Origin of the sequence: Peteryoungia aggregata LMG 23059 (genome assembly GCF_030814435.1) — a bacterium.
Classification (GTDB): domain Bacteria; phylum Pseudomonadota; class Alphaproteobacteria; order Rhizobiales; family Rhizobiaceae; genus Allorhizobium; species Allorhizobium aggregatum.
Window position 1 is genome coordinate 402368 of record NZ_JAUSUW010000002.1, and the last position, 57332, is coordinate 459699.

The window sequence follows — 57332 nt, forward strand, 5'->3', positions numbered from 1 at the left end:
TTGTCGCCGTCATCCTTGGTCAGCTTTCCCTTACCGACAGCGCCAGCAACCAGGCCCTCGGAATGGGTCTTGCCCTTGCCGGCGGCTTCCATGTCACGGTCGATCAGCACGACATTGATGCCGGCTGCAGCGGTCACATAGGCGATCGACGCGCCCATGAAACCGGCGCCGACGACGCCGACCTTCTTGATCTCGGACTTCGGCTGACCGGCGGGGCGGCGGGCGCCCTTGTTCAGCTCCTGCATCGAGACGAAGAGCGAGCGGATCATCGAGAAGGCCTCGGTGGTCTGCAGGATCTCGGTGAAATAGCGCTGCTCGATCTTCAGGCCCGTATCGAAAGGAACCTGCAGGCCTTCATAGACGCATTTCAGGATGGCGAGCGCAGCCGGATAATTGCCAGCGGTTTCACGGCGCAGGATGGCCGAGGCTGCCGGCCAGAGCTGGGCAGCAGCTGGCGTCCAGATGCCGCCGCCTGGAACCTTGAAACCCTTTTCATCCCAGGGGGCAACCGGCTTCAGACCATCCTTGATCATCTGCTTGGCGGCGTTAATCAGTTCGCCCGGTTCGACGACCTGATGCACGAGGTTCATCGCCTTGGCGCGGGCAGCCGACAGTGTCTGGCCAGTGGTCATCATCTGCAGGGCATCCTGCGTGTTGGCGAGACGTGCCACGCGCTGCGTGCCGCCGGCGCCGGGGAAGATGCCGACCTTGACTTCGGGCAGGCCGATCTTCACCGACTTGGCGTTCGAGGCCACGCGGCCATGGCAGGCGAGCGACAGTTCGGTGGCGCCACCCATGCAGGTGCCGTTGATGGCGGAGACCCAGGGCTTGCCGTTGGTCTCGATCTTGCGCCAGAGCCAGGTCATACGACCGACGGCGTCGAAGATCTTCTGCATGGCGGAGGCCGGATCCTTGATCCGCTCGGCGGCGATCGTCTCGAACATGCCCTTGATCATGGTGAGGTCGGCGCCACCGGAGAAGGCGGACTTGCCGGAGATGAAGACCACACCCTTGACGCCGTCATCGGCAACAGTCTGGTCGAGGATCTTCTCGATCTCGTCCATGACTTCGACGGTGAAGACGTTCATCGACTTGTCGGGCATGTCCCAGGTGACGAGGGCAATGCCGTCTGCATCGGTCTCGATGGTGAAGTTCTTGTAGGTCATGATGGGATTCCTCTTCCCTTGAATTCTCAACGTTATGACAGCCAGACGAACAGGCCAAAAACTGCAAAAGCGAGAGTCAGCAACACGATCAGTCCGCGATTTTCAGCCTTCAGCTTTCGCGCATGGTCCTGCGGTGTATCGGCAGAACTGGATCGATAGGCAGCGGCCATATCACTCTCGAGATTGTGCTGCGCATATTGCTGCTCGATCTCGTTCTTTTCGCGTTCGTAGACCTCAGGCTTCGGTGTCATCTGGCTCGCACTTCCCTTGGTTTGTTGGCGCGGATCGCCCCCTCCCCCGGCCTCCGCTTCGCTCGGCCACCCTCTCCCCGAGGGGAGAGGAGGATTGGCCAGCGCTGCGGCGACGCCTCTTCTCCCCAGCGGGGAGAAGGTGCCGGCAGGCCCGGCGCAACAAGTTGCGCCTGAGATGAGGGGGCCTACCCCATCAAACGCGCTCGATTACCGTTGCCGTGCCCATGCCGGCGCCGATGCAGAGCGTGACGAGCGCGGTGTTCAGATCACGGCGTTCCAGCTCGTCGAGAACCGTGCCGAGGATCATCGCGCCGGTGGCACCGAGCGGATGGCCCATGGCGATCGCGCCGCCGGCGACGTTCATCTTCGAATGGTCGACGTTGAAATGCTGCATGAAGCGCAGAACGACGGCGGCGAAGGCCTCGTTGAGTTCGAACAGGTCGAAGTCGGAGATCTTCATGCCGGTGCGCTTCAAAAGCTTTTCCGTCACGTCAACCGGGCCGGTCAGCATGAGCGCCGGGTCGGAGCCGATATTGGTGAAGGCGCGGATGCGGGCGCGCGGCTTCAGACCCATCGCCTCACCGCCGGCTTTGGAGCCGACGAGAACGGCGGCAGCACCATCGACGATGCCGGACGAGTTGCCGGCATGGTGGATGTAGTTGATACGCTCGATTTCCGGATGCGCCTGGATGGCGACGGCTTCGAAGCCGCCCATTTCGCCGGGCATCTGGAAGGAGGGGTTGAGGCTTGCCAGCGACTGCATGTCGGTGCCGGGGCGCATGTGCTCGTCGCGGGCGAGGATGACGAGACCGTTGCCATCCTTCACCGGAATGACGGACTTGGCGAAGTTGCCGGCGGCCCAGGAAGCGGCGGAACGCTTCTGGCTCTCGACGGCATAGGCGTCGACGTCGTCGCGGGTAAAGCCGTACTTGGTGGCGATCAGGTCGGCAGACACACCCTGCGGCATGAAATAGCCGGGGAAGTTGACCGAGGGATCCATGTACCAGGCACCGCCCGACATGCCCATACCGACGCGGGACATGCTTTCCACGCCACCGGCAATGACGATGTCATCAGAGCCAGCCTTGACCTTGCCGGCTGCGAGGTTGATCGCGTCGAGGCCTGAGGCGCAGAAGCGCGAGATCTGGATGCCGGGGGCAGCGAAGTCATAGCCAGCCTCGAAGGCGGCGGCCTTCGGGATCACGGCGCCGGCTTCCATGACCGGGTCGACACAGCCGAAGATGATGTCATCGACTGTGGATGTGTCCAAGCCGTTGCGGTCGCGCAGCGCTTCGAGCGTCTTGGCGGCCAGACGGGGGGTCGGCACTTCGTGCAGCGATCCGTCCTTCTTGCCGCGCCCGCGGGGCGTGCGCACGTGGTCATAAATGAAGACTTCAGTCATCGTCTCTCTCCCTTGGGCGCACGGGGGCGCCGGAATTTTTCCCTCTCTCCCCAGCGGGGAGAAGTGCCGAGCGAATGCGAGGCGATGAGGTGGCCGATTGCGTAAGCGCCCCCTCATCCGGCCCTGACGGGCCACCTTCTCCCCGCTGGGGAGAAGGGAAAACTCAAAACGCTTCCGCGGCCATTTCCATCAGGCTGTCGGCACCGGTTTCGATGCGGGCCTTGCGCAGGGCCGTTTCCGGCATGACCTTCTCCATGTAGAAACGGCCGGTCAACAGCTTGTTCTTGTAGTAGTCGGCATCGCCCGATCCTGCTGCCAGGTTGTCGTTGGCGGCCTTGGCCATCTTCGCCCACATGTAGCCGAGCACGACGAGGCCGAAGAGATGCATGTAGTCGGTCGAACCGGCACCGGCATTGTCGGGCTTGGCCATGGCGTTCTGCATGAACCACATGGTCGCGGCCTGCAGGTCGTTCAGGCCCTTCTTCAGGCTCTTGGTGTAGGCGGCAAGGTTCTCGTCCGAGCGGTTCTCTTCGCAGAAATCACCGATTTCCTTGAACAGCGCCATGACGGCGCGACCGCCGTTGAGGCCGAGCTTGCGACCAACGAGGTCGAGCGCCTGGATGCCGTTTGCACCTTCGTAGATCATCGCGATGCGGGCATCGCGGACATACTGGCTCATGCCCCATTCTTCGATATAGCCGTGGCCGCCATAGACCTGCTGGGCCATGACCGCATGGTCGAAGCCCTTGTCGGTCAGGACACCTTTCAGGATCGGCGTCATCAGGCCGAGCACGTCGTCGGCAAGCTGCTTTTCAGCGGCGTCGCCCGAGCGGTGCGCGATATCGGACTTCAGCGCCGTCCACAGCGTGAAGGCGCGACCGGCTTCGTTGAAGGACTTGATCGTCAGCAGCACGCGACGGATGTCCGGGTGGACGATGATCGGATCGGCCTTCTTCTCGGGCGCCTTGACGCCGGAGAGAGAGCGACCCTGGATGCGCTCGCGGGCATAGTTGGCGGCGTTCTGATAGGCGATTTCGGAGATCGACAGGCCCTGCAGGCCGACGCCGAGGCGGGCCTCGTTCATCATGACGAACATGGCAGCTAAGCCCTTGTTCTCGGCCCCGATCAGATAACCGGTCGCCTCGTCATAGTTCATCACGCAGGTGGCGTTGCCGTGAATGCCCATCTTGTGCTCGATGGCGCCGCAGGAAACCGTGTTGCGGGCGCCCACCGAACCATCGTCGCCGACCATGAACTTCGGCACGATGAAGAGCGAGATGCCCTTGGTGCCCTCAGGCGCGCCCTCGATACGAGCAAGAACGAGGTGGATGATGTTATCCGACATGTCGTGTTCGCCGGCGGAGATGAAGATCTTCTGGCCGGAAATCTTGTAGGAGCCGTTGCCATCAGGCACGGCCTTGGTGCGCAGCAGGCCGAGATCGGTGCCGCAATGGGGTTCGGTGAGGTTCATCGTCCCGGTCCAGATGCCCTCGACCATCTTCGGCAGATATTTCTGCTTCTGCTCGTCGGAGCCATGCTCGACGATCGCGGCGATCGCGCCCTGGGTGAGGCCCGGATACATCATCAGCGCCATGTTGGCAGACGACATGTATTCGCCAACGGCCGAATGCAGCGTGTAGGGTAGACCCTGACCACCAAACTCTGCCGGCACAGCAAGACCGAGCCAGCCGCCCTGACAATAGGCGTCGTAAGCCTGTTTGAAACCCTTTGGCGTCTTGACCGAAGCGTCATCCGAGCGAACACAACCCTCCTGGTCGCCGGAGAGGTTGAGCGGGAAAAGCTGCTCTTCCGCGAGCTTCGCCGCCTCGCCGACAATCGCCTCGATCATGTCGGGAGTCGCGTCTTCGAAGCCGGGCAGGTTGTTGTACCGCTCCAAACCAAGGACGTCGTTGAGAATGAAAAGCGTGTCGTTCACGGGGGCCTTGTAGACAGGCATCGGTCATCTTCCTCCAAAGACTTCGGTTCCGATGGGATCGGACTGTTCTGGCTTATACAAATAATTGACGTGCGCGTAAACGTCAAAGTTTTCAGCCGCGGCATTTTTGTCTGAGCCGCAGGGTGCTCCTCTTCCATCGCAGGCTTCTAACGAAAGGCGCTTGCGCGGGGCGTGACGACAGAAAAGCCTCACCCCCATTCACCGTTTTTTGGCAAAACTTAACGGCTTGTTTACCATGTTTCATGAAAGGTTGCGTTTGAAAGCTGGTGATCCATCCGCGATTCCGACACGCCTGCCTGCCGTAACGTCAGGCCACCATGTCGGAACCGAATTGGGTCACCCGGACGCATTCGGACGCAAGCGTCGTCCGGCATCATCGAGGCGAGCAGAACCATGAACGGATCGCGATCCCAGACCCAACGGCCCGGCAACCCATCCTCGCTGGATGCGTTGAGCCGCACGATCGAAGGGCTTGAGGCGCGAATCGAGGGGCTGATCGGCCAGCAGGCCGCCCGCAGCCGCGGGCTCGACGAATCCGTGCCTCGCGGTCTGCCCGGGCGGCGTGCCGACGATCCGGCACGCAGCGAACGCGACCAGCGTTCCGACCCCCTGGCCGAGATCCGCCAGCGCCAGCGCGCGCTGGAAGAAAGCCGGTCCCGTGGTGGCGAACGCAGCCTCTACAGCCGGAGCGACGAGTCGCCGGCACGCGCACCGCTGCGCCAACCCCTGCCGCCGCTTGCCGATCCTCAGCCGACCTACCCGTCGCGTACCACCACTCCGGTCGCGGCTCCTGCACGGGCAGGCCAGGACATTGCGGATGCCCTCAGCGGTCTCCGCCAGGACCTCAAGCAGGACATCACCGAAAGCCTGTCGCGCGAGATCGCCGGCCTGCGCAGCGAGATGCGCTCTATCCGCACGCTGGCGGAAGAAAACCGCCCGCAGGACGACATGCGCCAGGACATCGCTCGGCTCGCCGCGAGCCTGCAGCGGCTCGAAGACATCAAGGCACCCGGAACCGACGGGCTGCAGCAGGACTTCAACGAGCTCCGTTCACTGATGGACGGCCTAGCCCGCGAGGATTCCGTTCGTCGCATGGAGCGCCGCTGGGATGACGTGGAAGTCCGCCTCGACGGCCTCGACACGGGCGCCATGCGCGACGAGATCATCCGCATCGCTGACCGGCTGGACGACATAAAGTCCCAGCTCGGCGGCATGGGGGATACCCGGACCATCCGGGCCCTGGAAGAAAAGCTCGTCACCGTGGCAGCTGCGCTTGAGCATATCGGCGCACAGATCGACCCGAACGAACGCATGGTCATGGAGCAGTTCGCCTCGCTCGACACGCGTCTCGACGAAATCACCCGGGCGATCGCCGCCGGCAGCCGCAACAGTGGCCCGGGCAATGACCCTGCCACATTCCACCGCCTGGAGGACCGGCTCTCGGGCCTCGCACGGCAGATCGAGACGCTGTCCGACCGTCGCCAGCCTCAGCAAGATGCCTCCGACGAAATGGCCGAGCGGCTGGAGCTTCTGACAGCGCGGATCGAGCAGCTCTCGGCTGAACAGGGCGCTGTGCGCATCGAAGAGCGCCTCGACCAGCTGTCCTACATGCTGGAAAAGGTTCAGAGGCCCGCTCCGGCCCCGGAACTCACCGGCTACCTCGCGGACATCTCGCGCAAGATCGATGCGCTGGACGGCGGCGTGGGCCATGATCGCCTTGCCGACCGGCTGGAAATCCTGGCCCAGCGGATCGAGGAACTCGATGCGCCCGCCCCAGTTGCCATGATCGACGACAGCGCGCTTCGCAATCTGGAAGACCGGCTGAATGCCGTCGTCGACCGGCTGGAAGAAACGAGCTCGACAGGCCCCGTCAGCGAGAGCGCCAGCCTGAAGGGTCTCGAAGACCAGATTGCCCATCTCTCCGCCTTGATCAGCCAGCCGTCGCCGCAGGACCCGGAAGTCGCGGGCAGGATCTCCGCGCTCGAAGACTATGTGGCCACCAGCGATGAATACATCATCGAGGCTGCACGCCAGGCGGCCGAGACTGTCATGGCCAATTTTGCCCATCGCTTCCCGGCTGGAAGCCAGGCCGCCTCGGCAGACATCTCCGCGCTCTCGGCTTTGTCCGATCACCTGAGACAGCTGGAAGACTATACCCGCCACTCTGAAGAGCGCACCCATCGCACCTTCGAGGCCTTGCACGACACGCTGGTGCAGATCGCCGGGCGGCTGGACGAACTCCATCATCCGGAACCCGCTCCGCTTTTCGCCCAGGCCCCGCTCGCGACCACCCCGCCGCAACGCGTGAGCGACATCCACGCCGCAGCGCCCCAGCCTCCGCGCATGGCCGCGGAGCCGGTCCAACAGGCCTCGCATCCGATTGACGACGAACTGCTGGCCGCCGCGGACGATTTCGCCCAGACCATGACGGCACTGCCGGTGATCGATGCCGCGCGGACCAAGAAGCCTTCAAAACCGAGCCTGCTCGCAGGCCTTGGGAAGAAGCTGATGCCCGGCAAGAAGGCGGCGAAGCCGGCCGTCGAGGCGCGACAGACCATCGAACAGACGCCACCGCTTGATCCGGTCGAAGCCCTGCCGCCAGATGACGCCAACGAGTTGCTGGAGCCAGGGTCCGGCGCACCCGATGTGCGCAAGATCCTCGAACGCGTGCGCGCCAGCCAGCAAGCGGCGAAAACGTCCGACGACAATGGCGACCGGACCGACTACATTGCTGCGGCACGCCGCGCCGCCCAGGCCGCCGCCATGGAGATGGACCGCGCCCAGAAGTCCGCACCGGCAGGCAGCAAGCTGATGGCCGACGTGAAGGCCAAGTCGAAGGCGGGCGAGGCGTCGCTGTTTGCACGTTACCGCCGGCCGATCCTGATGGCGGTCGGCGCCATCCTGCTCGCGGCCATGGCAATGCCGCTGGTCAACACCCTCACACGCAGCGATGCACCGGCTGTCGTCGAAGACGTCGCTCCGGAGCAGAGCAGCGAAGCTGCACCGCTCGCCACGTCCCCGGAGGCTCCGGCTCTGGCAGAGGCATCCATCGTGCCCGCCGCCCCGACCGTTCCGGTCAACGCGATCGGTGACGAGCCGCCGGCCGAAATGCCAGACGAGCCCACCACGCTGCCTGCGGATATGACCGCAACCTCCATTCAGGCCGGCGACGCCGCGCCGGTCAGCGCGCTCATGGCCCCGGCAAGCACGGCTCCGGTCCAGACGCTCGAAACACCGGCGGCCACTAGCCAGGCTGGCACTGTTGCGCCAGCTGCGGCGCAGACGACGGAGCCCGCGAAAGTGGTGGTAGCCGAAGAGATTGCGCCGGCAACCCCTATCGCCGAGATCACCGTTCCGGCCGACCTCACCCCGCCCTCGCTCTCGATCGCAGCGAAGAACGGCGATCCGCTCGCTCTCTTCGAAATCGGCGCCCGCTATACCGAGGGCCGCGGGGTCGCGAATGATTTCGCCGAGGCTGCGAAATGGTATCGTCTCTCGGCCGACAAGGGCTTCGCCCTTGCTCAGTACCGCCTGGGTAACTTTCTCGAGAAAGGCACCGGCGTCGCGCCTAATATCGGCGAAGCCAAGCGCTACTATGAGATGGCGGCAAATGCCGGTAATGCAAGCGCGATGCACAATCTTGCCGTCATCTATGCCTCCGGCAAGGATGGGGTGCAGGACTATGCCAAGGCCGTCGAATGGTTCACCCAGGCCGCCGAATACGGCGTCTCCGACAGCCAGTTCAACCTCGCGATCCTCAATGCCCGCGGCAACGGCACCGCACAGGATCTGGCCGCCTCCTACAAATGGTTCGCAATCGCGGCCAAGGGTGGAGACACCGATGCTGCCCAGAAGCGCGACGAGGTGGCCAATGCGCTGAAGCCTGACCAGCTGGAGCGCGCTCGTGCCGAGGTCGACCTCTGGAAGGCCAAGGAGCTGAACCCTGACGCCAATTCGGCCAATACGCCCGACGAATGGGCCGGCAAGGGTCTGAAAACGGCCAGCGTCGACATGAAGAAGGCGATCCGCAACATTCAGGCGATCCTTAACAAGTCCGGCTTTGACGCCGGCACGCCTGATGGCGTGATGGGCGCCAAGACGGTCTCGGCGATCAAGGACTTCCAGACCTCGATCGGCGAACAGCCGACCGGTCAGGTGACGGACAAGCTGGTGACAGAGCTGCTCGCTCGCAACAAGTGAGACGGCTGTCACAAAAGGAAGCAAGAGAGGCCTTAAAGGAGGCTGTCGAATTGACTCGGCCGCCTGCGGGGCGCAAGAAAGAATTCGAACGGGAACAAGTCCGATCAAGGACTTGCGCCCGCCCAGCATGAGAGAGAGCAAGGGCTCACAGGCCCGAACGTGACCGCGCCAGAGAGCGCGGATACCTGCATTTGAGGTCCTGAGGTGACGATCTATCTGCCGATCGCCGAGTTGTCGGTCAATGTGTTCATCATCCTCGGCATGGGCGCGGCTGTCGGCTTCCTCTCGGGCATGTTCGGTGTGGGCGGCGGCTTCCTGATCACCCCGCTCCTGATCTTCTATAATATCCCGCCTGTGGTCGCCGTCGCGACCGGTGCCAACCAGGTGGTCGCATCCTCCGTTTCCGGCGCCATCTCGCATTTCCGGCGTGGGACGCTGGATATGAAACTGGGCACGGTCCTGCTGATCGGCGGTCTCGTCGGAGCGACCATCGGTGTCTACATATTCTCCTGGCTCAGACGCCTCGGCCAGCTCGACCTGATCATCTCGCTGCTCTACGTGATCTTCCTCGGCACCGTTGGCGGGCTGATGCTGGCAGAGAGCCTGCGGGCGCTCCGACGCGCGGCACGCAACGAGCCGGCTCCACTGAAGCGCCCCGGCCAGCACAACTGGGTGCACCGCCTGCCCTTCAAGATGCGTTTCAAGAAGTCAAAGATCTATCTCAGCGTCATCCCGATTCTGGCGCTTGGTTTCGGTATCGGCATCCTGACTTCGATCATGGGCGTCGGCGGCGGCTTCATCATGGTGCCCGCCATGATCTATCTGCTCAGGATCCCGACCAATGTCGTTGTCGGCACCTCGCTGTTCCAGATCATCTTCACCACCGCCTACACGACGATCGTGCAGGCGGCGACCAACTACTCCGTCGATATCGTGCTCGCCTTCATCCTGATGGTCGCCGGCGTGATCGGCGCGCAATATGGCGTTCGCGTCGGACAGAAGCTGCGCGGCGAACAGTTGCGCGCGCTGCTCGGCCTGCTCGTCCTCGCTGTCGGCGTGCGTCTCGCGATCGAACTGATCGTCACCCCCGACGATTTCTATTCGCTGGCGATCGGAGGCTGAGATGAGAGCGCAGCTCTTCGCCCTTTTCGTCATTCTCGGCACCGGGCTTGCCGCCCAGGCAGCTGCACAGGACCCACTGGCAACGCAGCTTTCGGAACGTGAAGGCCTCGACATCGGCACCTCGACGAGCGAGATCGCGATTACGTCGGACTTTTCCGGCGCCGATCTGACCGTTTTCGGGGCGCTCACCAATACCGACCAGTTGCTGCTCGCCATCGGCCAGTATGACGTTGTGGTCACGCTCGAGGGCCCGCGCGACTGGACGACCGTGCGCCGCAAGGAGCGCCTTTTCGGGATCTGGGTGAACCGCACATCGCTTACCTTCGAGCAGATGCCGATTTCCTATTCGCTGGCGAGCACGCGACCGGTCGAGGAAATTGCTCAGGACAATGTGCTGACCTCCCTCGGGATCGGCATTGATCACGTCGCGCTGACCCCCACCGGCTTCATCAGCAATGCCGCCAATCTCGGTGAATTCCGTGATGCCTTCCGCCGCCTGAAACAGTCGGGCGGGCTCTACCAGCGCGATACGGGTGGTGTGCGCTTCGTTTCGTCAAGCCTGTTCAAGGCAACGCTGCGGCTTCCGGCGAATATCCCGAACGGGGTGCACATGGTGCATGCCTATCTGTTCAAGTCGGGCGAGTTCATCGCGGAAAAAGAACTGCCGCTGCGTGTCGTCAAGACCGGCCTGGAAGAGGCGATCACCGAAGCCGCCCACCAACAGCCGCTGGCCTATGGCACCTTTGCCGTGCTGCTCGCCCTGATCACCGGCTGGGCTGCGAGCCTGATCTTCCGGAAGGACTAACGGGATTAGACGGCATTCATCCGTGCCTTGACCTCGAGATAGGCTTCGGTGAGCTCGCGCAAAACGTCGCGGGCTCCGGCCTCGCGCTCAGCGCCCAGATGGATCACCCTCAGCTCAGCCATGAAGGCCTCCCAGAGATCGGGGCCACCATCCTCGAGAATTTCCGCACGGATCGACAAATCCTCACTGACCGGGCGATGTCTCCTGCCCCAGGCACCCATCATGGCGAGCATGGGAACGAGCTGGATAGCAGGCTCCGTCAGGCTGTAGACACCCTTCTGCCTGTGCGTCGGGTCATCGGCGCGGGAGAGAAGCCCGTTGGCGACCAGGCGCTTCAGCCGATCGGCCAGGATGTTCGACGCGATGCCCTCTTCGGAATTCTGCAGCAGTTCGCGGAAATGTCGGCGATTGCCGAACATCACGTCACGGATGACGATCAGGCTCCAGCGATCACCGAGCACTTCCAGCGTCAGATTGATCGGGCAGCCCGAGCGCTGTTCCATGTCGCCTCTCCCAAAACCGATTGCGTCTTGCCACCAGATGCGCTACCGATCAACCGATTTCAATATGCAATCAGTTTTTGGGAGGCTTGGGATGCGCAAATTGATCGGCTGGAACCTGATGTCGCTGGACGGCTATTTCGAGGGCGAGATGCCCTGGGACCTATCCTTTCACCTCACCGCCTGGGGAGAGGATCTGCGTCAATACGCGCTGTCGCTTGGCGAGGAGACCGACTTCATCGTCTTCGGCCGCAAGACCTATGAAGGCATGGCTGCCTACTGGCCGGAAGCGACCGACGAGCCTCAGATCAAGGCCTATATGAATGCCAAGCCCAAGGGCGTTGCCAGCCGAAGCGTCAGCGAAGCGGAATGGAATAACACCCGCGTGCTTGCGGATGCCGTGTTGGAGCTGCGGGCAATGAAGGCTGAGCCGGGCAAGACCATCTTCGTCTTCGGCAGTGCGGAACTGCAGCACGCGCTGCTGGAAGCCGGGCTGATGGACGAGATCCGGGTCTGCCTCGCACCCGTCTTGCTCGGAAAAGGCAATCCATTGTTCAAGGCGGGTTCGGAAAAGAGGCTGAAACTGCTCGAGGCACGGCCTATCGATACCGGCGCCGCCATCCTGCGCTATGCGGTCACGCCAAGCTGACAGGCCGGGTCAGCCGAGCAGGTTGCCGTAGCGCACCGAATAGATCCGGTCGCGGCCGAGAAGGTGCGCGATCAGGTCGGCGCGGGCAAAGAGGCCGGTAAAGGCCTTGTGGCGGAGATCGAGGCCACCCGTTGTCACGCCGAAGGACGGCATGACCAAACGCAGGCCGTCGGTCGCGAAACAGGGGCGACGAACGGATTTCTCACGGCGGCGGACAGTCGCCGACGGATGGAGATGGCCTGCGACTTCGCCCTTGCCATGCGCCAGGGACGGCTCGTGGCGGAAGGTGAGACCGGCCAGCGTGAACTCGTCCATCGAATGGCCCGGCAGAGCCGTCGTGCCATCCGGATCGTGGTTGCCGTTGATCCAGACAATATCGCGCCCAGCGGCCAGACCATGGATCATCTCGCGGAAGACCGGGGGCATCAGGGCCGAGCCCACGCGGTCGTGGAAGTTATCGCCGAGACTGACGATGGTCGCCGGCTCATAACGCGCGACCACGCCTTCCAAGAGGCGCAGCGTTGCCAGCGTGTCATAGGGCGGCAGCAGTTGGCCCCGCCTTGCGAAGGCCGCGCCCTTTTCGAGATGCAGATCGGAGACCACAAGCGTGCGATGGTCGGGCAGATACAGGGCACCGGTCAGATCGCAGACGGCTGCGACACCCGAGACAGCAATCTCGGTGATCGTTTCCACAGTCTCTGTTGGCGCGAGGCGCCGGGCTGTCATACCCGTCATTTTTTCGTTCCGCAGCATCCGGCCCCGTCATAGCCGGTCCGCATGATTCACGCCATGGCCTCGGCGATCAGATCGTCTGCCGCCATGGACAGCACATGCTCCTGGGCCTCGCCCAACACCGGCTCCTTGCCAATCTCCAGCATGACCGGCACGGCGAGCGGGGAGATCTGGGTCAGGCGCTTGTGCAGGATATGACCCTTGATTCGCTCCAGCATATCGGCAAGCCGGGCAATGTCCAAAAGTCCGGCGGCGGCATCCTGTCGCGTCGCCTGCATGAGGATATGATCGGGTTCGTGGCTGCGCAGCACGTCGTAGATCAGATCGGAGGAGACGGTCACCTGGCGGCCGGATTTTTCCTTGCCGGGATGCCGTTGCTCAATCAGGCCGGCGATGACCGCGCAGTTGCGGAAGGTGCGCTTCAGCATGAAGCTCTCGTCGAGCCAGGTTTCGAGATCGTCACCCAGCATATCCTGATCGAAGAGCTCGGCAAGGCTGAGTGCTCCCCGCGCGATCAGTGACCCCATGTCCTCCAAGGCCCAGATCGCGAGTGCATAGTCTGTCGCCACAAAGCCCAGCGGTTTGGCCCGCATACGCTCCAGCCGGCGAGTGAGCAGCATGCCGAGCGTCTGATGCGCGAGCCGGCCCTCGAAGGCATAGATCACCATGTAAAAGCGCTCGCCGCGCAGGAAGGTCTCTATCAGGAGATCTTGGCGCTTGGGCAGAACCGACTTCTCCGCCTGCAGCGACAGCCAGTCGCGCACCTGCTCGGGCAAGCCCGCGCGACGATCCGGATCATCCAGCATGGCGCGTACCTGATCGGCGAGATAGGTCGAGAGCGGAAACTTGCCGCCGGCATAGGCGGGGATCTTCGGGTCCATCGAAAAGGCATTCGACACGAGACATTCGTTGTCGCGGATGCCCTCGAAGCGCAGCACCTTGCCCGAGAAGAGAAAGGTATCGCCCTGGGTCAGCTGTTCGAAGAAGTATTCCTCGACCTTGCCCAGCGTCATGCCGCCGCGACCGATCGACCCCAGATGGTTGCGCTTGACGAGGCGGACATTCAGCATCGGCATCTCGACGATGGTGCCGAGGTTCAGTCGGTACTGCTGGGCGACCTGCGGATTGGAGACGCGCCACAACCCGTCCTGGCGACGGCGGATTCGGGCGTAGCGCTCGTAGGTTCGGAGCGCATAGCCACCGGTCGCGACGAAATCGACGATGCGGGCAAAGGTCTCGCGCGGCAGGGCGGCATAGGGAAGCGCCGTTGTCACCTCACGGAACAACTCCTCCTCATCGAAGGCATCGGCGCAGGCCATGCCGAGAACATGCTGGGCCAGCACATCAAGCGAGCCTTCACCGACCGGGGGCGTGTCCTGGGCGCCTATGTAATTGGCATCGAGGGCGGCCTGGCACTCCATGACCTCGAAGCGGTTGGCCGGGACCAGGATCGCGCGCGACGGCTCGTCCATGCGGTGGTTGGCGCGGCCGATGCGCTGGGCAAGACGTGAGGCGCCCTTGGGTGCACCGACATGGATGACGAGATCGACATCGCCCCAATCGATGCCTAGATCCAGCGTCGAGGTGGCAACGACCGCGCGGAGCCGGTTTTCGGCCATGGCGGCCTCCACCTTGCGGCGCTGGGAGACGTCGAGCGAGCCGTGGTGCAGCGCGATCGGCAGGTTGTCGTCATTGACGGTCCAGAGTTCCTGGAAGAGCATTTCGGCCTGGGAGCGCGTGTTGACGAAAAGCAGCGTCGTCTGGAACTCCTTCAACACCTTGTAGATTTCGGGGATTGCATAGACCGCCCTGTGCCCGGACCAGGGGATGCGATCCTCGGTCTGCAGGATGGTGATATTGGGTCGCGCGCCGCCCTCGACCGTGATCAGTCCCGCCGCCGCCTCGCCCTCCTCAGGCTGGGCGACCAGCCAGCGGCGCAGGTCCATGGGCTGGGCGACGGTTGCCGAGAGGCCGATGGTCTTCAGGCCGGGGGCAAGTTTTCTGAGGCGCGTCAGACCGAGCGAGAGCAGATGGCCGCGCTTCGAGGTGACCAGCGAATGCAGTTCATCGAAGATGACGTAGCGCAGGTCCTTGAAGAAACGCTCCGAGTCCGAGTGAGAGATCAGCAGCGCCACCTGCTCCGGCGTCGTCAGCAGGATGTCCGGCGGATTGGTCTTCTGTCTCTGGCGCTTGGACGCCGGCGTGTCGCCGGTGCGGTTCTCGATGGTGATCGAAAGCCCCATCTCGGTGACCGGCTTCATCAGGTTGCGCTCGATATCGACGGCGAGCGCCTTGAGCGGCGAGATATAGAGCGTGTGGATGCCGGTAAAGGCTTCCCCGGGTTTTTTCCGACCGCGCTCGGTGAGTTCCGTCAGCGACGGCAGAAAGCCGGCAAGCGTCTTGCCGGCGCCGGTCGGGGCGATCAGCAGCAGGCTTTCGCCGCCATTTTCGCCTGATCTCGCCCGGGCCAATAGCTCCAGCTGATGGTCACGCGGCTGCCAGCCCTTTTCGCTAAACCAGCGGAGGAAGGGGGCAGGCAAAAGAGCAAGGGCGGAATCAGCTGTCGTCACGGCCCCAAGGTAGTGGACAAGCGGGGAAAGAGAAGAGGCGAAAGAGGTATCACCTCAGCGCGATATACCGATCCGAGCGGTGGTTGATCGCGAGAAAGAGGTTCAGCACCACAGCGCCGATCACCGAGTAGAGCACCACGGAGGGGCTGACGACGGCAAAGGCGAGCGCCATGACGCAGAGGTCGAAGGCAAGCTGCACCAGACCGGCGCGAATGCCGAAACGGTCCTGGATGTAGACGGCAAGGATGCCGAGGCCGCCAAGGCTGGCGCGGTGGCGATAGAGCGCCAGCAGGCCGAAGCCGAGAAGCAGGCCGCCGAGGATCGCAGCCCAGACCGGCGCGATGCTCTCGATGACGAGGAAGCGGCTCTCGATTTCGACGATGAAGGAAGTGAGGCCGACTGCCACGAAGGTCTTGATGGTAAAGTCGAGGCCGACGCGGCGCAAAGACAGGATGTAGAAGGGCAGATTGAGCAGGAAGAAGAGCAGACCGAAACTCCAGCCGCTCCAATAGTGCAGGACGAAGGCGAGGCCGGCCATGCCGCCTGTCAGAAGTCCCACCTGGGCGAGGAAATAGAGGCCAAGGGCGGCGATCAGGCTGCCGGCCACCAGGCCCTGCAGATCCTCCGCCGGCGTGTGGCGCGTCGGGTTCGAATTCCAGATTCCCAGCATGCTCGTCATCTGCGCCATGTCCCGTCTCCAGATTGGCCTCCCGAGTGCAAATGGTACCCGAGACGCCCTGGAAAACAAGGGTGATATGTCAGCAAAGCTGACCTATGAAGCAAATCGCAAGAAAGCTGCTTTTCAGGCCGTCCGGCTCGCAAGAAACAGAATGCCGAAGACCGGTTTTCCGCCATCCATGCGAATGGTGGTCCGGGTCAGGGTGAGCACATCGAAGCCGTTTTCGGCAAGACGCTGCCGCACATGCCGCTCTGTGTGGGCGTAGCGCAGGCTCGGGGCCAGCAGATAACCATCCCCCTCGCCGGCGTCCTCGACCGAAAAGGCGAAGAATGCGCCGGGCCTTGCGAGATGTGCCGCGAGCGAAAAGGCATTGGCGAGATCACCGAGATACATCAGCACGTCGGCCGCCGAGACGAGGTCGGCGCGACGTTCGGCGAGTTCGTCGTCGAACAGGCCCGCCCCCGCCGGATCGAGCGAGAGATCGGCTTTGGCGAGCAGGTCGTAGAGGCCCTTTTCCTCGGCCTTGGCGAGCATGTTGACCGAGAGATCGAAGCCCTCCAGCCGGGTCACCCGATCGCGGATTTCGGCACCGAACAGACCCGTGCCACAGCCGAGATCGACGGCCCGCTCGAAACGCCTGTCGTCGTGATCTGCAATCAGCCGGGCGAGCTTGGCGGGGACGGTGTAATCGAGTCGCTCGACAAGCGCCGTATCGAAGCGATCCGCATAGTCGTCGAACAGCGCTTCGACGTAGCGGGACGGCGGCTGGTCCGGGACTTCTTCAGCGCCCAGCAGAGCCAGTTTCAGCTGCGCGCCAAACAGATCCTCGCGGTCGAGGGAGAGCAATCGGCGCAAGGCCGGTACCGCCTTGTCTGCCTGCCCGGCCTTCTCGGCGTAATCCGCCAGTCGCAGCAGGCCGGCCGGCCAGTCGGGCACCAGGTCCAGCGCCTGCTCCATCAATTCCACGGCTGCCTCATGTTCGCCATTCTCGGCAAGCATGCGGGCATAATCGGCGCGGCGATCGGCGATGACATCGCCGGAGGAAAACTGGGTGGGGTGCATCGGAGATCCCTTCGAACCTTCCAGCCTGATATCGTCCGGCATGGAGTGGGCGCGCGGTCTTGACCGATCGCCGGAAAAAACTCAAGTCCTATCGCAAGCCCTTGGCTTCCCGGCTTGCAGGGCGGGCGGGCCGCGCCCATATCTGCGGATGACAACAGGAGATACGCATGGCTGATGGCATCAATCGATTTCTCGGCGACACCCCGGGCCGCACGCTCGTCAAGCTGATCGTCGTCTCGCTCATCGTTGGTTTCGTGATGTCGGTCTTCGGGCTTGATCCGATGGACCTTCTGGATGGCATCCGGTTCTTCCTGATCGATCTCTGGTATACAGGCTTTGATGCACTGGGCCGCGTTGGGCAGTATCTGCTGATTGGCGCGACCATCGTTATCCCCGCCTTCATTGTGCTGCGCCTCTTCGCCTCGCGGAACTGACGTCCGATGATCGAGCCTGTCTTGCATCGCCGGCGGCTTCTGCTGATCTCGGCTGGCGTGATGACGGCAGCGATCGCGGGCTGCCGTTCCACCGATATCCTCAACCCCGATGACGGGCAGTCGCGCGCCGAAACGGATGCCGCGCTGCCGATGGTCAATCGCCTGCGCCAGTCGCGTGGCCTCTCTTCGCTTTCGCGGGGAAAAGCTGCGGAAGTGGCGGCGATCGCTCAGGCGAAGCGCATGGCGCGTGCCGGGGAGATGTCGCATCTGATCGGCTTCAACGACAGTTTCGGTGCCCGAATGAAGGGACACGGCGTGCCTCTGCCCGCTGCCGAAAACATCGCGACCGGTCAGGACAGCGTCGAACGTGCCGTACAGGCGTGGATCGATTCCAAGCGGCATCTCGACAACATGCTTGGCAATTTCAACGGGCTCGGCGTCGCCGTGGCCTGGGATTCCGCTTCCGGCAACCGCCCCTATTGGGCCATGGTACTGTCGGCCTGAGTGATTCCCCCTGCGCTCCGGTCCCCACCGGAGCGATCCATGCACGACCCATCCTCCCCTGTTCTCCGCACCATCAAGGTAAGCCATCGCAGCGTGCTTGCGATCGCGCTGCCCATGACGCTCGGCTTCGTCACGACACCCCTGCTCGGCCTCACCGACACTGCCGTCGTCGGACGGAGCGGTGACGCGGCACAACTCGCAGGCCTTGCGATTGCGGCGGCGCTCTTCGATCTGCTCTTCGCCAGTCTGAATTTCCTCCGGGCCTCGACGACGGCCCTCGTCGCACAGGCGCAGGGGCGTGGCGAAACACTGGAACTCTTCGCCGTCTTCTGGCGCTCGATCGTCTTGTCGGTCGGCTTCGGCGTCGTCATCCTGGTTGCGTCACCGGCCATCGTCGGCTTCGGCCCGGCGATGATGGGTGCCGACGGCGGCGTGCAGGCAGCGGCGGCCACCTATATCGGCATCCGCATTCTCGCAGCGCCCGTGACGCTATCGAACTTCACGCTGCTCGGTTTCGTGCTCGGACGCGGAATGGGCTCCGTCGGGCTTGCGCTGCAGATCCTGCTCAACGGCGTCAACATCGTCATGTCGATCCTGCTCGGTATCACCTTCGGCTTCGGCATTGCCGGCGTTGCCTGGGGCACCGTTATCGGGGAAGTGGTCGCAATGCTTGCCGGCTTTGCCTTCATCTTCTGGCGCTATGGCCGTGCCGCCATCCCGCAGGTCTCGATGGTCACCGACCGCGTGAAGCTGATGGCGCTGTTCCGGCTCAACCGGGACATCCTGATCCGCACCTTCTCGCTGATCACGGCCTTTACCGTGATGACGCGGATCGGCGCCGGCTTCGGCGCAGTGACCCTTGCGGCCAACGCGGTGCTGATGAACTTCTTCATGATCGCGAGTTTCTATCTCGACGGCATGGCAACGGCTGCCGAACAGATCACCGGCGAGACGATCGGTGCGCGGCAGCGGCGTGCCTTCGAGCGGACGATCAAGCTTACCGGCATGTGGTCCTTCGGCCTGGCGCTCGCCAGCCTCGTCTTTTTCCTGATCTTCGGCGATGCGATCATCGGCTTCATCACCACCGCCGGCGACGTACGCGTTGCTGCCGAGACCTATCTCGTCTATGCGGCGCTCACTGCACTCACCGGCGCACTTGCCTTCCACATGGATGGCGTCTTCATCGGCGCGACCTGGTCGGCCGAGATGCGCAACATGATGCTTGTCGCACTTGCCGGCTATCTCGCCTGCGTCGCCGTTCTTGTCCCGCTGTTTGACAATCACGGGCTCTGGATCGCGCTCAACGTCTTTCTGGCCTTACGCGGCCTGCTCTTGCTTGCGCGGCTGAAGACGAAGACCGATCAGACCTTCACCGCCAGCCAGTGATCGAGCCTTGTATCGCGTAGCTCGCGGATATTGGCGACCGTTTCGCGATCGAGCAGGGCGGACAGACCCTTGACGATGCGACCGGGCAGTGCCGGCCCCTCATAGACCATGCAGGAATAGAGCTGCACGAGATCGGCCCCGGCACGGATCTTTTCGAGCGCGGTTTCCGCCGAGGAGACACCACCAACGCCGATGATCGGGAGGTTGGGTCCAACGCGCTTGCGCATGCGGGCAAGCACAGCGGTCGACTTGTCAAAGAGCGGCGCGCCGGACAGCCCCCCCGCCTCGCCTGCGAGGGTCGCGTCAGCAAGGCCGTTACGCGACAGCGTGGTGTTGGAGACGATCAGACCGTCGAGATCATGGGCCGCCACGACTTCGGCGATGTCGTCCATGCCCTCTTCGGTGAGGTCGGGCGCGATCTTCAGGAAAACCGGCAGACGCTTGCCGGCGCGCAGGCCCTCTTCGGAGCGAGCGGCGAGCACCGCCGACAGCAGTTCGTCGAGGCTTTCCTTCGCCTGCAGGTCGCGCAGGCCGGGCGTGTTCGGCGAAGAGATATTCGCGGTGAAATAGGTCGCCACCGAATAGAAGCGGCGGATGCCGGCGACGTAGTCGGCAATGCGGTCCGTCGCATCCTTGTTGGCGCCGATGTTGACGCCAACGATCCCTGAGCGATTGCCGCGGGCGGAAAGCCTGGCCAAAGCGGCGGCATGACCCTCGTTGTTGAAGCCGAGGCGGTTGATCACCGCGCGGTCGCGCTCCAGGCGGAAGATGCGCGGCTTCGGATTGCCGGCCTGCCCCTTCGGCGTCAACGTGCCAACTTCGGCGAAACCGAAGCCGAGCGACAGCAGCGCATCCGGCACCTCGGCATTCTTGTCGTAACCGGCGGCCATGCCGAGCGGATTTGGGAAACGGATGCCGGCGACCGTCTGAGCAAGGCGCGGATCGGCGGACGCCTTGCAGGCCGGAACGAGGCCGGTCTTGAGTGCTGCGACCGAAAGACCATGCGCCGTTTCGGCATCGAAGAGAAACAGGCCGCGACGGCCGAGCGAGAAGAGGTCAAGCATCAGCGGTTCTCCTCTACCAGACATGGGAAGACATGCAGGCCATCAGCGTCGAGCAGCAGAGGCTTTTCCCAGATCACGGCATCGAGCGGCAGATCGGCGTAGAGATGCGGGAACAGATCGCCGCCGCGCGAGGCTTCCCACTTCAGAGCCTCGCCGAAGACGGTAGCATCGACAGCCACGAGCAGGAGATCGGATTGCCCTTTGAAATACAGCCGCGCCGTCTCGACCGCCTGAGCTCCCGTCGAGAAATGGATGTAGCCGTCCTTCAGATCGATCGGCGCACCCTTGAAAAGGCCGCTCGCGCGGGCTTCACGCCATAATTCCTTCGGCACGATCTTGTATATGGTCTTGTCCAAGGTCCGGTCTCTCGCAGCTCATGAGCGTCGAGGCGGGTTTGCCGCAAACGCGATCAAATGTCCACGCCCGCAAGACACGGACGACAGGAGGAGACACAGATGACCATCCGCAAGACAGTGCTCACACTGGCGGCCCTGTCGCTCGGCATTCCCTGCGCGAGCGCGCAGGAGGCCACCACCGACCGCTACATGCTGGAGAAATCGGGAAGCGGCTTCGTGCGGCTCGATCGTCAAACGGGGGTTGTGACCCTCTGTATGGAGACCGATGGTACGCTCACCTGCCGGATGGCCGCCGACGAACGGGCAGCCTATGACGAGGACCTCGCCCGTCTCGAGAAACGGGTCGAGGCGCTCGAAAGGCAGATCACCGCCGACACAACGACCAGGAGCGGCGAGCTTCCGAGTGATGCGGAGATCGACCGCTCGATCGGGATCATGGAGCGTTTCATGCGGGCCTTTTTCGGCCTCGTGCAGGAGTTCCAGGGCCAGGAACAGGAAAACCAGCAAGGCAATGTTCCGGACCGGACCTGATCGCAATCAGGCCGATTTCACCCATTCGTTGCACGACCATTGTCTAGTGCCTCGGCAAGCGCTAAAAGAAGAGCACGCAATCGCGCGCAATATGACATCGCTCTTGGGAGGGGGCTGTGACATGGCTGCATCGACATTTATCATCGCCGACGATCATCCGCTGTTCCGTGGCGCGCTTCGACAGGCCGTCACCGGCATTGACGGAACGCAAACCATCATCGAAGCCGGCGACTTCGAAGCCGCACGCAAGGCAGCCGCCGCGCATTCGGATGCCGATCTCATGCTGCTAGACCTTGCCATGCCCGGCGTCTCCGGCTTTTCCGGGCTGATGGCGCTTCGGGCGGAATTTGCAAGCTTGCCACTGGTGATTGTGTCTGCAACAGACGATGCCGTCACGATCCGCCGCGCGCTTGAGCTCGGCGCCTCCGGCTTCATCTCGAAATCGGCCGGTATTGACGAGATACGATCGAGCATCCAGTCGGTCCTCGAAGGCGACATCGCCACGCCGGCCAGTTATCAGGGCGGGCAAGAAACCGACCCTGATGTCGCAGATCTCATCAACCGCCTGCGGACGCTCACGCCGCAACAGAGCCGTGTTCTCGGCATGCTCGGCGAAGGCCTGCTCAACAAACAGATCGCCTATGAACTCGGCGTCTCGGAAGCGACGATCAAGGCGCATGTCTCCGCCATCCTCTTGAAGCTGAAGGTCGACAGCCGTACCCAGGCCGTCATCCAACTGGGCAAGATCAATATGGCAATGGTCGCCTGACACCGCGGATCACCCCGGAGCAGAGAGGATTTTATTCCTTTTTGCTTTACTAACCGCCTCGCCTGATCTATGGTTTTCGCCAATGCCGGACCGAAGATCGGATGTGTTACGGCACTCAAGAGGCGCGAAGATGCTTTCGCATGACAGCATATGGGCCGCAATCGATCGGCTGGCGGAGCAGCATTCGCTGACGCCATCCGGTCTTGCGCGCCGGGCGGGCCTCGACCCTACATCCTTCAACAAATCCAAGCGGGTCGGTGCCGACGGACGCATGCGCTGGCCCTCGACCGAGTCCATCGCCAAGGTGCTTGAAGCGACGGGGGCGAGCCTCGACCAGTTCATGCGTTATGTGTCGCCGGAAGCCTTGCGTGAAAATGCGATGCCGCAGGGCGCCTTCCCCCCGCAGGCAAGCTCGATCCCCCTGCTTGGCATGGCCCAGGCGGGTGCCGGCGGCTTCTTCGACGATGGAGGCTTTCCCGCCGGCCAGGGCTGGGACCTCGTCGAGTTTCCGGCAGCCCCGGGCCGCAATAACGGCGTTTATGCGCTTGAAGTCCAGGGCGAGAGCATGAAACCACTCTATCGGGATGGCGACATCCTGATCGTCGAGCCGGGGGCGCAGGTCCGGCGCGGCGACCGCGTCGTGGTCAAAACCCGCGAAGGCGAGGTCATGGCCAAGATTCTTGCCAGGCAGAGCGCCAAGTCGATCGACCTGCAGTCGCTCAATCCCGAACATCCACCCCGTAGCCTCGACATGAGCGAGGTCGAATGGGTTGCACGGATCATCTGGGCGAGCCAATAGGAAAACGGACCTATGAGACGGATCAGCACCTTCATCGCGGGCGCGATCGGGCTCCTGTTCTGGGCCTATCTGGTGATGGCCGCCGGCGAGCGACTGCACGACGACCCTGTCGACTACAACATTGAGGATCTCGACGTCCCGGATCCGGCTGAACTGGGCCTGCCGGAGGTGGGTGCTGTTGCGCAGGATCCGCCAGAACTGGCCATGCAGACGGAACCGAAACGCCAGGTCCGCGCCATCGAGCCCGACGCCTTCGGCTCGCCCGCCTTCACCGATACCGGAGATCTCGAGCGCGTCGCAGCGCGAGGTCCGCTTTCCAACGTGCAGGAACGGGCCAAGCCGCGGGTCGCGCTCCTGCATAGGCCTTTCAGCCTCGCGGCCGGCGTCGTGGCCTTCGGTGCCGACCAGCGTGTTCGCCTGGCCGACGTGATGGAGACGCCAGCGGACCGGACCTGCCTGACGAATGACGGAACAGAGTGGCCCTGCGGCGCCATGGCGCGCACGCAGCAGCGGCTGTTCCTGCGCAACCGTTCGCTCGCCTGTGAAACCAGTTCGGCGGCCTGGCAAGGCGAAATCCGGGCGCGGTGCTGGGTCGGTGTCCAGGACGTCTCAACGTGGCTCGCCAAATATGGCTGGGCAGAGGCGGAGCCCTCGTCCGCACTCGCTGTTCTGACCGAAGAAGCCCGCGCCGCAAGACGCGGGCTTTTTGGTGAACCCGTGCGTTGAGCCAGCGCACGCCGTTCACCGTCACGGGGGAAAGCCGTTCCCGCTCCCTTGAAACACCGCTTCGCGGCTCCTACTCTCTTGCTCACAGCAACTGGAAACCACCCTACATGAACAAGCCCGTATCTCCGGAAGAGGCCCTGATCTTCGTCATGGTCATGGCATCGGCCGTCGACAACGCCATGGCCGAAAAGGAACTGATCCGCATCGGCCAGTTGATCGACATCCTTCCGGTCTTCGAGAATTTCGACAAGGAAGGCCTGATCGAAGTCTCGCAGCGTTGCGCCGCTCTGCTTTCAGGGCCGGAAGGCTTGGACATCGTGCTCGAAACCATCCGCGATGCACTGCCGGAGTGGCTGCACGAAACGGCCTATGCTCTCGCCGTGGAGATTGCCGCGGTGGACCTCTCGGTCCGGGCCGAGGAACTGCGTCTGCTGCAGATGCTGCGCGATCGCCTTGGGCTCGACAAGCTTACCTGCGCCGCACTCGAGCGCAGCGCCTCCGCTCGCTATCGCGGCCTCTGACGCCCGTCAGAAGAGACCGGCAGGGAAGTAGCGCAAGTAGATTTCCTCCAGCCGACCGTCCTTGGACAGCGCGGCCAGCGCGCTTTCCAGCGCTGCCGTCAGCGCGCCGTCCTGCCCGCCGACCATGATGGTCATGCCCTCACCAAGATGGCGTTCCGAAAGAAACGGGCCGTCGAGGAAACGGCAGCAGCCACCCGCTGCCGGACTGATCATCCAGAAGGAAAGCTGCAAGGCATCTGCGAAAATCGCCGAAACCTGCTTCTCCTTCAGCGATCGCATCAGCGCATCGCCATCCTCGAAAAGAACCGGCTCGATGTCAGGGAAAAAGGCCTTCAGCATCGCCTCGTGGGCCGTGTCCTTGACCACGCCCACCTTACGACCGAACAAAGCCTCGGCGTCCTGACGCGGAAGAACGGTGTCGGCCTGCACCAGGAAGCGGGCCGGCAGCAGCATATAGGGGCGGGTAAAATTGAAGCGCTCGCGCAATTCCGGCGTCACCGCCACGCCCGCCATCACCGCCTCGCCCTGTCCCGCTTCGAGCGCCGACACCAGCTGGGCATAGGGTAGCGCCTGGATCTGGCAACGCGCCTGGAGCCCGAGTTCGGCGCAGAGCGCTCGCGCGAGATCAATGTGGAATCCGGACAGTCGGCCCGTCTGGTCGGTGAAGTTGAACGGTGGAAAATCGGTCGTTGTCAGGAAGCGAAGTCGCAGCACGCCACTCACCTCCGGCCGGAGAAGGCGCTCCCTGGCGTCGAACAGAATGGGAAAGCCACCCGTCTCGTCCGGTTGCTGTTGCGCGCGCGCTGGCAGCGCCATGAACGTGGTCAGGACACTGAGCAGCAGAATGTTCGCGATCATCGTCCACAACCCAGCCAAATCTAGGGATGTAACTTTTGCGCGCATCTCTATCATCTTCGTCCAGGGTCAGGGTGGGGCGTCGTTCCAAGCGGATGACGTGTAGCAGCTTGGTGTGGACGAGGGAATATGGCCCGCGGATCGTTGCCGCGCGCCGGGGGCAAACTCCGAAACATGACCAGCGGAGCGTCGTCGACGCAACCGGTCCCCATGCTTTGGCGAGGCTGAAGACCGAGGCCGGACTGCTGCATGTGCTTGGGATCTCCAAGCCCCTGATTGCGCGAATGGCGCAACGTGCGGCGGCGAACGGCACCTGTGTCGAGACCGAACTTTTGGCCAGTGGTGCAATCGAGGAAGAGGCCTATTTCGCCGCGCTGGCCCGCATGTACGGCCTTCCCTTCCAGGCCGAGATCGACCCTGCCCTGCTCGTCGACTACGCCCATGGCGATACCCAGCTCGTCGAGCCGCGGATGGTCCGCCTGCACCATGCCGACCGTCCGCCTGTGATGGCCATCGTGCCCCATATCCTCCATGCTGAGGGGCTGGCGAAGCGCTTCGGTCGTCATGCCAACGGCACCGGCAGCCTGGTGGTCACGACGCCCTCAGCGATCCGCCGGGCGATCTGGAAGGCGGGCGAAGAGCGGCGGGTCCGCACCGCCGTGAGCGCCCTGTTCGAGCATTCGCAAAGCCTGTCTGCGCGTCTGGTGGTCACCGGCGACCAGGGGTTCATTGCCGGCGCAGCGCTCTGCCTTGTAAGCCTGCTGCTACTCCTCGCCCCGATCCTTGCGACGGCCATCGCGCATTTCCTGCTCTCCCTCTTCCACACCGCAGGCCTCTTCCTAAGAATCACCGCTGTCTCGCATGGGCGTCGCCATCACCACACGAACATCTGCCTCGAAAGCCCCGGCGAGACCCTGCCCGTCTACACGGTGATGGTCGCCGTCTATCGGGAAGCGGCCGTGGTGCCGCAGCTGATTGCCGCGCTCGATGCCATCGACTGGCCGCGCAGCCTGCTCGATGTGAAACTTGTCTGCGAGGCAGACGACCACGAGACGATCGAGGCGATCCGACTTGCTGGTCCAGGCTGCCACGTCGAGGTGGTCACGGTGCCTGCCATGGCGCCACGCACCAAGCCGAAGGCACTGACCTATGCGCTGGCCGGCGCGCGCGGCGAATTCCTGACGATCTACGACGCCGAGGATCGACCTCATCCGCAACAGCTGCGGGAGGCCTATCACGCCTTCCGGCTCGGGCCACCCGATCTCGTCTGCCTGCAGGCACCTCTGGTGATCGGCAATCCCGGCGACAGCTGGATCAGCGCCATCTTCGCACTTGAGTATTCCGCACTGTTCCGCAGGCTTCTGCCGGCGCTCGGCTTTTATCGGCTGCCACTGCCGCTTGGCGGAACATCGAACCATTTCAAGACCGCGCTCCTGAAACGCAGTGGCGGATGGGATCCCTACAATGTCACCGAGGATGCCGATCTCGGCATGCGTCTGTGCCGCATGGGTTTTCGATCATCGACACTGACACTGCCGACCTATGAAGACGCCCCGACCGAGTTCGGCGTCTGGCTTGCACAGCGGACCCGCTGGTACAAAGGCTGGCTGCAAACATGGCTGGTGATGATGCGCCATCCCCTCCGCACGGCGCGGGAAATGGGACCGCTTTCCTTCCTCGTCTTCCAGCTTCTGGTCGGCGGCATGCTGGTGGCCGCCCTCAGCCATCCGGGGCTGATCATCTTCATCACGCTGTCGGTCCTGTCGTTGATGCAGATCCCGGCGCCCCAGCCAAACCTCTTCACCACGATGATGCTGGCAATGGACATCTTCAACATCCTCGGCAGCTATGCCGTCTTCTTCGTGCTCGGAGCCACCCCGATGAGCGACCGCGAAAAGAAGGGCATCGGTTGGAAATGGGCGATGATACCGGTCTACTGGATGGCCGTATCACTCGCGGCGTGGAAGGCCGTCATCGAACTGAGGCTCAAGCCCTTCCACTGGAACAAGACGCCGCATAAGCCAAGCCGCAGCGGATTGCCGATATCCGAGTGACTGGCTGCATCGTGGCGAGTGCAGGCCTACGCCTTATGCGAGCCGGGAAAATGATCGCGTCCTACAGGAGGAATGCTGGAGCGGGTGAAGGGAATCGAACCCTCGTATTCAGCTTGGGAAGCTGCTGCTCTACCATTGAGCTACACCCGCGACGGGGAGAGGAATCCAACAGTTCGCTGCTGGTGTCAAGCGCTGGGGGGATGACTTGGCCGACGCCCTTGTCACTCCGGCAGGCGGAAGTGCTTCGACAGCTTAAGCCCCTGCGCCTGATAGTTGGAGCCGAGTCCCGTGCCGTAGAGGCCATCCGGGCGCTCCTGCATGTGTTCGTAGACCAGGCGGCCGATAACCTGGCCGTGCTCGAGGATGAAGGGCACTTCGTGGCTGCGGACTTCCAGAACCGCGCGGCTGCCCGAGCCTCCCGCCGGTGCATGACCGAAGCCGGGGTCGAAGAAGCCCGCATAGTGTACGCGAAACTCACCGACCAACGGGTCATAGGGCGTCATCTCGGCGGCATAGAGCGGTGGTACATGCACGGCTTCATTGGAGACGAGGATATAGAACTCGTCCGGATCGAGGATCAGTTCGTCGCGGCCCCGGCTGTAGAGCGGCTCCCAGAAATCCAGCACATCGTGCGCATCCTTGCGGTCGACGTCGATGACCGAGGTATGGTGCTTGCCGCGATAGCCGATCAGCCCTTGCGGGCCCGAGCCCTGCAGGTCGATTGACAGTGCAATGCCGCCGCCCGAGACGTTCGGCATATCGCTGGCGACCAGCGTCTCGGCCTTGTGGAGATCGAAGAGTTCTGACTCGCCCAGCAGCGCGTGGCCGGTGCGGAAGCGGATCTGCGAGAGGCGGGAACCACGGCGCACGATGATGGGGAAGGTGCGGGGCGAGATTTCAAGGTAGAGCTGGCCCTTGTAGCCGGCCGGCACCTTGTCGAATTCCTGAGCGTAGTCGACCATCACGCGGGTGAATATGTCGAGACGTCCGGTCGAGCTTTTCGGATTGGCAGAGGCCGAAATCTCCGGCGGCAGGTCGAGGCTCTCCATCAGCGGCACGATGTAGACGCAACCGGTTTCCAGCACAGCACCGTTTTCGAGGTCGATTTCGTGCAGGGTAAGCCGCTCCAGCTTTTCGGCAACCGTGTGCCCCCTGCCCGGCATGAAGCTCGCGCGCACCCGGATTGCCTTGCCGCCCAGACGCAGGTCGAGGCTTGCCGGCTGGATCTGATCCTTGTCGAGCATCACCTCGCTCTTCAGCTGGCCGCCGCCGAACAAGGCACCGATGGCGCGATCGGCCAGAATGCCGGGTTTACTGGTCATTTTCTCTATCCTGTTTGTGTCCGACAAAACCAAAGCCCGCCAATTGACGCAAGGCCCGTGAAGGCGTAAGGCAGCCTTATCCCGTGGTGATTTGGCCGGTCGGCTTGCAGCCACGTTAAACAAGTGGCTAAATAGACCGGGTTCCCAAAACCGGTCCGTTTTCGCGACCGGTTTTTTTGTGTTCGAAAGGCACCCACATGAGCAAGAACTGGCGCCCGGCAACGAAACTGGTCCATGGCGGCACGCTGCGCTCCCCCTATGGCGAGACGTCGGAAGCGATCTTCCTGACCCAGGGCTTCGTCTATGAGAGCTCAGAGGCAGCCGAAGCCCGTTTCAAGGGTGAAAACGACGGCTATATCTATGCCCGCTATGGCAGCCCGACCAACGACATGTTCGAGAAGCGCATGTGCATGCTGGAAGGCGCCGAGGATTCGCGCGCCATGGCCTCCGGCATGGCCGCCGTTGCCGCCGCCGTGCTCTGCCAGGTGAAGGCCGGCGACCATATCGTCGCGGCGCGCGCCCTGTTCGGCTCCTGCCGTTATGTCGTCGAGACGCTGGCGCCGCGCTATGGCGTGGAATGCACTCTGGTCGACGGTCGCGATCTCGCCAACTGGGAAGCGGCCATCCGCCCGAACACCAAGGTCATGTTCCTCGAAAGCCCGACCAACCCGACGCTCGAGGTGATCGACGTTGCCGGTGTCGCCAAGCTCGCAAACCAGATCGGCGCAAAGCTGATCGTCGACAACGTCTTTGCGACGCCCCTCTTCCAGAAACCGCTCGAACTCGGTGCGCATGTCGTCGTCTATTCCGCGACCAAGCACATCGATGGTCAGGGCCGCTGCCTCGGCGGCGTGGTGCTCTCGTCGAAGGAATGGATCAACGAGAACCTGCACGACTATTTCCGCCACACCGGCCCGGCCATGTCGCCGTTCAATGCCTGGACGCTTCTCAAGGGCATCGAGACGCTGCCGCTGCGCGTCAAGCAGCAGACCAGCACGGCAGCGGCGATCGCCGATTTCCTTGCTGAACAGGGTGCGATCGCCAAGGTGATCTATCCAGGGCGCGCGGACCACCCGCAGGCCGACATCATCGCCAAGCAGATGACCGGGGGCTCGACGCTGCTCTGCTTCGAGATGAAGGGTGGCAAGGAAGCGGCCTTCAAGCTGCAGAACGCGCTTGAAATCATCAAGATCTCGAACAACCTTGGTGACGCGAAGAGCCTGATCACCCATCCTGCGACGACGACACACAAGAACCTCTCGGATGAGGCGCGGGCAGAACTCGGTATTTCAGGCGGCACCGTCCGGCTGTCCTGCGGGATCGAGGACACGCAGGACCTGCTGGATGACATCAGCCAGGCTCTCAAGGGCCTCTGAAGCGGCGACAGGGCCCGCCGATCGTGCAAAAATTTCAGCCGCGAGACACCTCGCGGCTGAGCGATTGCCCTTGACGCGATCAGTTGCGTGGTTATCCCTTGAATCCTCATGGCTTTCGTTGCGGCATCATGGTGCCGCCACAATGAGCGCCATGTCTGTCATCATCGCAGGCAAGTTTTCGCAGGGTTCAGGCATGTATCGCGCACTGACACGGGACATAGAGGTTCAGGTCGAACCTTACTATCTCGAGGAACAGTCCGACCCCGATGACAGCCGCTATGTCTGGGGCTACCGGATCGTGATCTCAAACCACTCCGGCAAGCCCGTGCGCCTGACCCATCGCTACTGGCACATCACGGACCAGAACGGCCAGGTGGACGAAGTCAGCGGACCCGGCGTCGTGGGGGAGCAGCCACGTCTTGATCCGGGCGACAGCTATGAATATTCCTCCGGCTGCCCGCTCGATACGCCATCGGGCATGATGTACGGCACCTATCGGATGGAGACCGACGACGGCGAAGCCTTCGACGTCGCGATCCCTGCCTTTTCGCTCGACAGTCCGGGCATGGTGCGGACTCTGAATTGACGATTTTCAGTTGAGTTGAGGCCCACCTGCGGTTATCTGGTGCATCGTATTTGCACCGTCATCCAAGGGTCCCAACCGGCATGAGCCTCGCATTTCTCGTCACCCACAGCGGTGGCTTCCATGCCGACGAACTGCTTTCGACCGTCATTCTGACGCGGCTTCATCCGCAGGCCAGGATTGTTCGCAGCCGTGCGTCAGAGTGGATCACACCGGCGCCCGACCGGATCATCTACGATGTCGGCGGCGCCTATGACGCGGCCACGCAGATCTTCGACCACCATCAGCGGGGCGCACCGCTGCGTGACGACGGCCAGCCCTACAGCTCCTTCGGCCTGATCTGGAAACATTACGGCCAGGATTATCTTCTTGCGCTCGGCGTTCCCTCTGCTCATGTCGAAGCAGTGCATCGTGGTTTCGACGAGAAATTCGTGCTGCCGATCGACCTCCTGGACAATGGCGCACTGAGCCCCGCGACCGCGGGGCCGCTTGCCGGTCTGACGCTGCCCAGTCTGCTGGAGACCCTCAAGCCGGTCTTCGATGACAAAGAGGCCGGCGCCGACGATCGCGGCTTCCATGCGGCACTGAGCATCGCGCGTGCGCTGGTCGAGGCAGGCATCGCCCAGCGTGCCGCCAAGATCCGCGCCGAGAGCATGGTGCTCGACGCCATCGCCGCAACGGGCGACCGCCGCATCCTGGAACTGCCGATGGGCATGCCCTTCCGGCCGGCCATCGTGAAGGCGGGGGCCGACCACCTGTTGTTCGTCGTCCATCCACGCGACAAGGACTGGTGCATTACCGGAATTCGGCGCTCCGAGGAGGGCTTCGACCAGCGTGCCGACCTGCCGCTTGCCTGGGCGGGGTTGAGCAATGGCGATCTGGAGGCCGTCTGCGGTGTACAGGGCGCCACATTCTGCCACAATGCGCGCTTCATTGCTGCTGCCTCGACTCGTGAGGCGATCCTCTTGATGGCGGATCTGGCGGTCGAGGCCGCTCTGGCGGTGCCTCGCCCGACCAACACACAGTGATCATCCGGGGCCGGTAACGCCTGACCTGAGACGGATATCGACCGGGCCCACGGCGACCCGGCTTCCGGCATCAGGCTGCGCTCGCGTCGTCGACCGGGCGTTCCGGCTTGAGGAGCAGTCTCAGGACGTCGCGTTGCGGCATCGGCCTGCCGAAAAGATAGCCCTGGATCAACTGCGGAGCGAGCGGGGCCAGCGTCGACATCTCCGCCTCGGTTTCGACCCCCTCCAGCACGCATTTGAGATCAAGGTTGCGGCATAGCGTGATGATGCCGGCCACGATCTCGCGCGAGGTGGCGCTGTCGGTCACCTTGCGCACGAAGCTCTTGTCGATCTTCACCTTGTCGAGCGGCAATTGGTCGATGTATTCGAAACTGGAATAGCCCGAGCCGAAATCGTCGAGCGCGATCTTGAAGCCCGCAGCAGAGAGATCTTCCAGGAGAACGCGCGAGGCAGCAATATCCTTCATCACCGCCGTTTCGGTGATCTCGAACTCGATGCGAGCTGGATCGATGGCACGCCCATGCACCTGCGCCACAAGGGAGAAGACGAAGGCCCGGTCGGCGAGATCCTGGGCCGAGAGATTGAAGGAGACGGTGATGTCGTCCGGCCAGAGATCCAGCGCATCGAGGGCCTTGCCGAAGAGGACCCGGGTCACCTGCTGAATGAGGCCGGCACGCTCTGCCGCACGGATGAAGCGGTCGGGGCGAACCGGGCCGAGCACGGGGCTCTGCCAGCGGGCAAGCGCCTCGAAGCTGACGACCCGGCCTGCGGCCACATCGTGCTGCGGCTGGAACAGTAGATGAAACTCCTCTTCCATCCGCGCCTCGCGAAGCGCGCGCTCGAGGGCCAGGCTTTCGCGCATCTCCTTGTCCTGATTGACGGTGAAGATCACGGAGTGATGGCGGGCGAACTGCTTCCCGTGATAGAGCGAGAAATCCGCCTTCTCGTAGATCTGGCGAGCGGTTGTGCCCATGGTCGGGAAGTGAGCAAAGCCGATGGTACCGCTGATGGAGAGTTGCAGGGGCTGGAGATCGTACTCCCGGCTGATGTCGTCGATGAGACTGTTGCCGAAAGCCTCGACTTCAGCGCCGCTCGGTCCCCCCTCAATGACAATGGCGAATTCATCGCCACCGATACGACCAAAATCGATTCCTTCCTTGTGGCGGAGCTTCAGCCTCTCGACGACCTCGCAGAGAACATGGTCACCGACGGCATGGCCATAGATATCATTGATCGACTTGAAGCCGTCGAGATCCAGGATTCCGACCCAGAACGGCTTCTGCTCCTCGACCAACCCCTCGATGCGAGAAAAGATCGAGCGCCGGTTGGCGATACCCGTCAGACTGTCGCGGGACGCAAGTTGGTCCGCCAAAAGGCGCGCATCAATCTGGCGAAGGATTGCCTTGCGCAGCAGGCTCGCCATGCCGAATGACGCGAAGGACGTTGCCAGACCGATAAAGACGAACTGACTGGCGACCTCAGGAGAGGCCTGACCGGAAAACCAGAAGAGGCTGCCGATCGAAAGGGCAACGCTTGTGAGCGTCGTTCTCAGCGTCACGCCCGTGGTCGAAAACACCACCGCCATCAGCACGAAGTAGATCAGCTTCTGCTCCTCGAAGTTCAGGAGCATGTAGGCCACGACATTGGAATACATCAGCAGGTTAGTGACGAAGCCGACGATCTCCAGCCTCTGCAAGGAGGTCCGCTTCGCCGGCAGGAGACCCCAGCGAAAGACCGTGTAGGAAACCGCCGTCAGCAGGCTTATCCCGCCAAGGATCAGCAGGTTGGTCCCGCTCTCGTCGCGCCAATGGAGCCATGTCACAAGGAAATAATAGGCTGCCCCTGGCAGCAGAAAGCCCCGGACGATCGGTCGATAGGCTTCCGCCATGGCCCGACGGCGGGTCGCACTCGTCCAGACCCGGTAGTTCCGCACAATAGCTCTTCCCATGGTGGAGAAGGACCACCAGCGGGCATTTTCATGCGTTTCGGCGGTCAGTCGCTGATGACCGTCCGCCGCGTGTTGCGACAAATCCATGCCCGGCATCCCCAAAGCGCTCAGGGCAGCCTACGGCAGAACCATTTAGAATAGCTGAATATGTAGATTGTAATGCAACGCATACGATTTCAGCACGAGAGCGTAGCCATCGTACAGGACAGCGTCAGAAGCGGATGCAAAGAGGGCCGGTCACCCGGCCCTTGATGAGAAAACTGCAGTTCAGGCCGAAACGAGGTCCTCGGGGACGAACTCATAGCTGGACGAGCAGAATTCGCAGGTGACAGTCACCTTTCCGTCCTCGGTACTCGCCTCAATCTCCTCGGCCGTGAAGCCTTGAAGAACACCCTTCAGACGGTCGCGCGAGCAGCTGCAGCGGTCATGCACCGCCTGCGGCTCATAGGCACGCACGCCCCGCTCGTGGAACAGGCGGAAGAGCAGCCGTTCGATTCCGATCTGGGGATCGGTCAGCTCGTCGGCATCGATGGTGTCAACCAGCATCCGGGCCTCATCCCAGGCGTCGTCGCCATGCAGGTCCGGATCACGGTCGTCGCCGTCTCCACCATGCAGATCCGGCTGGCGCATGCGCTCGGGCGCTTCCGGCAGGAACTGGGCGATCAGCCCCCCTGCACGCCAGGTGCGCCGTGGCTTGCCATCAGCATCGCGGTCGAAGAGCTCGGCCGCACCAAGACGAACCCTGGTCGGGATCTGCTCCGATTGGCGGAAATAAACGCCGGCTATATCCTCAAGCGAGGTTCCGTCGAGCGGCACGATGCCCTGGTATGGCTGCATGTAGGAGCCCTGGTCGATGGTGAAGGCGAGAACGCCTTCACCAAGCAGCTCCTCCGGCGAGGCTCGTCCCTCTGCTACGGCATCTGCCACGGCCTGTTCGTCGAAACGGGCATAGGCGCGCACGCTTTCGGGCGAGTTGAAATCTGCGACCAGCAGATCAACCGGGCCGTTGCCCTTGGTCTGGACCGTGAACTTGCCCTCGAACTTCAGCGACGTGCCGATCAGGACAGTGAGGACGATCGCTTCGGCGAGAAGCCGTGCGACCGGAGCCGGATAATTGTGACGATCGAGAATGGTGTTGACCAGCGGCCCAAGCTGCACGGCACGACCGCGCACGTCGAGGCCGTCCACCTGGAAGGGAACCACACGATCGTCACCGGCGAAACCGAATTCGCCGAGTTCTGCTTGTCTCATCGACATGAATGTACTCCCGGCACACGAGGCGCCAAACACAGGGCCGGAGCGGCCCGATCAGAAAGGGCACAGATGGGATCACCTGCGCCAAACGTCAAGTCGGCCGACAGGCGCGCGAAATCCGGCCTCAGATTGCCCCAAGGCACCAGGCAAGGATCGACTTCTGCGCATGCAGCCGGTTCTCGGCCTCGTCGAAGACTACCGACTGCGCACCGTCGATCACTTCGTCGGTAACCTCCTCGCCGCGATGGGCCGGCAGGCAGTGGAGGAAGAGCGCCTCGTCGCTTGCCTTCTTCATCAGCTCCGCGTTCACCTGGAAGGGCTGGAAGACATTGTGGCCACGGGCCTTGTGCTCCTGGTTCATCGACACCCAGGTGTCGGTAATCACGGCGTCGGCGCCCGCCACTGCGCGCTCGGCATCGTGGCAGAGCATGATCTCGCCGCCATTGTTTCGGGCCCAGTTGAGGATCTTGTCATCCGGCTCGGAACCGAGTGGCACAGCCATGTTCATCCGGTAGCCGAAACGGGCAGCGCCCTGAACCAAGGAATGCAGGACATTGTTGCCGTCACCGGTCCAGGCCAGCGTCTTGCCCGCAACAGGGCCGCGATGTTCCTCGATCGTCATGATGTCGGCCATGATCTGGCAGGGATGGGTCAGATCCGTCAGCGCGTTGATAACCGGCACAGTCGCGTGCTCCGCCAATTCCAGCAGGCGTGCATGATCGGTGGTCCGGATCATGATCGCGTCGACATAGCGCGACAGAACCTTGGCGGTATCACCAATTGTCTCGGCGCGGCCAAGCTGCATCTCGGTGCCGGACAGAAAGAGCGTCTCGCCACCCAGCTGGCGCATGCCGACGTCGAAGGAAACGCGGGTGCGGGTGGAGGGCTTCTCGAAGATCATCGCGAGCATCTTGCCGGCGAGCGGCTTGTCGGCGGTGCCAGCCTTTGTCGCCTGCTTGCGGGTCTTCGCGTCTTCGAGAATGCCGCGCAGGTCCTCCGCCGTGACAGCGGAGAGATCGAGAAAATGCTTCGGAGATGCCATGAATGGGTCCTGTCTTATGCAGAGGCTGCGACTGCGGCCTTGGCGCGGATATGCTCCGCAGCGTGTTCGATACGGGCGAGACCGTCACGGGCTTCCTCTGCCGTCACCGTGAGAGGCGGCAGGAGACGAATGACGTTATCGCCGGCGGGAACGCCGAGCAGATGCTCGTCGCGCATCGCCATCAGAAGTTCCGTATTTGCAACCTTGGCCTTGATGCCGAGCATGAGACCTTCACCGCGCACGTCCTCGATCACATCGGGGAAGCGATCCTTGAGCGATGCGAGCCCCTGGCGGAAAACCAGTGCGGTATCGCGCACATTCTCGAGGAAGCCTTCGGCAAGCACGACGTCGAGCACGGCGTTGCCGACCGCCATACCAAGCGGATTGCCGCCATAGGTGGAGCCATGCGTGCCGGCCTTCATGCCGTAGGCAGCTTCTTCGGTTGCAAGGCAAGCGCCGAGTGGGAAACCGCCACCGATGCCCTTGGCGACAGCCATGATGTCAGGCGTGATGCCCGCCCATTCATGGGCGAAGAGCTTGCCGGTACGGCCGACGCCGCATTGAACCTCGTCCAGGATCAGCAGCAGGTCATGCTCGTCACACAGCGCCCTTATCGCCCTCAGCATTTCCACCGGGATCGGACGAATGCCGCCCTCGCCCTGGACCGGCTCCACCAGGATCGCAGCCGTGGCCTCGGTGATCGCTGCCTTCACGGCATCGAGGTCACCGAACGGAACCTGGTCAAAACCGGGCGCCTTGGGGCCGAAGCCTTCGAGATACTTCTCCTGGCCGCCTGCGGCGATCGTTGCGATGGTGCGGCCGTGGAAGGCGCCTTCCATCGTGATGATATGAAACTTCTCCGGATGCCCCTTGGCGAAGTGATAGCGGCGCGCCGTCTTGATTGCACATTCAAGCGCTTCGGCACCGGAATTGGTAAAGAATACCCGATCGGCGAACGTGATCTCCGTGAGGCGCTTGCCGAGCGTTTCCTGCCCCGGCACCTCGTAGAGGTTGGACAGATGCCAAACCTTGTCGGCCTGATCCTTAAGGGCGCCCACGACATGCGGATGACCATGGCCAACCGAGGTGACCGCAACGCCGGCCGCGAAATCGAGATAACGCTCGCCGCTCTCGGTCACCAGCCAGACACCCTCGCCTCGCTCGAAACGCAGCGGCGCCCGATTGTAGGTCTGGTAGAGCGGCGTAGCTTCGGCCATGGCGTTCACGATCCTTCTCAACGATCCGTCTCAAGCGACGGCGAGGCCCTCACGAGGCCTGAAAAATTAAAAATGCCGCCTCGCGGCGGCGGTGGCACTATCTGCATTTCACCCTGCAATGTCAACGAATTCTGCAGGAATGGCAGGAGCAAGCGGGGATTTGATCGGCACGCGCAGGCGGCGTGCGGATCCAAATTCCACCTGTTGCATACTTGACTCACTCGGGAAGCAAGTTGGGGAAAACCGCGAAATCGATTCCAGATGATTCCTGCGACTCTTGTCACGGAGTCAGCCGACCTCTAGGTTAAATTTCATTAATAGATTGCATGCGGCGGAAGTGCTCACCGACAGTATCGAGGCGGTTTTGTTTCGGATTCGTTCGAAGCAACGGTGACGGATTCTGCCATCACAGACGCGAGCGGCGGAGAGAATTGGCATGACGACTATGCAATGGACTGATGATCGGGTCGAGAGACTGAAGCGGCTGTGGGCTGAAGGCCTCAGCGCGAGCCAGATTGCAGCACAACTCGGTGGCGTAAGCCGCAATGCGGTTATCGGCAAGGTTCATCGTCTGAACCTGCCGGGTCGCGCCAAGGCTGGCGGCAGCTCGTCTGCGGCACGCCCGGCAAAGCGCCCGGCCCAGACGCAGCGTCCGGCGGCCTTCCAAACCCGTCCTGCGGCAGCTACGACCACGCGAACCGTGACCCGTGCAGCCGGCGCGACGATGTTGAAGGAAGAGGTCGAAGTCGAGGCCTATGAGGAAGTCGAAGTTCGCCGCCCGCTGAACGTGGTCGTGCCGATCTCGCGTCGACTGGCCCTCACCGAGCTTACCGAACGCACCTGCAAGTGGCCGATCGGCGATCCGATGAAGGACGACTTCCATTTCTGCGGCTGCGAAATCGCCGACAGCGCGCCCTACTGCACATATCACGCGAAGCTCGCCTATCAGCCGGTGAGCGAGCGCCGCAAGGCAGCCCGCTGATCGCAGCGACATCAAATGCTGAACGGGTCCTTCGGGGCCCGTTTTCGTTTCGCCTCCGAGACATGAAAATGCGGCGCAGCGGATGATCCGCGCGACGCCTTTCAATGCTCAAGCTCATTCTGTGCTCAACGGACACGGTCTAAAGGCCTTTTGCCTTTGCCGAGAATGCGAGCCCCGTTGGGTCGAGCCTTCATTTCTCGTATTCGAGTTGAAGTGCAACGATTTCCCTTGTTCGTTTCCCATAACGCTTCTCGATCTCGTCAAGCGTCTGGTCAAACTGACCCAAAGCCGGTGCCTTTGATATGGTAAGGTCTGCCTCGGCGGCGGGAGTACGGTCCGGGATGAGATGAAGACCGTGATGCGTGCGAACCGACGCGGCAAATGAGGTCGCGACGACCTTCGAACGATAGGTTCTCGACCAAGCGTCCGCCACAAGCGCAAGTGCGACCTCGTTAATACCCGGAAAGACCGGAACTTCGATCGTTTGATGCCGCCAGAAAGTCAGATAGTTCCATATGATCAAGCCGATCTTGCCACTTGTCAGGTGGAACGAGGCGCTTTCGTGGTCGGGGCTCCATGGCAGCCGTCCGGGTGCCGTTATGCCGAAATGAGCTGCGGTCTCACTCGCCGTCCGCTCACCGGCGATGCCTTCGACAAGTGCGAGGCTAGCCGGCATGGAGGCCGTAACGCCGGTCGTCGTCATGACGTTCCGATCGACCACATATCGCCTGTTTTCTACCCAGATTGCTTTTGGATATCGCGCTTCGATCTTGTCCATCGCATACCAGTGCGTGGTGGCCTGTCTTCCATCGAGAATGCCGGCCTTCGCGGCGACCCAGGCGCCTTCACATATCGCCATGATGAAGGCGCCATTTCGGTATTGCCGGGAAACCCATGCGACAATCGCTTCATTCTCGCTGTCATGCAGAGCTGGGATGACGACGATGTCGGCTCCCTCCTTGTAGCCCCTGTCGAAATCCACGATCGTCATGTCGGCCTCGATGGAGAGCGCCGGCATCAATGTCACGGGACCAGGCTTGCTCGAAACGATGATGACGTCGGCCACATTTGCTTGCTTCAAGACACCATAGGGCACGATGAGATCAGTCGTTTCCGTACCAGCATTGTCAGCCACGATTGCCACGAGAGGGCGCGCCCGCCCGGCCTTGGGACGGGGCACTTCCACTTCGGAAACCTGGGGCGCGGATTGTGACGACAATGTCGGTTCCGCCAAAACGAAACTCGATGCGAGCGTCAGAAGGATAAGGCCAAGTCTGGTCACAGTCATCTCCGGATTGGTTTCCGGACGCAGATTACCGGTGTGCAGGACTGGCCAAAATGTCAAACATATCGCAGTTTCAGCCAATGATGATGAATGTCACTTCACTCCGAAAGATTGTGTTTGTTGGCTATGATGGTGTCCAAGCCCTGGACGTCGTAGGCCCGATGGAGGCCTTTGCGATTGCCAACCAGCATCTGACGGATACTGGGCAATCCTACGAAATCATCCTCGCGTCTCCCTCGGGCGGATCGATATCCTGCTCTGGCCTGGGTGGCCTCAGCCTTGGGGGTGCGATTGCCTTGCGGGATCTACCTTCCGACCTGGATACGATCATCGTTCCCGGGGGTAGCGAAGACGCGCTTCGCGCTCTGATATTCACTTCGGAACTGCTACCCTGGCTGTCCACCCGGATCTCGGGAACCCGTCGTCTGGCCAGCGTCTGTACCGGAGCCTTCGTATTGGCCGCCGGCGGCTATCTCAACGGCAAGAGGGCGACCACTCATTGGGCTTCGGTTGCCCTGCTTGGAGAACTCTGCCCCCAGGCTATCATCGAACCAGATGCAATCTTCGTCGCAGATCCGCCCGTTTTCACATCTGCAGGCATCACTGCAGGCATCGATCTGTCACTGGCGATGATAGAAGCCGATTTCGGCCACAAAGTTGCTCTGGCTGTGGCCCGTCAGATGGTTCTTTTCATGCGGCGCCCGGGAGGTCAGTCGCAGTTCAGCAGCAGCCTTGCCATCCAAAGCGACGTGGCGCCGCGGTTGCGATCCCTCCTCCACGACATCATCGGGAATCCGGTTGGCGACTTATCGGGGGCGGCGCTCGCGGCGCGATGCGGAATGAGCGAACGCAGCTTTTCGCGCGCTTTCCGCAAGCAGACGGGATCCACACCTGCGCAGTTCGTCGAAACCATCCGGATCGATCGAGCCAAGCTGCTGCTGGAAAGCTCGGAGTGGCCGCTTGCAAGAATTGCAGAACGATCCGGTTTCGGTAGCCTGGATACGCTTCACAGGGTTTTCCAGAAGCGGTTGAGTATCACGCCCGCTTTTTATCGAGAGCGTTTCGCAAAGCGCTGATCAAATCGCACCGTACCCGCAAACCTCTACTGTCTCTGTCGGTTGGCCGCCTCTGGACACAGACCCTACTGGGCGAGTCAGGCTTCCATGGAATATCCCGCGCCGCGAACGGTGCGGATGACATCCTGCATGTTGGAGAAGTTCAGCGCCTTGCGCAGACGACCGACATGCACATCGACAGTACGCTCGTCGACATAGATGTCATGGCCCCAGACACCGTCGAGAAGCTGCGAACGAGAGTAGACGCGCCCGGGGGACGCCATCAGGAACTCCAGCAGGCGGAACTCGGTGGGTCCGAGACGGACTTCGCGGCTCTTGCGATGCACGCGATGGGTCTCGCGATCGAGTTCGATATCGCCGCAGCGGAGCACGCTTGAGAGAACCTCGGGCTTGGCACGACGGAGCATCGCCTTGACGCGGGCCATCAGTTCCGGCGTCGAGAACGGCTTCACGACATAGTCGTCAGCGCCGGTTGCCAGGCCGCGAACGCGCTCGCTCTCTTCGCCGCGCGCCGTCAGCATGATGATCGGCAAGCGTTCTGTCTCGGGACGAACCCGCAGGCGACGGCAGAGCTCGATGCCAGACACACCAGGCAGCATCCAATCGAGGATCAGAAGGTCCGGAACGCGCTCCTGCAGGCGTATCTCGGCCTCGTCACCCCGAAGGATGGTCTCGACCTCATAACCCTCGGCTTCGAGATTGTAACGGAGGAGGACCGACAGGGCCTCCTCGTCTTCAACTACGGCAATCTTCGGCTGCATCGATCACTACCCTCGCTGGCCAAGATCACTCGGTGATCGCGCCGACGGAAGAGGTCAGATCTTCCTTGGGGCGTTCGCCTTCCGGCTGGGCACCTGTCGTCATATAGTAGATGGTTTCCGCGATGTTGGTCGCATGATCGCCTATGCGCTCGATATTCTTGGCGCAGAACAGCAGATGCGTGCAGCTCGTGATGTTGCGCGGATCTTCCATCATGTAGGTGAGGAGTTCGCGAAACAGCGAGGTGTAGATCGCGTCGATTTCCTCGTCGCGGTCACGGATGGACTTCGCCTTTTCGGCCGAGCGGGTCGTGTAGACGTCGAGCACTTCCTTGAGCTGGGCCAGCGCCAGATCCGAAAGATGCTCCAGGCCACGGGCGAGCTTGCGCGGAACGCCGGTCGCCTGGATCGCGACGACGCGCTTGGAATTGCTCTTGCCGAGGTCGCCAACGCGCTCAAGGTCGGCGGCGATGCGAAGTGCGCCGATGATTTCGCGCAGGTCGGAGGCGACCGGCTGACGCTTGGCGATGGTGACCACCGCCTTGTCGCCGATCTCGCGCTCCATGGCGTCCATGAGGACGTCATCGGAGATCACCTTCTGGGCAAGCGCCGCATCGGAATTGACCAGCGCGCGCACGCTTTCGGCGACCATCTGTTCTGCCAGACCGCCCATTTCGGAGATGCGGCGCATCAGGAACTTCAGTTCCTCGTCGAAGGCCGAGTAGATGTGAGAGGAGCCCATTTGAAACGTCCTTGAAATTGAGTTCAACCGTGGGTGACGTCGAGGCTCAGCCGAAGCGGCCCATGATGTAATCCTGGGTGCGCTGGTCATCCGGATTGGTGAACATCTTGTCGGTGTCGTTCTCCTCGACCAGTTCGCCGAGGTGGAACATCGCGGTGCGCTGGGAAACGCGCGCGGCCTGCTGCATCGAGTGCGTCACGATGACGATCGTGAAGTTTTCGCGCAGTTCGTGGATCAGTTCCTCGACCTTGGCGGTCGCGATCGGGTCGAGCGCCGAGCAGGGCTCGTCCATCAGGATGACTTCGGGGCTGACGGCAACGGCGCGGGCGATGCACAGACGCTGCTGCTGACCACCGGAGAGGCCCGTACCGGCCGAGTCCAAGCGATCCTTGACCTCGTTCCAGAGACCGGCCTTCTGCAGTGCGGTCGCGACGATTTCGTCCAGGTCGGACTTGTTGCGGGCGAGGCCGTGGATGCGGGGACCGTAAGCGACGTTCTCGTAGATCGACTTCGGGAACGGGTTCGGCTTCTGGAAGACCATGCCGACCTTGGCGCGCAGCTGCACAGGATCGACCTTGGCGTCGTAGATGTTTTCGGCATCGATCATGATGTTGCCTTCGACGCGGCAGCTCGCAATCGTGTCGTTCATGCGATTGATGCAGCGCAGGAAGGTCGACTTGCCACATCCCGACGGGCCGATGAAGGCCGTTACGGAACGGGGGCGGATGTCGATGTTGACATCCTTGAGGGCGTGCTTGTCACCGTAGAAGACCTGCACATTGCGGGCGGTGATCTTGGTTTCAGTCATAGGTGGCGCTTTCGTCGTGGTCATCTTAGTCGCGAGATTGTTCATCATGATACAGCTCCTTACCAGCGACGCTCGAAACGGCGACGAAGAATGATTGCGATCAGGTTCATCAGGATCAGGAACACCAGGAGGACGATGATGGCACCGGAGGCACGCTCCACGAAGGCCGGGTCACCACGCTGCGTCCAGTTGTAGACCTGGACCGGCAGAGCAGAAGCCGGCTCGAAGAAGCCGTCCGGCGGACCTGCCGGGTATTCACGTACGAAGGCGACCATGCCGATCAGCAGCAGAGGTGCCGTTTCACCGAGCGCGCGGGCAAGACCGATGATCGCACCCGTCAGGATGCCCGGCATGGCGAGCGGCAGGACGTGATGGAAGATCGACTGCATCTTGGAGGCGCCGACGCCGAGGGCCGCATCGCGGATCGACGGAGGCACGGCCTTGAGTGCCGAGCGGGTGGCGATGATGATCGTGGGCAGGGTCATCAGCGTCAGGACGAGACCGCCAACGATCGGCGCCGACTGCGGCAGACCGACAAAGTTGATCAGGACAGCAAGGCCGAGGATACCGAAGACGATCGAGGGAACGGCCGCGAGATTGGCGATGTTGACCTCGATCAGGTCGGTAAACCAGTTCTGCGGGGCAAACTCCTCGAGATAGATCGAGGTGGCGACACCGAGCGGCAACGCCAGCACCAGGACGATCAGCATCATGTAGGCAGAACCGATGACCGCAATGCCGAGGCCGGCCGCCTCCGGACGCGTGTCGGATGCGTCGGGCGCGGTGAAGAAGCCCCAATTGAACTTCGTCACCAGAATGCCGGCTTCCTTCAGCTTGTCTGCGAGGACGAGCTGTTCCGGCGAGACATTGCGATCGAGAGCAGCGCTCTCCATCGTCACGCGACCCTTGTAGTAGCCGTCGATACGGCCACCGGCGAGGAAGTCGAAGGGGAAACTCTGGCCGATGACAGAGGGATCGGCGAGGACGAAGCGGCGAAGATCGGCGGCCGCTTCCTTCGAAATGAGCTCTGCTGCAGCCTTGGGCGTCAGACCTTCGGCAACAAGTCCCTTGTCTTCAAGTGCCTTGGCGACGGCCTGCTCGATGAGCGGCGCATAGCCAAAGGTACTGACCTTGGCAATGTCAGCTGGATCGCGGTTGCCAGCCTTATCGAGCCTCGCCGGGTCCATGTAGACGTCAAGCGTGATAAAGGTCTGCTGGAACGACGACAAACCGTTCGACATGATGGAGAGCAGCAGTCCGATGAGGGCCACGATCCCGAAGGTGACGGCGGCCTTGCCCCACATGCGGAAGCGGACTTCTTCCTTGTTGCGACGTCGCGTACGATCATCGACCGTCAGAATGGATTTCTTTTCCGTAGGCATGGGGGCGCCGATGGCGGTGATGTCGGTCATTCGTACTGCTCCCGGTACTTGCGGACAATGTAGAGGGCCACGACGTTGAGGCCGAGCGTGATGACGAAGAGGGTCAGGCCGAGGGCGAAGGCGACCAGGGTCTCGGGGCTGGCGAATTCGGTGTCCCCGGTCAGCTGACTGACGATCTTGACCGTCACCGTGGTCATGGCCTCGAAGGGATTGATATCGAGTTTGGCAGAGGCGCCGGCGCCGAGAACCACGATCATGGTCTCACCGATGGCACGGCTTGCGGCCAGCAGGATAGCGCCGACAATACCCGGAAGGGCTGCTGGCAGCACGACTTGCTTGATGGTTTCCGACTGCGTGGAACCCAGCGCATAGGAGCCATCGCGCAGCGCCTGCGGCACGGCGTTGATGATGTCGTCCGACAGCGACGAGACGAAGGGGATGATCATCACACCCATCACCAGACCTGCGGTCAGGACGGATGAAGACGAGGTGCCGAGGCCGAGCGGCTCTGCGAAGTAGTCACGCAGGAACGGACCGACGGTGACCAGAGCGAACAGACCGTAGACGATGGTCGGGATGCCCGCCAGGACCTCGATCGCCGGCTTGACGATGCTGCGGGTCTTCGGGCCGGCATATTCCGACAGATAGACCGCGATCATCAGGCCGATCGGGACAGCCACGATCAACGAGATGATCGAGACGTAGAACGTGCCCCAGAGCAGCGGCAGAATGCCGAGTTCGGAGCCACCACGGAACTGTGGGTTCCAGACGGTCGAGAAGAAGAACTCGCTCGCCGGATACATGGTGAAGAAGACATAGGTCTCGAAGACAAGCGATCCGACGATGCCGACCGTGGTCAGAATGGCGACCAGCGAAGAGAGCATGAGTACCGTCTTGACGAAGCTTTCGCTCAGATTGCGCGCGCGCAGTTCTGGGTTGACGCGAACATAGGCCAGCGGCAATGCGGCAAAGGCAAGCGCCAGCACGGCAATCGTCATCAGCAGATGGCCAAAGTCCGACTGGCTGCGATAGGCCTTGGCGGCTTCGAAAACTTCGACGGGAACCTCCGCACCGAGGGCCACGCCGACCTCGGCGAGCCGGTCACGGACATTGCCTGCATCGAGCGCTTCGACGTCGACATCGGCACCGGCCTCAGCTGCCCGCGCTTCTATGGCACTGAGACCGTCGGCAATGCGGCGAACATCCGCCATAACGAGGCTTTGGGCGCCACCGTCAGGCACGACGCTGTCAGGAATGGTCGCACTGATGCGGCTTTCGACGATGGCCGGCTGAATGAAAAGCCAGGCCATGAGCAGCAGCAGCGCCGGGACGGCAGTGACCAGAGCCACCACCTGGCCGTAGTAGCCGGGCAGCGAATGAAGCTTCGTGCCGCGCGCGGCCGAAACCGAAAGAGCCTGCCGTCGGCCGAGAACGAAGCCGAGTGCCGCAAGCACTAGAATACAGAGGACGATGATGCTCGCGTTCATGTTACCCGCCATTTCCCCAACAGAAAGAAACCGGCGGCACGAAACGTGCCGCCGGTCGCTCGATCAGATTAGTTCAGGGGCGCCATCGGCGTACGAGCCTTGACGGCTGCCTGCGTTGCAGCCAGTTCCGGGTCGGAAACGAGGCCGTAGGCAGCAAGCGGACCATCCGGGCCAGCCATTTCGTCAGAAACGAAGAACTCTACGTATTCCTGGAGGCCAGGGATGACGTCGAGGTGTGCGTTCTTGACGTAGAAGTACAGCGGACGCGAAACCGGGTACTCGCCCTTGGCGATGGTTTCAACCGAAGGAACAACGCCGCCCATGGTGGCTACGCGCAGCTTGTCGGTGTTGTTCTGGTAGAACGAGAGACCGAAGACGCCGATGCCGTTCTTGTTGGCGTCAACGCGAGCGAGCGTCTCGGTGTAGTCGCCGTCGATGTCAACGGACGTGCCGTCGGTGCGCAGCGCCATGCAGCCCTTCTTCGCGGCATCCTTGTCGCCGTTGTTGGCGGTCAGGAGAGCTTCGTGGGTGCCGTTCTCTTCGCAGCCAGCTTCGATAACCTTGGTGTCGAACACTTCGCGGGTGCCGTGCTTGGTGCCCGGAATGAAAGCGAGGATCGGCTGAGCCGGCAGGTCGGCGCGGATCTCGTTCCAGTTCTTGTAAGGATTGTCAACCAGCTGGCCATCCTTGACGACCTTGGCAGCGAGAGCATTGTGCCAGTCGGCCGGGGTGAAGGCAAATTCCGGACCGGCGATGTCGGATGCGAAGACGATACCGTCGTAACCGATGCGGACTTCCTGGATGTCAGTCACGCCGTTGGTCTTGCAGAGCTCGATGTCGGACTTGCTGATGCGCGACGAAGAGTTGGCGATGTCGATGGTGTTCTCGCCCACGCCTTCGCAGAGCTTCTTACGGCCGGCGCCAGAGCCGCCCGATTCAACGACCGGGGTTCCGAAGTCGGTGTTTTCGCCGAAGGCTTCGGCAACGATAGAGGCATAAGGCAGAACCGTGGAGGAACCAGCAATCTGGATCTGGTCGCGGGCAATGGCAGCGCCGGCGAAGGCCACAGAGGCCGCCAAGGCAGCTACGGAAAGTTTCAGAGCGTTCATGATCATCTCCCAGAATGGGCTTGTGTGTCTTTGCGGCCGTTGCTGCATCTCCCGAGCAGCGGCAGGTGCGTTCTAGCGGCTCTAGGCTCACGCTTTTATGTCAGTTCAGTGAAACATTTGTGACAATTAAAATCATTGAAAAACAATTGGTTGCGAAACCGGTCCGCTTGAAGATTGCGGTTTCATGTCAGAAACGGACGGTAAACTCGCTCCCGGCACCGAGCTCGGACTTCACGATCAGGCGAGCGCGGTGGCGCGTGAGGATGTGCTTGACGATTGCAAGGCCGAGACCGGTCCCCTTTTTCGACCGGCTGTCCTCGACATTGACCCGGTAGAAGCGCTCGGTGAGGCGCGGCACATGCTCGGTCGGGATGCCCGGACCGTGGTCGCGCACGCTGACCTCCGTCGCCCCGCCCGGCTCCTGCCGCAGCGACACCTCGACCACCTTGCCGTCCTGGCCATACTTGCAGGCGTTCTCGATCAGGTTTTCGAAGACCTGCACCAGTTCGTCCCGTTCGCCCATCACCTCGATCTTCGCCTCCGGCAAATCGAGCTTGATCTCCACACCTAAATCAGCGGCGAGCGGTGCAAGACTGTCGCGCACGTGGCCGAGGATTGGCGCCAGCTCCACCTTCTGGTCAGGCGGCAGATGCGCCTTGAGCTCGAGCCGCGACAAAGACAGGAGATCGTCCACGAGACGGCTCATGCGGTTCGCCTGATCGAGCATGATGGCGAGGAAGCGATCCTTGGCCTTCGCATCGTCGCGGGCCGGGCCCTGCATGGTCTCGATGAAGCCGCGCAGCGAAGCGAGCGGTGTGCGCAGTTCGTGGCTGGCATTGGCGACGAAGTCGCTGCGCATCCGGTCCAGTCGGCGCAGTTCGGAGATATCGCGGAAGGACAGGAGGAAATAAGGCGTCGCATTCGTCTCGTCCGACAGGACGCAGGCGACGCGGACGATATAGACCCTTTCCGAGGGCAGGCGTTCGGAGTGCTCGATCTGGTTCGGTGCGCCGGTCTCGATCGTCTCACGGATCATGTCGAGGATGCCGGGCGAGCGCCAGCGCGTGGAGACATGCAAGCCGACCGCGAGGCTGCCGAACACATGGTCGGCGGCCCCGTTTTGGGCGATGAGTTCGGCCTCGGCGTTCAAGACGAAGATCGGCATGTCGATCGCATCGAGCGAGGCGAGGACCATCGGCAGCGAATCCACCGGCTGTTCGGGTGTCGCAACAACGGGAGCGGCGACCACCGGCTCCTCATCCACAGGCAATTGCCGAAAGACCACAAGAAGGAAAAGCAGGAGGAAGAGGACCACGGCATAGCCGGTAGCAGCACCGGTCGCCCATGCCCCCAGTGCCAGCGCGGCCGCCGCCAGAATATGGATCCAGGCGGAGAAAACCCGCCTCAGGTCGTTGCGCCAACCGCCGCCCTTGTCGTCTGTCATAGCGCGTCGCGCACTCCGCCTCGTCATTCTTCAAGCCTGATAGCCGCGATTCATGACAGAAGTTGCGCGGCTCTGCCATTGTACAGCTTGGATTATCCCCGCCACTTGAGAAAGGTCGCGTCGAAACAGAGACGCTTGAACTTCATTTCCGCTTGGTCTCAAGTAGCAACATCGCAAAGCGACGTCAGAACAGGGGATGAGGATGGACGCACAGACGGAGAGCCGGGCAGTTACATTGACGATCGGGGGCAAGCAGCAGATCTATGACATCGATCGTCCTGATCTGCCCGACTGGATCGAAAATCACGCCCTGAAGTCAGGCGGATTTCCCTACGAAAAGAAGCTCTCCCAGAAGGACTATGACGAGGAGCTCACGCAGCTTCAGATCGAACTCGTCAAGGTTCAGTTCTGGATGCAGAAGACCGGCGAAAGGGTGATGGCACTGCTCGAGGGGCGAGACGCAGCGGGCAAGGGCGGCGCGATCCATGCGACCCTGTCCTACATGAACCCCCGCACGGCCCGGGTTGTCGCACTCACAAAACCGACGGAAACCGAACGCGGCCAATGGTACTTCCAGCGCTATGTCTCGCATTTTCCAACGGCCGGCGAATTCGTACTGTTCGACCGCTCCTGGTACAACCGGGCCGGTGTCGAACCTGTGATGGGCTTTTGCTCGCCTGCACAATACGAAGGCTTTCTTGAGCAGGTGCCGCGCTTCGAGAAGCTGATAGAGCAGGAGGGCATCCGGTTCTTCAAGTTCTGGCTCGATACTGGCCGGGAGATGCAGCTCAAGCGCTTCCATGATCGTCGGCACGACCCGTTGAAGTGCTGGAAGCTCTCGCCGATGGACATTGCGGCGCTCGACAAGTGGGACGACTATACGAAGAAGCGCGACCGCATGCTCAAGGAAACCCACACCCAGCGGGCACCCTGGACGGTGCTGCATGCCAACGACAAGCGACGGGCCCGGCTGAACCTCATCCGGCACATGCTCCTGTCACTGGACTACGAGGGCAAGGATCCGGACAAGATTGGCAAGCTGGACAAGAAGATCATCGGCAGCGGCCCGGACTTTCTCAGCTGATCGAGACCGGCTGGTTTGCTCCAGCCGGAACCCCGCCCGTTATCACTGCCCTGGCAACACGCGGATGGCGTATAGGTTCACGCCGCGACCGCCGCCCGAAACGTCCGCATTGATCAGCAGGCGCCCCGGCGAGGACGGCGCCATACCGTTGTCGAAGGTGACACGAAACAGGGCATCGAGCTTTTGTGGGTTGACCGTGAATCGGTGGCGGGGGCAGTCCCCCATGCGCGGGAAATCGCATTCGACTGATATCTGAACCGGTTCGTCGTCGGTCGACTGCATTGTGAGGGCGATCGTCGAGGTGGTGCCGGCCATCTCGCGCAGTACCTCTGCCGGAACGGTCACCTCGACAGCGCCCGCCGCATCGCCGCTACGCGACACGATCTGTACTGCATTTCCATCGCTCGCCGTGATGATATCGACCAGGGCATTTGCGCGTGGGCGGATGGCGGAAACCTGCTGCGGCCCGAAAACATCGATCCAGTCGTCGGAAAAGCCTCCGCGGGTATCAAGCGCCTGCGGTCCGCGCGGGGTCTCGCCCGTACCGGCCTCCGGGGTGCCGGAAAAATCCTCCGCCTCGGCGCGCGGCGGCGGGTTCGGCACAGAGGTGTCGCGCTCTGCATCCGACAGAAGCAGACCCGAGGAATAGACCCACCACGCAGCGATGCCGAGTGTCGCCAGGAAGACCGACATGATCATCATCCGGGCGACGATTCCGCGGCGGCGACGCGGCGGTCGGGCGGGACGCTCGGAGCGCATGTCCGGCATCGGACCCTCATCATCGGCATGAGCATCCCGATCGGCTTGCGGCGCGATGGGCATGTCATCCTCGAAGGATGGTTCACGGGCCGGCTGTGGCGATCGGCTCGCAGGCTCGACAGAGGTGAAACCGGGTTCGACACGGCCCGCGCGGCGCTCTGCCGGCGCAGACACCATCGGTTCCGGCGCGACGCGCGGCAACGGAGCAACGGGAGGCGCAGGCACAGATGCAGGCTCAGGCTGGACTTCGAGGCGTGCGCGCTCCTCAAGCTCGATGGCATGTATCAGGGCCTCCAGCCGACGGCGCTGGTAGTTCACCGCCTCGGGATCATCAATGTTCTGCTTGCGCAGACCCGTTTCGAGGGCCTGACGGGCGGACTGGTAAACGCGGGCACGCGCTTCGGCACTTCCACGGTCCGACCGCTCGAGGGCGTTCCTGATGGCTGTTTCCAATCCGCTCATTGGCCGCCATACTCCTTTTGGGGTCGCCCCAGCCACATCGTCATCATCGTTTAGATTCGGTAAACGCTCGATTTTTCCAGCACAAGCCCGGAAGATCGCTATGGAGCGCAATAAACACAGGAATGAGGCCGGAAGTTTTGGCAATACAGAGGAACTGCGTCGGATCCCTGAGCCTGGCAGATCGGGCATGCACCCGCTTTCCTCGCGGCGAAGGATCTGATATTTGACGTTTGCGTAAACGTAAACTTCATGGGAGGTGAAGTCATGGCCCTGCCGTCGATCCTGAAAGACAATCTGAGGCTTCCCGTCGTCGCCTCGCCGCTCTTCATCATATCGCATCCGAAGCTGACGCTGGCCCAATGCAAGGCCGGCATCGTCGGCTCCTTTCCGGCGTTGAATGCCCGCCCCGAAGCGCAGCTCGACGAATGGCTTGCGGAAATCACAGAAGAGCTCGCATCGCACAACGCCAAGAACCCTGACCGCCCGGCCGCCCCCTTTGCCGTCAACCAGATCGTGCACATGTCGAACAAGCGGCTCGAGCACGACCTGATGATGTGTGTGAAGTACAAGGTGCCTGTGGTCATCTCCTCGCTCGGCGCCGTGCCGGAGGTGAATGCCGCCGTGCATTCCTATGGCGGTATCGTGCTGCATGACGTGATCAACAACCGCCACGCCAATTCGGCGATCCGCAAGGGCGCAGACGGACTGATCGCGGTTGCCACCGGCGCGGGCGGCCATGCCGGTACGCTGTCGCCCTTTGCGCTTGTTCAGGAAATCCGCGAATGGTTCGACGGTCCGCTGCTGCTGGCCGGCGCGATCGCCAATGGCGGTGCGGTGCTTGCGGCTCAGGCGATGGGCGCCGACATGGCCTATATCGGCTCGCCCTTCATCGCGACGGAAGAGGCGCGCGCCTCTGACGAATACAAGCAGGCGATCGTCGACGCCCATGCCAACGACATCGTCTATTCCAACTACTTCACCGGCATCCACGGCAATTATCTGAAGCCGTCGATCATTGCTGCCGGCATGGATCCCGACAATCTGCCGGTTGCCGATCCCTCGAAGATGGACTTCGACAAGGCGACCACAGGCGCCAAGGCCTGGAAGGATATCTGGGGCTGCGGTCAGGGCATCGGGGCCGTCAAGGCGGTCGAGCCGGTTGCAGCCGTCGTGGATCGGCTGGAGCGCGAGTATTTAGACGCAAAAAAGGCGATTTGCGGCTGAAGCCACCCCTGCTAGCGTCCCCGCAGAATCGTTTTGCGGGGACCTCGTCATGCGCCTACCTGTTCTGAGCCTCACATTTGCCGCGCTCGTCGGCAGCACGCTTTCCACGCTTGCCGGAGACGGCGCCTCGAGGGATTTCAAGTCCTGGCAGGTTCTGTGCAGCCAGGCACTCTCCTGCACCATGCGACAGTTCAACGCCGGTCGCGAGATCGGACATTTTGAGTTGCAGCGGTCTGGCGGTCCGGATGCCCCGGCAACGCTGGTCGTTTATGCCGGTGCTTCAGTCCTCGATGAGGGGAGCGGCGATTTCAGCGCGACCCTGACGGTCGATGGTGGCCAGCCGATTGCGATTTCCGCCGCCGACATCACGCTTGAGCCCGGCGGCTGGGCCTTGCGGCTGTCCGGCGATTTCATCGGGAACGGCTTCATCACATCGCTGAAGAACGGTACGGCCCTCAGGGTCGTGATCACCCGGGGTGCGACCTCGGTTGAAGGCGAGATCGGCCTTGAGGGTGCGGCCGCCAGCCTGCTCTTTGTCGATGAGTATCAGAAACGCATCGGTCACACCGATGCCTGGGTTTCCCCTGGCGAAAAGGTTCCAAACCCAGCCCCGCCCGTCCGCGACCTCAGTCGTTTTGCCGATTTCCCGGACCGTCTGAGCCCGCGTTTTGCGGCGGGCGGCGAATGTGCCGACACCGAGGAGAGCATGCTGGATGGCAATGCGCTTGCTCACCAACTCGCAGACGAACAGACCCTCTACGTCACGCCCTGCGGCCTCGGCGGCGCTTACAACATGGCCTATGCCGTCTTCCTCGACAGCTATGGCACGGTCAGCTCGCTCGGCTTCCCGACCATGCTGGACGGCGCACCGAGTGCCGCCGCCTCTGCCTTCAACCTCAGCTATGACTACGAGACAAGGACCTTCTCGGCCTTCTTCAAGGGCCGCGGTGTTGGCGATTGCGGGACGGTCAGTAAATGGACGCTGAAGGAAGGCTTTACAGGCCCGCAACTCGTTCTCATCCAGGAAGAGTACAGGGACTGCCCCGATCAGATCGACGAAAACGCGGACTTTGAGATCGCAGACTGGCCAAAGACCTGGCCGCTCAAGTAACGCCGAACCCTGCAGGCGGCCGCGGAATTTTTCCCCGGCCGCCGAAATGCGTCTTGAAATCAGCAGGCAATCCCTGTATCAGCCCCTCACCAAACGCGGCAGGGATATTCCTTGTCCAGCGTAGGCCGCTTTAGCTCAGGTGGTAGAGCACATCATTCGTAATGATGGGGTCGCAGGTTCGAGTCCTGCAAGCGGCACCATTTTCCAACCAAGTTTCATCAAGCTCCCCTTCCCCCTCAGGGCTTTCTGTGCCAAGAGCGCCGTCGGGCGCGAGTGCCGTAAACTTTAGTACGGGCTCGGGCGGGTTGATTGACGTCTCTCCTGCTGCAGCGCGATTACGCTGCCGTCCACTTTCAAAGTCCTCCGCATGCTGCGCATGAAAAAGGGCCCCGCATTGCGAGGCCCTTCGATCGTCACTGGATGACCGGAGCGGTCAGATCCAGTAGGGCGGGACGCCATAGTAGTCGTAGACCGAGCGACCGTTGTTCCGGTACCAGTCCTCACTGTCGTCCTTGTAGCGAGGTGCGGCCTCCACCTGTTCCTTGGTGAGATCGATGCGATAGCCATCGAGGCTTTCGTCATAGGTCAGCTTTTCCCAGGGGAGCGGGTAATAGTCGTCGCCGATGCCCCAGAAGCCGCCAAAGCTCAGGACCGCATAGGCGACGCGGCCGCCGCGCTTTTCAAGAATGATGCGCTGGATCGAGCCGATGCGCTCGCCGTCGAGGCCGTAGACGACTGTACCTTCTACCTTGTCGCTGGCAATCAGGCTCGCCGTGTCCTTGACATAGGGATCCTGGCCGGTGGTGGCACGATTTTCCTGTCGCATTCGTCATTCTCCTTCTGTTGTTCATCGATGGGAGCTTAACGGTGGGGCTGCGTCATGGTTCCCCCTCAACAGGCATCAGGCATCAGGCATCAGGCATCAGGCATCAGGCATCAGGCATCAGGCATCAGGCATCAGGCATCGACGCAATTGTTGACGTTTACGTCAAGGTTATATAGCGTCCGGGCACTTGCACTGCCGATGTGAAAGCATAAGCTTTCGGGACCTGAGGAGGAACCTGCCCCGGAAGGGCGTGCACAGCAGACAAATGATTTCGGGAGGACTACATGACGGAAACTCTGAGCCGCCTCAGCGGCCGCGCCGCCGAGAAGATATGGGTCAATTCCTACCCGGCCGCCGTGCCGGCCGAGATCGCGCCGCATGCCCATGCATCGCTCGGCGCGCTTTTCGAGGCGAGCTGCGCGAAATTCGCCGATCGCCTCGCCTTCTCCAGCATGGGCCGCGGCATGACCTTCCGCGAGCTTGAGCAGCAATCGCGCAAGGTCGGCGCATGGCTGCAGGCGAAGGGACTGGTGAAGGGTGACCGCGTCGCCGTGATGACGCCGAACATCCTGCAGAACCCGGTGAGCGTCTACGGTATCCTTCGGGCCGGCATGACCGTGGTCAACGTCAACCCGCTCTACACGCCGCGCGAACTGGAACACCAGCTCAAGGATTCCGGCGCCAAGGCGATCATCGTGCTCGAAAATTTCGCCCACACGGTCGAACAGGTGGTGGCCCGCACAGACGTGAAGCATGTGGTGGTCTGCGCCATGGGCGACATGCTCGGCTTGAAGGGCCACATCGTCAATCTCGTGGTGCGCAAGGTGAAGAAGCTCGTACCCGCATGGTCGATCCCGGGCCACACGGGCTTCAGGGCGATGCTGGCCGAAGGCGAGAAGCTGTCGCTGAAGCCGGTCGACGTGGTGTCGAGTGATGTCGCCTTCCTGCAGTATACCGGCGGCACGACCGGCGTTTCAAAGGGCGCGACCCTGACGCATGCCAATCTGCTTGCCAACAAGCAGCAGATCGCGCTGTGGCTCGAAGCCGCCTTCGCAGGGCATTCGAAGCCCGATGTGTTGAACTTCGTCTGCGCGCTGCCGCTCTACCACATCTTTGCGCTGACGGTGAATTCGCTGATGGGCGTGGCGCTTGGCGGCCATAACCTCCTGATTGCCAATCCGCGTGATATCCCGGCCTTTATCAAGGAGCTGCAGAGCTTCAAGGCGCATGTCTTCCCGGGTCTCAACACGCTGTTCAACGCGATGATGAACAACCCGGAATTCAAGAAGATCGACTTCTCCTCGCTGATGCTGGTGCTCGGCGGCGGCATGGCGATCCAGCGGCCGGTGGCCGAGCGCTGGCTGGAGATGACGGGTCGTCCGATCACTGAGGGTTACGGTCTGTCCGAGACGTCGCCGGTTGCCACTGTCAATCGTCTCGACACCCGTGAATTCTCCGGCATGATCGGCCTGCCCCTGCCTTCGACGGATATCGAGATCCGCGACGAGGACGGCAACACGCTGCCGGTCGGCGAAGTGGGCGAAATCTGCATCCGTGGCCCGCAGGTCATGGCCGGCTATTGGCAGCGCCCGGAAGAGACGGCCAAGGTGATGAGCGCCGATGGCTTCTTCCGCTCCGGCGACATGGGCCTGATGGACGAGCGCGGCTATGTGAAGATCGTCGACCGCAAGAAGGACATGATCCTCGTTTCCGGCTTCAACGTCTATCCGAACGAGATCGAGGAAGTCGCCGTGATGCATGCCGGCGTCTTGGAATGCGCCGCTGTCGGCGTGCCGGACGAGCATTCGGGCGAGGCGGTAAAGCTCTTCGTGGTGAAGAAGGACGAGAACCTCACCATCGACGAGCTGAAGGCCCATTGCGCCGCCAACCTCACCAACTACAAGCGGCCGCGCTATATCGAGTTCCGCACTGAGCTGCCGAAAACCAATGTCGGCAAGATCCTGCGGCGCGAGTTGCGCGACGGAAAATAAATCGATTTAAATTTGGGGAGGCTCTAGCCTCCCCTTCGTCTTGATCCCGTCTCAAGTCGCTAATAAGGTCCCCGACATCATCGTCGAACCAGGGACATTCCGATGCAATCCATCATCGACACACTGACGAGCACGGTCGCCGCCACCCATGCCGAGGATCTGCGCGCAGCCTTTGCCGCCGATCCGCAGCGTTTCAGCCGCTTTTCCGCCTCGCTCGACGACCTGTTGATGGATTATTCCAAATGCGCCGTGAATGACGAGGTGCTCGATCAGCTCGAGCAGCTGCTGGTGACGGCTGGCGTCGCCGAAAAGCGTGACGAAATGTTTTCGGGCGCGCCGATCAACTTCACCGAAGGCCGCGCCGTGCTGCACACCGCGCTGCGCAACCGCTCCAACCGCCCCGTCATCGTTGATGGCCGTGACGTCATGCCTGACGTGAACGGCGTTCTCGACGCCATGGGCAAGTTTGTCGATGGCATTCGCTCCGGCGAGATGAAGGGCGCGACAGGCAAGGCCATCACCGATGTCGTTAATATCGGCATTGGCGGCTCGGATCTGGGTCCCGTGATGGCCACGCTGGCGCTCTCGCCCTTCCATGACGGCCCGCGCCTGCATTTCGTCTCCAATATCGACGGCGCGCATATCGCCGACACGCTGAAGACGCTCCATGCTGAGACCACGCTGTTCATCGTGGCGTCCAAGACCTTTACCACCATCGAGACGATGACCAATGCCCAGACGGCGCGCGCCTTCATCGCCGATGCGCTGGGGGAAGCCGCCGTTGGCCACCATTTCTGCGCTGTGTCGACCGCCCTCGACAAGGTCGCCGCCTTCGGTATCGATCAAGCCCGCGTCTTCGGCTTCTGGGACTGGGTCGGCGGACGTTACTCGATCTGGTCGGCGATCGGCCTGCCGCTGATGATCGCGATCGGCCCAGACAATTTCGGCGATTTCCTCGCTGGCGGCCATGCAATGGATGAGCATTTCCGCAAGGCGCCCTTCCGGCAGAACCTGCCGATGCTGCTCGGCGCGCTCGGCGTCTATCACCGCAACGTTTTGAACTACGCGACCCGCGCAATCCTGCCCTATGACCAGCGCCTGTCGCGCTTCCCGGCCTATCTGCAGCAGCTCGACATGGAATCGAACGGCAAGAGCGTGACGATCGACGGCAAGCCGGTCCAGGGGGCCTCCGGCCCCGTCGTCTGGGGCGAACCCGGCACCAATGGCCAGCACGCCTTCTATCAGCTGATCCACCAGGGCACGAGCGTCATCCCGGCCGAGTTCCTGATCGCCGCCAATGGCTTCGAGCCGGAGCTGCGCCACCAGCACGAACTGCTGATCGCCAATTGCCTGGCCCAGTCGGAAGCGCTGATGAAGGGCCGTACCCTTGCGGAAGCGAAGAGCCAGCTGACGGCGAAGGGTGTGCCGGACGAAGAAGCCGATTTCCTCGCCCCGCACCGCGTCTTCTCCGGCAACCGCCCGTCGATCACCTTCGTCTATGAGCAGCTGACCCCGTTTACGCTGGGACGCCTGATCGCGCTCTACGAACACCGCGTCTTCGTCGAAGGCGTAATCTTCCGGATCAATTCGTTTGACCAGTGGGGCGTGGAGCTCGGCAAGGAACTGGCGACGGGGCTCTTGCCGGTGGTGCAGGGGAAAGTGGCGGCGACCGGGCATGACAGCTCGACGGCGGGATTGGTGTCGGCGCTGGCAGAACGGAAGATGGGGTGAGGAGCGCCTGTAATCGGGCAGTTTGCTTGATGACGCCTCCGAATTGATATACGTTGTGCTGGAAGTATATCTTCGGAGTCCACCATGCAGATCGCCAAATGGGGCAATAGCCTTGCGGTGCGCCTCCCCGCCAGCGTGGTCGAAGCGCTGAATCTAAAGGAAGGCGATGATATCGAAATTCGCGCCGCAAACTGGCGCGAGTTCGAT

General features: G+C 62.3%; 51 protein-coding genes, 2 tRNA genes and 1 riboswitch (2 of these 54 running past the window's edge). Of the genes, 25 read left to right on the plus strand and 28 right to left on the minus strand.

Annotation, left to right across the window (positions count from 1 at the left end; genetic code table 11):
- From J2045_RS04775 to J2045_RS04790, 4 genes are all read right to left on the minus strand, one after another.
- Positions 1 to 1166, minus strand: partial view of an FAD-dependent oxidoreductase gene (locus J2045_RS04775; RefSeq protein WP_307369954.1) — the 5' portion only. The gene continues 1048 nt to the left of window position 1, outside the view; 1166 of the gene's 2214 nt are visible here — the first part of the coding sequence; the start codon lies at positions 1164 to 1166; its stop codon lies off the left edge, out of view.
- A 32-nt stretch (positions 1167 to 1198) separates the two neighbouring features.
- Positions 1199 to 1417 carry a hypothetical protein gene (locus tag J2045_RS04780; protein WP_307369956.1) on the minus strand — a complete coding sequence of 73 codons (219 nt, stop codon included), beginning with the start codon at positions 1415 to 1417 and terminating at the stop codon, positions 1199 to 1201.
- Between the two features lie 193 nt (positions 1418 to 1610).
- Entirely contained in the window at positions 1611 to 2819 is a 1209-nt protein-coding gene (locus J2045_RS04785) for an acetyl-CoA C-acetyltransferase (RefSeq protein WP_307369958.1), read from the minus strand.
- Positions 2820 to 2982: 163 nt separating this feature from the next.
- Positions 2983 to 4776, minus strand: coding sequence for an acyl-CoA dehydrogenase C-terminal domain-containing protein (locus tag J2045_RS04790; RefSeq protein WP_307369960.1), 1794 nt, complete (start codon positions 4774 to 4776; stop codon positions 2983 to 2985).
- 393 nt (positions 4777 to 5169) lie between these two features.
- Here J2045_RS04790 and J2045_RS04795 point away from each other — a divergent pair, with 393 nt between their 5' ends.
- The 3 genes from J2045_RS04795 (at position 5170) to J2045_RS04805 (ending at position 10903) form a co-directional block, all read left to right on the plus strand.
- Positions 5170 to 8976, plus strand: a complete 3807-nt coding sequence (locus J2045_RS04795) for a peptidoglycan-binding protein (protein ID WP_307369962.1) — start codon at positions 5170 to 5172, stop codon at positions 8974 to 8976.
- A gap of 204 nt (positions 8977 to 9180) precedes the next feature.
- Positions 9181 to 10098, plus strand: coding sequence for a sulfite exporter TauE/SafE family protein (locus tag J2045_RS04800; RefSeq protein WP_307369965.1), 918 nt, complete (start codon positions 9181 to 9183; stop codon positions 10096 to 10098).
- A 1-nt stretch (position 10099) separates the two neighbouring features.
- Positions 10100 to 10903 (plus strand): TIGR02186 family protein, encoded by an 804-nt coding sequence (locus J2045_RS04805; RefSeq protein ID WP_307369967.1) that lies wholly within the window; start codon positions 10100 to 10102, stop codon positions 10901 to 10903.
- Between the two features lie 5 nt (positions 10904 to 10908).
- On the opposite strand, the gene J2045_RS04810 is transcribed toward J2045_RS04805, so the two are convergent.
- On the minus strand, positions 10909 to 11406 hold the full coding sequence (locus J2045_RS04810) for a winged helix-turn-helix transcriptional regulator (protein WP_307369968.1): 498 nt from the start codon (positions 11404 to 11406) through the stop codon (positions 10909 to 10911).
- Positions 11407 to 11497: 91 nt separating this feature from the next.
- Between J2045_RS04810 and J2045_RS04815 the strand changes: the two genes are divergently transcribed.
- Entirely contained in the window at positions 11498 to 12052 is a 555-nt protein-coding gene (locus J2045_RS04815; protein WP_307369969.1) for a dihydrofolate reductase family protein, read from the plus strand.
- A 9-nt stretch (positions 12053 to 12061) separates the two neighbouring features.
- On the opposite strand, the gene pdeM is transcribed toward J2045_RS04815, so the two are convergent.
- The 4 genes from pdeM to J2045_RS04835 form a co-directional block, all read right to left on the minus strand.
- Positions 12062 to 12778, minus strand: coding sequence for a ligase-associated DNA damage response endonuclease PdeM (pdeM, locus tag J2045_RS04820; RefSeq protein ID WP_307370103.1), 717 nt, complete (start codon positions 12776 to 12778; stop codon positions 12062 to 12064).
- Positions 12779 to 12834: 56 nt separating this feature from the next.
- Positions 12835 to 15354: a ligase-associated DNA damage response DEXH box helicase gene (locus J2045_RS04825; protein WP_307369971.1), complete on the minus strand. Its 2520-nt coding sequence runs from the start codon at positions 15352 to 15354 to the stop codon at positions 12835 to 12837.
- Between the two features lie 49 nt (positions 15355 to 15403).
- Positions 15404 to 16042: a DUF6198 family protein gene (locus J2045_RS04830; protein WP_166601762.1), complete on the minus strand. Its 639-nt coding sequence runs from the start codon at positions 16040 to 16042 to the stop codon at positions 15404 to 15406.
- A gap of 114 nt (positions 16043 to 16156) precedes the next feature.
- A complete protein-coding gene (locus J2045_RS04835) occupies positions 16157 to 17095 on the minus strand; it encodes a class I SAM-dependent methyltransferase (protein WP_307369972.1) in 939 nt (312 codons plus the stop codon).
- Between the two features lie 167 nt (positions 17096 to 17262).
- On the opposite strand from J2045_RS04835, the gene J2045_RS04840 reads away from it, so the two are divergent.
- Genes J2045_RS04840 through J2045_RS04850 form a run of 3 tightly spaced genes read left to right on the plus strand, consistent with a single transcriptional unit; the run spans position 17263 to position 19419 of the window.
- Positions 17263 to 17529: a DUF6460 domain-containing protein gene (locus tag J2045_RS04840; RefSeq protein WP_307369975.1), complete on the plus strand. Its 267-nt coding sequence runs from the start codon at positions 17263 to 17265 to the stop codon at positions 17527 to 17529.
- A gap of 6 nt (positions 17530 to 17535) precedes the next feature.
- A complete protein-coding gene (locus J2045_RS04845; protein WP_307369977.1) occupies positions 17536 to 18033 on the plus strand; it encodes a CAP domain-containing protein in 498 nt (165 codons plus the stop codon).
- A gap of 39 nt (positions 18034 to 18072) precedes the next feature.
- Entirely contained in the window at positions 18073 to 19419 is a 1347-nt protein-coding gene (locus J2045_RS04850; RefSeq protein WP_307369978.1) for an MATE family efflux transporter, read from the plus strand.
- Here J2045_RS04850 and J2045_RS04855 read toward each other — a convergent pair.
- Complete coding sequence (locus J2045_RS04855) at positions 19395 to 20483, minus strand: quinone-dependent dihydroorotate dehydrogenase (protein WP_307369979.1); 1089 nt, start codon at positions 20481 to 20483, stop codon at positions 19395 to 19397. The two genes, J2045_RS04850 and J2045_RS04855, sit on opposite strands and share 25 nt — an antisense overlap.
- Positions 20483 to 20839 (minus strand): DUF952 domain-containing protein, encoded by a 357-nt coding sequence (locus J2045_RS04860; RefSeq protein WP_307369984.1) that lies wholly within the window; start codon positions 20837 to 20839, stop codon positions 20483 to 20485. Before J2045_RS04860 ends, J2045_RS04855 begins: the two co-directional genes overlap by 1 nt.
- Before the next feature lie 99 nt (positions 20840 to 20938).
- On the opposite strand from J2045_RS04860, the gene J2045_RS04865 reads away from it, so the two are divergent.
- The 5 genes from J2045_RS04865 (at position 20939) to J2045_RS04885 (ending at position 24185) form a co-directional block, all read left to right on the plus strand.
- Positions 20939 to 21370 (plus strand): hypothetical protein, encoded by a 432-nt coding sequence (locus tag J2045_RS04865; protein WP_307369986.1) that lies wholly within the window; start codon positions 20939 to 20941, stop codon positions 21368 to 21370.
- A gap of 121 nt (positions 21371 to 21491) precedes the next feature.
- The gene (locus J2045_RS04870; protein ID WP_307369987.1) at positions 21492 to 22139 is read left to right on the plus strand and encodes a response regulator; all 648 of its coding nucleotides are present in this window, start codon (positions 21492 to 21494) and stop codon (positions 22137 to 22139) included.
- A gap of 130 nt (positions 22140 to 22269) precedes the next feature.
- Complete coding sequence (locus J2045_RS04875) at positions 22270 to 22938, plus strand: S24 family peptidase (protein ID WP_307369989.1); 669 nt, start codon at positions 22270 to 22272, stop codon at positions 22936 to 22938.
- Positions 22939 to 22950: 12 nt separating this feature from the next.
- Positions 22951 to 23664, plus strand: a complete 714-nt coding sequence (locus tag J2045_RS04880) for a thermonuclease family protein (RefSeq protein WP_307369991.1) — start codon at positions 22951 to 22953, stop codon at positions 23662 to 23664.
- A gap of 107 nt (positions 23665 to 23771) precedes the next feature.
- Positions 23772 to 24185, plus strand: coding sequence for a tellurite resistance TerB family protein (locus J2045_RS04885; protein ID WP_166601752.1), 414 nt, complete (start codon positions 23772 to 23774; stop codon positions 24183 to 24185).
- Between the two features lie 6 nt (positions 24186 to 24191).
- Here the strand turns inward: J2045_RS04885 and J2045_RS04890 are convergent, their stop codons facing one another.
- Positions 24192 to 25043: a transporter substrate-binding domain-containing protein gene (locus tag J2045_RS04890; protein WP_307369992.1), complete on the minus strand. Its 852-nt coding sequence runs from the start codon at positions 25041 to 25043 to the stop codon at positions 24192 to 24194.
- Positions 25044 to 25255: 212 nt separating this feature from the next.
- Between J2045_RS04890 and J2045_RS04895 the strand changes: the two genes are divergently transcribed.
- Positions 25256 to 27094: a glycosyltransferase gene (locus J2045_RS04895; RefSeq protein WP_307369994.1), complete on the plus strand. Its 1839-nt coding sequence runs from the start codon at positions 25256 to 25258 to the stop codon at positions 27092 to 27094.
- A gap of 76 nt (positions 27095 to 27170) precedes the next feature.
- On the opposite strand, the gene J2045_RS04900 is transcribed toward J2045_RS04895, so the two are convergent.
- Both J2045_RS04900 and J2045_RS04905 read right to left on the minus strand, forming a co-directional pair.
- Positions 27171 to 27244: transfer RNA gene (locus J2045_RS04900), tRNA-Gly, on the minus strand.
- Between the two features lie 71 nt (positions 27245 to 27315).
- Positions 27316 to 28416, minus strand: coding sequence for a 2'-deoxycytidine 5'-triphosphate deaminase (locus J2045_RS04905; protein ID WP_307369996.1), 1101 nt, complete (start codon positions 28414 to 28416; stop codon positions 27316 to 27318).
- Positions 28417 to 28489: 73 nt separating this feature from the next.
- Positions 28490 to 28568, plus strand: a riboswitch (SAM riboswitch).
- A gap of 45 nt (positions 28569 to 28613) precedes the next feature.
- On the opposite strand from J2045_RS04905, the gene J2045_RS04910 reads away from it, so the two are divergent.
- From J2045_RS04910 to J2045_RS04920, 3 genes are all read left to right on the plus strand, one after another.
- Positions 28614 to 29792, plus strand: a complete 1179-nt coding sequence (locus tag J2045_RS04910; protein WP_307369998.1) for an O-succinylhomoserine sulfhydrylase — start codon at positions 28614 to 28616, stop codon at positions 29790 to 29792.
- Positions 29793 to 29985: 193 nt separating this feature from the next.
- A complete protein-coding gene (gene apaG / locus J2045_RS04915; protein WP_166601828.1) occupies positions 29986 to 30378 on the plus strand; it encodes a Co2+/Mg2+ efflux facilitator ApaG/CorD in 393 nt (130 codons plus the stop codon).
- 80 nt (positions 30379 to 30458) lie between these two features.
- The gene (locus tag J2045_RS04920; RefSeq protein WP_307370000.1) at positions 30459 to 31403 is read left to right on the plus strand and encodes an MYG1 family protein; all 945 of its coding nucleotides are present in this window, start codon (positions 30459 to 30461) and stop codon (positions 31401 to 31403) included.
- Positions 31404 to 31473: 70 nt separating this feature from the next.
- Here J2045_RS04920 and J2045_RS04925 read toward each other — a convergent pair whose 3' ends face one another.
- The 4 genes from J2045_RS04925 to J2045_RS04940 all read right to left on the minus strand — a co-directional run bounded on the left by J2045_RS04925 (position 31474) and on the right by J2045_RS04940 (position 36864).
- Positions 31474 to 33438: a putative bifunctional diguanylate cyclase/phosphodiesterase gene (locus tag J2045_RS04925; RefSeq protein ID WP_307370003.1), complete on the minus strand. Its 1965-nt coding sequence runs from the start codon at positions 33436 to 33438 to the stop codon at positions 31474 to 31476.
- Between the two features lie 180 nt (positions 33439 to 33618).
- The gene (locus J2045_RS04930) at positions 33619 to 34608 is read right to left on the minus strand and encodes an Hsp33 family molecular chaperone (protein ID WP_307370006.1); all 990 of its coding nucleotides are present in this window, start codon (positions 34606 to 34608) and stop codon (positions 33619 to 33621) included.
- Positions 34609 to 34729: 121 nt separating this feature from the next.
- Complete coding sequence (gene argF, locus J2045_RS04935) at positions 34730 to 35647, minus strand: ornithine carbamoyltransferase (protein ID WP_307370008.1); 918 nt, start codon at positions 35645 to 35647, stop codon at positions 34730 to 34732.
- 14 nt (positions 35648 to 35661) lie between these two features.
- Positions 35662 to 36864, minus strand: coding sequence for an aspartate aminotransferase family protein (locus J2045_RS04940; RefSeq protein ID WP_307370009.1), 1203 nt, complete (start codon positions 36862 to 36864; stop codon positions 35662 to 35664).
- A gap of 445 nt (positions 36865 to 37309) precedes the next feature.
- On the opposite strand from J2045_RS04940, the gene J2045_RS04945 reads away from it, so the two are divergent.
- The gene (locus J2045_RS04945; protein WP_307370106.1) at positions 37310 to 37846 is read left to right on the plus strand and encodes a GcrA family cell cycle regulator; all 537 of its coding nucleotides are present in this window, start codon (positions 37310 to 37312) and stop codon (positions 37844 to 37846) included.
- A 190-nt stretch (positions 37847 to 38036) separates the two neighbouring features.
- Here J2045_RS04945 and J2045_RS04950 read toward each other — a convergent pair whose 3' ends face one another.
- The gene (locus J2045_RS04950) at positions 38037 to 39128 is read right to left on the minus strand and encodes a DJ-1/PfpI family protein (protein ID WP_307370011.1); all 1092 of its coding nucleotides are present in this window, start codon (positions 39126 to 39128) and stop codon (positions 38037 to 38039) included.
- 83 nt (positions 39129 to 39211) lie between these two features.
- On the opposite strand from J2045_RS04950, the gene J2045_RS04955 reads away from it, so the two are divergent.
- Complete coding sequence (locus tag J2045_RS04955) at positions 39212 to 40207, plus strand: GlxA family transcriptional regulator (protein ID WP_307370013.1); 996 nt, start codon at positions 39212 to 39214, stop codon at positions 40205 to 40207.
- A 77-nt stretch (positions 40208 to 40284) separates the two neighbouring features.
- On the opposite strand, the gene phoB is transcribed toward J2045_RS04955, so the two are convergent.
- The 7 genes from phoB to phoR all read right to left on the minus strand — a co-directional run bounded on the left by phoB (position 40285) and on the right by phoR (position 47937).
- On the minus strand, positions 40285 to 40968 hold the full coding sequence (gene phoB, locus J2045_RS04960; protein WP_076391845.1) for a phosphate regulon transcriptional regulator PhoB: 684 nt from the start codon (positions 40966 to 40968) through the stop codon (positions 40285 to 40287).
- 25 nt (positions 40969 to 40993) lie between these two features.
- A complete protein-coding gene (gene phoU, locus J2045_RS04965) occupies positions 40994 to 41707 on the minus strand; it encodes a phosphate signaling complex protein PhoU (protein WP_166601742.1) in 714 nt (237 codons plus the stop codon).
- A gap of 46 nt (positions 41708 to 41753) precedes the next feature.
- A complete protein-coding gene (gene pstB / locus J2045_RS04970; RefSeq protein ID WP_245407916.1) occupies positions 41754 to 42539 on the minus strand; it encodes a phosphate ABC transporter ATP-binding protein PstB in 786 nt (261 codons plus the stop codon).
- Between the two features lie 35 nt (positions 42540 to 42574).
- Entirely contained in the window at positions 42575 to 43927 is a 1353-nt protein-coding gene (gene pstA / locus J2045_RS04975; protein WP_370872988.1) for a phosphate ABC transporter permease PstA, read from the minus strand.
- Entirely contained in the window at positions 43924 to 45384 is a 1461-nt protein-coding gene (gene pstC / locus J2045_RS04980; protein ID WP_307370017.1) for a phosphate ABC transporter permease subunit PstC, read from the minus strand. The genes pstA and pstC overlap by 4 nt, the downstream gene beginning before the upstream one ends.
- 68 nt (positions 45385 to 45452) lie before the next feature.
- Positions 45453 to 46493, minus strand: a complete 1041-nt coding sequence (locus J2045_RS04985) for a substrate-binding domain-containing protein (protein ID WP_307370020.1) — start codon at positions 46491 to 46493, stop codon at positions 45453 to 45455.
- A 187-nt stretch (positions 46494 to 46680) separates the two neighbouring features.
- Complete coding sequence (phoR, locus tag J2045_RS04990; RefSeq protein WP_307370022.1) at positions 46681 to 47937, minus strand: phosphate regulon sensor histidine kinase PhoR; 1257 nt, start codon at positions 47935 to 47937, stop codon at positions 46681 to 46683.
- Positions 47938 to 48139: 202 nt separating this feature from the next.
- On the opposite strand from phoR, the gene ppk2 reads away from it, so the two are divergent.
- Positions 48140 to 49021, plus strand: a complete 882-nt coding sequence (gene ppk2, locus J2045_RS04995; RefSeq protein ID WP_307370024.1) for a polyphosphate kinase 2 — start codon at positions 48140 to 48142, stop codon at positions 49019 to 49021.
- Between the two features lie 42 nt (positions 49022 to 49063).
- Here ppk2 and J2045_RS05000 read toward each other — a convergent pair whose 3' ends face one another.
- The gene (locus tag J2045_RS05000; protein WP_307370026.1) at positions 49064 to 50242 is read right to left on the minus strand and encodes a hypothetical protein; all 1179 of its coding nucleotides are present in this window, start codon (positions 50240 to 50242) and stop codon (positions 49064 to 49066) included.
- Positions 50243 to 50506: 264 nt separating this feature from the next.
- Between J2045_RS05000 and J2045_RS05005 the strand changes: the two genes are divergently transcribed.
- The 3 genes from J2045_RS05005 to J2045_RS05015 all read left to right on the plus strand — a co-directional run bounded on the left by J2045_RS05005 (position 50507) and on the right by J2045_RS05015 (position 52777).
- Positions 50507 to 51466, plus strand: a complete 960-nt coding sequence (locus J2045_RS05005; RefSeq protein WP_307370027.1) for an NAD(P)H-dependent flavin oxidoreductase — start codon at positions 50507 to 50509, stop codon at positions 51464 to 51466.
- 49 nt (positions 51467 to 51515) lie between these two features.
- A complete protein-coding gene (locus tag J2045_RS05010; protein WP_307370029.1) occupies positions 51516 to 52577 on the plus strand; it encodes a DUF1176 domain-containing protein in 1062 nt (353 codons plus the stop codon).
- Between the two features lie 124 nt (positions 52578 to 52701).
- A tRNA-Thr gene (locus J2045_RS05015) sits at positions 52702 to 52777 on the plus strand.
- 233 nt (positions 52778 to 53010) lie between these two features.
- Here J2045_RS05015 and J2045_RS05020 read toward each other — a convergent pair.
- Positions 53011 to 53403 carry a PRC-barrel domain-containing protein gene (locus J2045_RS05020; RefSeq protein WP_307370031.1) on the minus strand — a complete coding sequence of 131 codons (393 nt, stop codon included), beginning with the start codon at positions 53401 to 53403 and terminating at the stop codon, positions 53011 to 53013.
- A gap of 284 nt (positions 53404 to 53687) precedes the next feature.
- Here J2045_RS05020 and J2045_RS05025 point away from each other — a divergent pair, with 284 nt between their 5' ends.
- The 3 genes from J2045_RS05025 to J2045_RS05035 all read left to right on the plus strand — a co-directional run.
- Entirely contained in the window at positions 53688 to 55394 is a 1707-nt protein-coding gene (locus tag J2045_RS05025; RefSeq protein ID WP_307370032.1) for a long-chain fatty acid--CoA ligase, read from the plus strand.
- Positions 55395 to 55496: 102 nt separating this feature from the next.
- Positions 55497 to 57125, plus strand: a complete 1629-nt coding sequence (gene pgi, locus J2045_RS05030) for a glucose-6-phosphate isomerase (protein ID WP_307370034.1) — start codon at positions 55497 to 55499, stop codon at positions 57123 to 57125.
- A gap of 84 nt (positions 57126 to 57209) precedes the next feature.
- Positions 57210 to 57332, plus strand: partial view of an AbrB/MazE/SpoVT family DNA-binding domain-containing protein gene (locus J2045_RS05035; RefSeq protein WP_307370036.1) — the 5' portion only. It continues 108 nt past the right edge of the window; only the first 123 of its 231 coding nucleotides appear in the window; its start codon is at positions 57210 to 57212; its stop codon lies beyond the right edge, outside the window.

Bases quoted from the DNA above. Each gene is read 5' to 3' on its own strand.
- J2045_RS04780 (WP_307369956.1), bottom strand. From the start codon at position 1,417: ATGACACCGAAGCCTGAGGTCTACGAACGCGAAAAGAACGAGATCGAG.
- J2045_RS04785 (WP_307369958.1), bottom strand. From the start codon at position 2,819: ATGACTGAAGTCTTCATTTATGACCACGTGCGCACGCCCCGCGGGCGC.
- J2045_RS04790 (WP_307369960.1), bottom strand. From the start codon at position 4,776: ATGCCTGTCTACAAGGCCCCCGTGAACGACACGCTTTTCATTCTCAAC.
- J2045_RS04795 (WP_307369962.1), top strand. From the start codon at position 5,170: ATGAACGGATCGCGATCCCAGACCCAACGGCCCGGCAACCCATCCTCG.
- J2045_RS04805 (WP_307369967.1), top strand. From the start codon at position 10,100: ATGAGAGCGCAGCTCTTCGCCCTTTTCGTCATTCTCGGCACCGGGCTT.
- J2045_RS04810 (WP_307369968.1), bottom strand. From the start codon at position 11,406: ATGGAACAGCGCTCGGGCTGCCCGATCAATCTGACGCTGGAAGTGCTC.
- J2045_RS04815 (WP_307369969.1), top strand. From the start codon at position 11,498: ATGCGCAAATTGATCGGCTGGAACCTGATGTCGCTGGACGGCTATTTC.
- pdeM (WP_307370103.1), bottom strand. From the start codon at position 12,778: ATGACAGCCCGGCGCCTCGCGCCAACAGAGACTGTGGAAACGATCACC.
- J2045_RS04830 (WP_166601762.1), bottom strand. From the start codon at position 16,042: ATGGCGCAGATGACGAGCATGCTGGGAATCTGGAATTCGAACCCGACG.
- J2045_RS04835 (WP_307369972.1), bottom strand. From the start codon at position 17,095: ATGCACCCCACCCAGTTTTCCTCCGGCGATGTCATCGCCGATCGCCGC.
- J2045_RS04840 (WP_307369975.1), top strand. From the start codon at position 17,263: ATGGCTGATGGCATCAATCGATTTCTCGGCGACACCCCGGGCCGCACG.
- J2045_RS04845 (WP_307369977.1), top strand. From the start codon at position 17,536: ATGATCGAGCCTGTCTTGCATCGCCGGCGGCTTCTGCTGATCTCGGCT.
- J2045_RS04850 (WP_307369978.1), top strand. From the start codon at position 18,073: ATGCACGACCCATCCTCCCCTGTTCTCCGCACCATCAAGGTAAGCCAT.
- J2045_RS04855 (WP_307369979.1), bottom strand. From the start codon at position 20,483: ATGCTTGACCTCTTCTCGCTCGGCCGTCGCGGCCTGTTTCTCTTCGAT.
- J2045_RS04865 (WP_307369986.1), top strand. From the start codon at position 20,939: ATGACCATCCGCAAGACAGTGCTCACACTGGCGGCCCTGTCGCTCGGC.
- J2045_RS04870 (WP_307369987.1), top strand. From the start codon at position 21,492: ATGGCTGCATCGACATTTATCATCGCCGACGATCATCCGCTGTTCCGT.
- J2045_RS04875 (WP_307369989.1), top strand. From the start codon at position 22,270: ATGCTTTCGCATGACAGCATATGGGCCGCAATCGATCGGCTGGCGGAG.
- J2045_RS04880 (WP_307369991.1), top strand. From the start codon at position 22,951: ATGAGACGGATCAGCACCTTCATCGCGGGCGCGATCGGGCTCCTGTTC.
- J2045_RS04885 (WP_166601752.1), top strand. From the start codon at position 23,772: ATGAACAAGCCCGTATCTCCGGAAGAGGCCCTGATCTTCGTCATGGTC.
- J2045_RS04890 (WP_307369992.1), bottom strand. From the start codon at position 25,043: ATGATCGCGAACATTCTGCTGCTCAGTGTCCTGACCACGTTCATGGCG.
- J2045_RS04905 (WP_307369996.1), bottom strand. From the start codon at position 28,416: ATGACCAGTAAACCCGGCATTCTGGCCGATCGCGCCATCGGTGCCTTG.
- J2045_RS04910 (WP_307369998.1), top strand. From the start codon at position 28,614: ATGAGCAAGAACTGGCGCCCGGCAACGAAACTGGTCCATGGCGGCACG.
- apaG (WP_166601828.1), top strand. From the start codon at position 29,986: ATGTATCGCGCACTGACACGGGACATAGAGGTTCAGGTCGAACCTTAC.
- J2045_RS04920 (WP_307370000.1), top strand. From the start codon at position 30,459: ATGAGCCTCGCATTTCTCGTCACCCACAGCGGTGGCTTCCATGCCGAC.
- J2045_RS04925 (WP_307370003.1), bottom strand. From the start codon at position 33,438: ATGGATTTGTCGCAACACGCGGCGGACGGTCATCAGCGACTGACCGCC.
- J2045_RS04930 (WP_307370006.1), bottom strand. From the start codon at position 34,608: ATGTCGATGAGACAAGCAGAACTCGGCGAATTCGGTTTCGCCGGTGAC.
- argF (WP_307370008.1), bottom strand. From the start codon at position 35,647: ATGGCATCTCCGAAGCATTTTCTCGATCTCTCCGCTGTCACGGCGGAG.
- J2045_RS04940 (WP_307370009.1), bottom strand. From the start codon at position 36,864: ATGGCCGAAGCTACGCCGCTCTACCAGACCTACAATCGGGCGCCGCTG.
- J2045_RS04945 (WP_307370106.1), top strand. From the start codon at position 37,310: ATGCAATGGACTGATGATCGGGTCGAGAGACTGAAGCGGCTGTGGGCT.
- J2045_RS04955 (WP_307370013.1), top strand. From the start codon at position 39,212: ATGATGATGAATGTCACTTCACTCCGAAAGATTGTGTTTGTTGGCTAT.
- phoB (WP_076391845.1), bottom strand. From the start codon at position 40,968: ATGCAGCCGAAGATTGCCGTAGTTGAAGACGAGGAGGCCCTGTCGGTC.
- phoU (WP_166601742.1), bottom strand. From the start codon at position 41,707: ATGGGCTCCTCTCACATCTACTCGGCCTTCGACGAGGAACTGAAGTTC.
- pstB (WP_245407916.1), bottom strand. From the start codon at position 42,539: ATGACCACGACGAAAGCGCCACCTATGACTGAAACCAAGATCACCGCC.
- pstA (WP_370872988.1), bottom strand. From the start codon at position 43,927: ATGACCGACATCACCGCCATCGGCGCCCCCATGCCTACGGAAAAGAAA.
- pstC (WP_307370017.1), bottom strand. From the start codon at position 45,384: ATGAACGCGAGCATCATCGTCCTCTGTATTCTAGTGCTTGCGGCACTC.
- J2045_RS04985 (WP_307370020.1), bottom strand. From the start codon at position 46,493: ATGAACGCTCTGAAACTTTCCGTAGCTGCCTTGGCGGCCTCTGTGGCC.
- phoR (WP_307370022.1), bottom strand. From the start codon at position 47,937: ATGACAGACGACAAGGGCGGCGGTTGGCGCAACGACCTGAGGCGGGTT.
- ppk2 (WP_307370024.1), top strand. From the start codon at position 48,140: ATGGACGCACAGACGGAGAGCCGGGCAGTTACATTGACGATCGGGGGC.
- J2045_RS05000 (WP_307370026.1), bottom strand. From the start codon at position 50,242: ATGAGCGGATTGGAAACAGCCATCAGGAACGCCCTCGAGCGGTCGGAC.
- J2045_RS05005 (WP_307370027.1), top strand. From the start codon at position 50,507: ATGGCCCTGCCGTCGATCCTGAAAGACAATCTGAGGCTTCCCGTCGTC.
- J2045_RS05010 (WP_307370029.1), top strand. From the start codon at position 51,516: ATGCGCCTACCTGTTCTGAGCCTCACATTTGCCGCGCTCGTCGGCAGC.
- J2045_RS05020 (WP_307370031.1), bottom strand. From the start codon at position 53,403: ATGCGACAGGAAAATCGTGCCACCACCGGCCAGGATCCCTATGTCAAG.
- J2045_RS05025 (WP_307370032.1), top strand. From the start codon at position 53,688: ATGACGGAAACTCTGAGCCGCCTCAGCGGCCGCGCCGCCGAGAAGATA.
- pgi (WP_307370034.1), top strand. From the start codon at position 55,497: ATGCAATCCATCATCGACACACTGACGAGCACGGTCGCCGCCACCCAT.